At 56.4% G+C, this 57,387-nt stretch carries 54 protein-coding genes and 1 tRNA gene (1 of these 55 only partly in view); 35 read left to right on the top strand and 20 right to left on the bottom strand.

Annotated features, from left to right (window positions below; translation table 11 throughout):
- The 3 genes in view from RTN40_RS03620 to RTN40_RS03610 are tightly spaced (at most 22 nt apart) and all read left to right on the top strand, a layout consistent with a single transcriptional unit that may run on beyond the window.
- Positions 1-165, top strand: the 3' end of a protein-coding gene (locus tag RTN40_RS03620) for an FGGY-family carbohydrate kinase (protein ID WP_312227261.1). Its footprint begins 1,341 nt before the window's first position; the window shows 165 of its 1,506 coding nt (coding positions 1,342-1,506); its start codon lies off the left edge, out of view; it ends in the stop codon at positions 163-165.
- Between the two features lie 22 nt (positions 166-187).
- Positions 188-985 (top strand): SDR family oxidoreductase, encoded by a 798-nt coding sequence (locus RTN40_RS03615; protein WP_312227260.1) that lies wholly within the window; start codon positions 188-190, stop codon positions 983-985.
- Positions 986-1,004: 19 nt separating this feature from the next.
- Positions 1,005-1,787 carry an SDR family oxidoreductase gene (locus tag RTN40_RS03610; protein WP_312227259.1) on the top strand — a complete coding sequence of 261 codons (783 nt, stop codon included), beginning with the start codon at positions 1,005-1,007 and terminating at the stop codon, positions 1,785-1,787.
- A 54-nt stretch (positions 1,788-1,841) separates the two neighbouring features.
- Here RTN40_RS03610 and fur read toward each other — a convergent pair whose 3' ends face one another.
- From fur to ybfF, 4 genes are all read right to left on the bottom strand, one after another.
- Positions 1,842-2,300 (bottom strand): ferric iron uptake transcriptional regulator, encoded by a 459-nt coding sequence (gene fur / locus RTN40_RS03605; RefSeq protein WP_312227258.1) that lies wholly within the window; start codon positions 2,298-2,300, stop codon positions 1,842-1,844.
- A gap of 290 nt (positions 2,301-2,590) precedes the next feature.
- Positions 2,591-3,121 (bottom strand): flavodoxin FldA, encoded by a 531-nt coding sequence (gene fldA, locus RTN40_RS03600; RefSeq protein WP_181016609.1) that lies wholly within the window; start codon positions 3,119-3,121, stop codon positions 2,591-2,593.
- A 149-nt stretch (positions 3,122-3,270) separates the two neighbouring features.
- Positions 3,271-3,564, bottom strand: coding sequence for a LexA regulated protein (gene ybfE / locus RTN40_RS03595; RefSeq protein ID WP_312227257.1), 294 nt, complete (start codon positions 3,562-3,564; stop codon positions 3,271-3,273).
- Positions 3,565-3,693: 129 nt separating this feature from the next.
- Entirely contained in the window at positions 3,694-4,467 is a 774-nt protein-coding gene (gene ybfF, locus RTN40_RS03590; RefSeq protein ID WP_312227256.1) for an esterase, read from the bottom strand.
- Positions 4,468-4,637: 170 nt separating this feature from the next.
- On the opposite strand from ybfF, the gene seqA reads away from it, so the two are divergent.
- Entirely contained in the window at positions 4,638-5,183 is a 546-nt protein-coding gene (gene seqA / locus RTN40_RS03585) for a replication initiation negative regulator SeqA (RefSeq protein ID WP_312227255.1), read from the top strand.
- Positions 5,184-5,207: 24 nt separating this feature from the next.
- Positions 5,208-6,848 carry a phosphoglucomutase (alpha-D-glucose-1,6-bisphosphate-dependent) gene (gene pgm / locus RTN40_RS03580; protein WP_312227254.1) on the top strand — a complete coding sequence of 547 codons (1,641 nt, stop codon included), beginning with the start codon at positions 5,208-5,210 and terminating at the stop codon, positions 6,846-6,848.
- Between the two features lie 61 nt (positions 6,849-6,909).
- Here the strand turns inward: pgm and speF are convergent, their stop codons facing one another.
- The 7 genes from speF to kdpF all read right to left on the bottom strand — a co-directional run bounded on the left by speF (position 6,910) and on the right by kdpF (position 17,098).
- Entirely contained in the window at positions 6,910-9,069 is a 2,160-nt protein-coding gene (speF, locus tag RTN40_RS03575) for an ornithine decarboxylase SpeF (RefSeq protein ID WP_312227253.1), read from the bottom strand.
- A gap of 242 nt (positions 9,070-9,311) precedes the next feature.
- Entirely contained in the window at positions 9,312-9,986 is a 675-nt protein-coding gene (gene kdpE / locus RTN40_RS03570; RefSeq protein WP_312227633.1) for a two-component system response regulator KdpE, read from the bottom strand.
- A complete protein-coding gene (gene kdpD / locus RTN40_RS03565) occupies positions 9,986-12,673 on the bottom strand; it encodes a two-component system sensor histidine kinase KdpD (protein WP_312227252.1) in 2,688 nt (895 codons plus the stop codon). The genes kdpE and kdpD overlap by 1 nt, the downstream gene beginning before the upstream one ends.
- Positions 12,670-13,251 carry a potassium-transporting ATPase subunit KdpC gene (gene kdpC, locus RTN40_RS03560; RefSeq protein ID WP_312227251.1) on the bottom strand — a complete coding sequence of 194 codons (582 nt, stop codon included), beginning with the start codon at positions 13,249-13,251 and terminating at the stop codon, positions 12,670-12,672. Before kdpC ends, kdpD begins: the two co-directional genes overlap by 4 nt.
- Before the next feature lie 12 nt (positions 13,252-13,263).
- Complete coding sequence (gene kdpB / locus RTN40_RS03555) at positions 13,264-15,312, bottom strand: potassium-transporting ATPase subunit KdpB (RefSeq protein WP_312227250.1); 2,049 nt, start codon at positions 15,310-15,312, stop codon at positions 13,264-13,266.
- Between the two features lie 17 nt (positions 15,313-15,329).
- Positions 15,330-17,009, bottom strand: a complete 1,680-nt coding sequence (kdpA, locus tag RTN40_RS03550; RefSeq protein WP_312227249.1) for a potassium-transporting ATPase subunit KdpA — start codon at positions 17,007-17,009, stop codon at positions 15,330-15,332.
- On the bottom strand, positions 17,009-17,098 hold the full coding sequence (kdpF, locus tag RTN40_RS03545; RefSeq protein ID WP_042392117.1) for a K(+)-transporting ATPase subunit F: 90 nt from the start codon (positions 17,096-17,098) through the stop codon (positions 17,009-17,011). Before kdpF ends, kdpA begins: the two co-directional genes overlap by 1 nt.
- Before the next feature lie 334 nt (positions 17,099-17,432).
- On the opposite strand from kdpF, the gene RTN40_RS03540 reads away from it, so the two are divergent.
- The 9 genes from RTN40_RS03540 to nei all read left to right on the top strand — a co-directional run bounded on the left by RTN40_RS03540 (position 17,433) and on the right by nei (position 25,213).
- Positions 17,433-17,639: a YbfA family protein gene (locus RTN40_RS03540; RefSeq protein ID WP_312227248.1), complete on the top strand. Its 207-nt coding sequence runs from the start codon at positions 17,433-17,435 to the stop codon at positions 17,637-17,639.
- A gap of 265 nt (positions 17,640-17,904) precedes the next feature.
- Positions 17,905-18,849, top strand: a complete 945-nt coding sequence (locus tag RTN40_RS03535) for a CAAX protease (protein WP_312227247.1) — start codon at positions 17,905-17,907, stop codon at positions 18,847-18,849.
- Between the two features lie 89 nt (positions 18,850-18,938).
- Positions 18,939-19,895 carry a DUF523 and DUF1722 domain-containing protein gene (locus RTN40_RS03530; protein ID WP_312227246.1) on the top strand — a complete coding sequence of 319 codons (957 nt, stop codon included), beginning with the start codon at positions 18,939-18,941 and terminating at the stop codon, positions 19,893-19,895.
- Between the two features lie 12 nt (positions 19,896-19,907).
- Entirely contained in the window at positions 19,908-21,326 is a 1,419-nt protein-coding gene (gene phrB, locus RTN40_RS03525) for a deoxyribodipyrimidine photo-lyase (protein ID WP_312227245.1), read from the top strand.
- A gap of 9 nt (positions 21,327-21,335) precedes the next feature.
- A complete protein-coding gene (locus RTN40_RS03520) occupies positions 21,336-22,079 on the top strand; it encodes a type 2 GTP cyclohydrolase I (RefSeq protein WP_312227244.1) in 744 nt (247 codons plus the stop codon).
- Between the two features lie 15 nt (positions 22,080-22,094).
- Entirely contained in the window at positions 22,095-22,751 is a 657-nt protein-coding gene (pxpB, locus tag RTN40_RS03515) for a 5-oxoprolinase subunit PxpB (RefSeq protein ID WP_312227243.1), read from the top strand.
- Positions 22,745-23,677 (top strand): 5-oxoprolinase subunit PxpC, encoded by a 933-nt coding sequence (pxpC, locus tag RTN40_RS03510; protein WP_312227242.1) that lies wholly within the window; start codon positions 22,745-22,747, stop codon positions 23,675-23,677. Before pxpB ends, pxpC begins: the two co-directional genes overlap by 7 nt.
- Entirely contained in the window at positions 23,667-24,404 is a 738-nt protein-coding gene (gene pxpA / locus RTN40_RS03505; protein ID WP_312227632.1) for a 5-oxoprolinase subunit PxpA, read from the top strand. The genes pxpC and pxpA overlap by 11 nt, the downstream gene beginning before the upstream one ends.
- 17 nt (positions 24,405-24,421) lie before the next feature.
- On the top strand, positions 24,422-25,213 hold the full coding sequence (gene nei, locus RTN40_RS03500; RefSeq protein WP_312227241.1) for an endonuclease VIII: 792 nt from the start codon (positions 24,422-24,424) through the stop codon (positions 25,211-25,213).
- A 33-nt stretch (positions 25,214-25,246) separates the two neighbouring features.
- On the opposite strand, the gene RTN40_RS03495 is transcribed toward nei, so the two are convergent.
- Positions 25,247-26,533: a citrate synthase gene (locus RTN40_RS03495; RefSeq protein WP_103819826.1), complete on the bottom strand. Its 1,287-nt coding sequence runs from the start codon at positions 26,531-26,533 to the stop codon at positions 25,247-25,249.
- 638 nt (positions 26,534-27,171) lie between these two features.
- Between RTN40_RS03495 and sdhC the strand changes: the two genes are divergently transcribed.
- The 9 genes from sdhC to RTN40_RS03450 all read left to right on the top strand — a co-directional run bounded on the left by sdhC (position 27,172) and on the right by RTN40_RS03450 (position 37,898).
- Positions 27,172-27,576 (top strand): succinate dehydrogenase cytochrome b556 subunit, encoded by a 405-nt coding sequence (gene sdhC, locus RTN40_RS03490; protein ID WP_312227240.1) that lies wholly within the window; start codon positions 27,172-27,174, stop codon positions 27,574-27,576.
- Positions 27,570-27,917, top strand: coding sequence for a succinate dehydrogenase membrane anchor subunit (gene sdhD, locus RTN40_RS03485; RefSeq protein ID WP_042392134.1), 348 nt, complete (start codon positions 27,570-27,572; stop codon positions 27,915-27,917). The genes sdhC and sdhD overlap by 7 nt, the downstream gene beginning before the upstream one ends.
- A complete protein-coding gene (gene sdhA, locus RTN40_RS03480) occupies positions 27,917-29,683 on the top strand; it encodes a succinate dehydrogenase flavoprotein subunit (RefSeq protein ID WP_312227239.1) in 1,767 nt (588 codons plus the stop codon). Before sdhD ends, sdhA begins: the two co-directional genes overlap by 1 nt.
- Positions 29,684-29,696: 13 nt before the next feature.
- Entirely contained in the window at positions 29,697-30,413 is a 717-nt protein-coding gene (locus tag RTN40_RS03475; protein ID WP_312227238.1) for a succinate dehydrogenase iron-sulfur subunit, read from the top strand.
- 199 nt (positions 30,414-30,612) lie between these two features.
- On the top strand, positions 30,613-33,420 hold the full coding sequence (gene sucA / locus RTN40_RS03470; protein WP_312227237.1) for a 2-oxoglutarate dehydrogenase E1 component: 2,808 nt from the start codon (positions 30,613-30,615) through the stop codon (positions 33,418-33,420).
- Between the two features lie 14 nt (positions 33,421-33,434).
- Complete coding sequence (gene odhB, locus RTN40_RS03465) at positions 33,435-34,661, top strand: 2-oxoglutarate dehydrogenase complex dihydrolipoyllysine-residue succinyltransferase (RefSeq protein WP_312227236.1); 1,227 nt, start codon at positions 33,435-33,437, stop codon at positions 34,659-34,661.
- A gap of 77 nt (positions 34,662-34,738) precedes the next feature.
- The gene (gene sucC, locus RTN40_RS03460; RefSeq protein ID WP_312227235.1) at positions 34,739-35,905 is read left to right on the top strand and encodes an ADP-forming succinate--CoA ligase subunit beta; all 1,167 of its coding nucleotides are present in this window, start codon (positions 34,739-34,741) and stop codon (positions 35,903-35,905) included.
- Complete coding sequence (gene sucD / locus RTN40_RS03455; protein WP_312227234.1) at positions 35,905-36,774, top strand: succinate--CoA ligase subunit alpha; 870 nt, start codon at positions 35,905-35,907, stop codon at positions 36,772-36,774. Before sucC ends, sucD begins: the two co-directional genes overlap by 1 nt.
- Before the next feature lie 203 nt (positions 36,775-36,977).
- Entirely contained in the window at positions 36,978-37,898 is a 921-nt protein-coding gene (locus RTN40_RS03450; protein ID WP_312227233.1) for a LysR substrate-binding domain-containing protein, read from the top strand.
- On the opposite strand, the gene RTN40_RS03445 is transcribed toward RTN40_RS03450, so the two are convergent.
- The 8 genes from RTN40_RS03445 to glmS form a co-directional block, all read right to left on the bottom strand.
- Positions 37,881-39,542 (bottom strand): FumA C-terminus/TtdB family hydratase beta subunit, encoded by a 1,662-nt coding sequence (locus RTN40_RS03445; RefSeq protein WP_312227631.1) that lies wholly within the window; start codon positions 39,540-39,542, stop codon positions 37,881-37,883. The two genes, RTN40_RS03450 and RTN40_RS03445, sit on opposite strands and share 18 nt — an antisense overlap.
- Before the next feature lie 21 nt (positions 39,543-39,563).
- Positions 39,564-40,829, bottom strand: coding sequence for a dicarboxylate/amino acid:cation symporter (locus tag RTN40_RS03440; RefSeq protein ID WP_312227232.1), 1,266 nt, complete (start codon positions 40,827-40,829; stop codon positions 39,564-39,566).
- A gap of 125 nt (positions 40,830-40,954) precedes the next feature.
- Positions 40,955-41,272, bottom strand: a complete 318-nt coding sequence (locus RTN40_RS03435) for a DUF4387 domain-containing protein (RefSeq protein ID WP_312227231.1) — start codon at positions 41,270-41,272, stop codon at positions 40,955-40,957.
- Positions 41,269-42,639: an acyclic terpene utilization AtuA family protein gene (locus RTN40_RS03430; RefSeq protein WP_312227230.1), complete on the bottom strand. Its 1,371-nt coding sequence runs from the start codon at positions 42,637-42,639 to the stop codon at positions 41,269-41,271. The genes RTN40_RS03435 and RTN40_RS03430 overlap by 4 nt, the downstream gene beginning before the upstream one ends.
- 3 nt (positions 42,640-42,642) lie before the next feature.
- The gene (locus tag RTN40_RS03425) at positions 42,643-43,884 is read right to left on the bottom strand and encodes a methylaspartate ammonia-lyase (RefSeq protein ID WP_312227229.1); all 1,242 of its coding nucleotides are present in this window, start codon (positions 43,882-43,884) and stop codon (positions 42,643-42,645) included.
- On the bottom strand, positions 43,881-45,329 hold the full coding sequence (locus tag RTN40_RS03420) for a methylaspartate mutase subunit E (RefSeq protein ID WP_312227228.1): 1,449 nt from the start codon (positions 45,327-45,329) through the stop codon (positions 43,881-43,883). Before RTN40_RS03420 ends, RTN40_RS03425 begins: the two co-directional genes overlap by 4 nt.
- Positions 45,330-45,335: 6 nt before the next feature.
- On the bottom strand, positions 45,336-46,736 hold the full coding sequence (glmL, locus tag RTN40_RS03415) for a methylaspartate mutase accessory protein GlmL (RefSeq protein ID WP_312227227.1): 1,401 nt from the start codon (positions 46,734-46,736) through the stop codon (positions 45,336-45,338).
- The gene (glmS, locus tag RTN40_RS03410; RefSeq protein WP_312227226.1) at positions 46,736-47,185 is read right to left on the bottom strand and encodes a methylaspartate mutase subunit S; all 450 of its coding nucleotides are present in this window, start codon (positions 47,183-47,185) and stop codon (positions 46,736-46,738) included. Before glmS ends, glmL begins: the two co-directional genes overlap by 1 nt.
- 850 nt (positions 47,186-48,035) lie before the next feature.
- Between glmS and cydA the strand changes: the two genes are divergently transcribed.
- From cydA to RTN40_RS03350, 12 genes are all read left to right on the top strand, one after another.
- Complete coding sequence (cydA, locus tag RTN40_RS03405; RefSeq protein ID WP_312227225.1) at positions 48,036-49,637, top strand: cytochrome ubiquinol oxidase subunit I; 1,602 nt, start codon at positions 48,036-48,038, stop codon at positions 49,635-49,637.
- Between the two features lie 15 nt (positions 49,638-49,652).
- Complete coding sequence (gene cydB / locus RTN40_RS03400) at positions 49,653-50,792, top strand: cytochrome d ubiquinol oxidase subunit II (RefSeq protein WP_312227224.1); 1,140 nt, start codon at positions 49,653-49,655, stop codon at positions 50,790-50,792.
- Between the two features lie 14 nt (positions 50,793-50,806).
- Complete coding sequence (gene cydX, locus RTN40_RS03395) at positions 50,807-50,920, top strand: cytochrome bd-I oxidase subunit CydX (RefSeq protein ID WP_103819808.1); 114 nt, start codon at positions 50,807-50,809, stop codon at positions 50,918-50,920.
- Positions 50,920-51,213, top strand: coding sequence for a cyd operon protein YbgE (gene ybgE, locus RTN40_RS03390; protein WP_312227630.1), 294 nt, complete (start codon positions 50,920-50,922; stop codon positions 51,211-51,213). Before cydX ends, ybgE begins: the two co-directional genes overlap by 1 nt.
- 147 nt (positions 51,214-51,360) lie before the next feature.
- Positions 51,361-51,765 (top strand): tol-pal system-associated acyl-CoA thioesterase, encoded by a 405-nt coding sequence (ybgC, locus tag RTN40_RS03385; RefSeq protein ID WP_312227223.1) that lies wholly within the window; start codon positions 51,361-51,363, stop codon positions 51,763-51,765.
- Positions 51,762-52,454, top strand: coding sequence for a Tol-Pal system protein TolQ (gene tolQ / locus RTN40_RS03380; RefSeq protein WP_103819805.1), 693 nt, complete (start codon positions 51,762-51,764; stop codon positions 52,452-52,454). The genes ybgC and tolQ overlap by 4 nt, the downstream gene beginning before the upstream one ends.
- A 3-nt stretch (positions 52,455-52,457) precedes the next feature.
- Complete coding sequence (gene tolR / locus RTN40_RS03375; protein ID WP_103819804.1) at positions 52,458-52,886, top strand: colicin uptake protein TolR; 429 nt, start codon at positions 52,458-52,460, stop codon at positions 52,884-52,886.
- Between the two features lie 39 nt (positions 52,887-52,925).
- Positions 52,926-54,278, top strand: coding sequence for a cell envelope integrity protein TolA (gene tolA / locus RTN40_RS03370; RefSeq protein ID WP_312227222.1), 1,353 nt, complete (start codon positions 52,926-52,928; stop codon positions 54,276-54,278).
- Positions 54,279-54,408: 130 nt separating this feature from the next.
- On the top strand, positions 54,409-55,701 hold the full coding sequence (tolB, locus tag RTN40_RS03365) for a Tol-Pal system beta propeller repeat protein TolB (RefSeq protein ID WP_312227221.1): 1,293 nt from the start codon (positions 54,409-54,411) through the stop codon (positions 55,699-55,701).
- A gap of 34 nt (positions 55,702-55,735) precedes the next feature.
- The gene (gene pal / locus RTN40_RS03360) at positions 55,736-56,257 is read left to right on the top strand and encodes a peptidoglycan-associated lipoprotein Pal (protein ID WP_312227220.1); all 522 of its coding nucleotides are present in this window, start codon (positions 55,736-55,738) and stop codon (positions 56,255-56,257) included.
- Positions 56,258-56,266: 9 nt separating this feature from the next.
- Entirely contained in the window at positions 56,267-57,058 is a 792-nt protein-coding gene (cpoB, locus tag RTN40_RS03355) for a cell division protein CpoB (protein ID WP_312227219.1), read from the top strand.
- A 176-nt stretch (positions 57,059-57,234) separates the two neighbouring features.
- Positions 57,235-57,310 (top strand) — tRNA-Lys (locus tag RTN40_RS03350).
- Positions 57,311-57,387 lie beyond the last annotated feature (77 nt).

The raw sequence follows: 57,387 nt of genomic DNA, 5'->3' as shown, positions 1-57,387 counted from the left end.
GCACTTTTAGCGCGCAAAGCCGTAGGGCAACTCTCACTCGATGAGCTGAAGCAGTACCTGTATCCGCATAGCGAATTTCGCCCCAACATGGAGCGTCATGGTCGTTTACAAAAGCGCTGGCGGGAGTGGCAAAAGGCCGTCGAAAGAACCCTACACAAATTCTGAATAGCGGGCGAGGAGAGAGAACATGGGATATGTATTTGAAAATAAAACGGTCGTCATTACCGGTGCTGCTAAAGGCATCGGGGAAGGCATCGCCAGAAAATTTGCCGACGCGGGAGCGAATCTGGTGCTCTCTGACTACTCGGCTGAGGTCACAGAGACCGCCGAGCGGCTGAGAGAGGAGTACCATGAAAACATTATCTCCTTCGTCGCCGACGTTACCGATGAGGAGCAGGTCACCGAGCTTTATCGGCTCGCGCATCACACCTTTTCCAGCATTGATGTCTCTATTCAAAACGCCGGCATTATTACTATCGACCGCTTCGATAAAATGACGCGTCAGGAGTTTGATAACGTGCTCAGCGTAAACACCACCGGCGTGTGGTTATGCTGTCGCGAAGCCGCTAAGTATATGGTGAAACAGCAGAGCGGACGTCTGATCAACACCTCCTCTGGACAGGGTCGCGTTGGCTTTATCTACACCCCACACTACGCCGCCAGCAAAATGGGCGTAATCGGTATTACCCAAAGCCTGGCGCTTGAGCTGGCTCAGCACAACATCACGGTTAACGCCTTCTGCCCTGGAATTATCGAGACCAATATGTGGGACTACAACGACCGCGTGTGGGGCGAGATCCTAAGTACGCCAGAGAAGCAGTATAAAAAAGGCGAACTGATGGACGAATGGGTGCAGGGGATCCCCCTCAAGCGGGCGGGCAAACCCGCCGACGTGGCCGGGCTGGTGGCGTTTCTGGCGTCTGAGGACGCGGCTTATATTACGGGGCAAACCATCAACGTTGATGGCGGCTTGATCATGTCGTAACACATTCTGGAGTAAAACCATGGATAAATACTTTTCTCAACGGCTGTTCGACTTAAGCGATCGCGTCGCGTTTATCACCGGGGCAGGAAGCGGTATTGGCCAAATGATTGCCTACGGCTTTGCCAGCGCGGGGGCGAAGGTCGCCTGCTTCGATCTGCGTGAGGATGGCGGCCTGGCGGAAACCGTGAGCACCATCCAGGAGATGGGCGGCAGCGCCTTCGCTTATACCGGCGACGTACGCGATATTGCGCATCTGCGCGCCGCTATCGCTGAAGTGAAAAAGCAGTTTGGTCGTCTGGATGTTGCCCTCAACGCCGCGGGGATTGCCAACGCTAATCCGGCGCTGGAGATGGAGCCGGATCAGTGGCAGCGGGTTATCGATATCAACCTGACCGGCGTCTGGAACAGCTGCAAGGCCGAGGCCGAGCTGATGCTGGAGAGCGGCGGCGGCTCGATCATCAATATCGCCTCGATGTCCGGCGTGATTGTTAATCGCGGCCTGGAGCAGGCCCATTACAACTGCTCCAAGGCGGGGGTGATCCACTTAAGTAAAAGCCTGGCGATGGAGTGGGCGGAGAAGAATATTCGCGTTAATACCATCAGTCCGGGCTACACGGCCACCCCAATGAATACGCGTCCAGAGATGGTGCATCAGACAAAATCCTTTGAGAGCCAGACGCCGATGCAGCGTATGGCGAAGGTTGAGGAGATGGCGGGTCCGGCGATTTTCCTCGCTGCGGATGCATCCTCGTTCTGTACCGGCGTAGATCTGCTGGTCGATGGCGGGTTTGTTTGCTGGTAACTGTTTGTTAGTAAAAAAAACGGGTCACCTGAGGTGACCCGTTTTCGTTTTCAATTACAGCTTACGCGGCGTCGTTTCGTGCGCGTGATCGTCTTCGCGGCAATCGCCTTCAGCGCAGTGACCGTACAGGTAGAGGCTGTGGTTAGTCAGGCGAATGCCATGCTTGGTGGCAATTTCACGCTGACGAGCTTCGATAGAGTCATCGCTGAACTCGATCACTTTGCCACAGTCAAGGCAGATCAGATGATCGTGGTGATGCTGCTGGGTCAGTTCGAAAACGGATTTGCCACCTTCAAAGTTGTGGCGGGTCACGATCCCGGCATCATCAAACTGGTTAAGCACGCGGTACACGGTAGCCAGACCAATTTCCTCGCCCATGTCGATCAGACGCTTGTATAAGTCTTCCGCACTGACATGATGGTTATCCGGTCCCTGAAGCACTTCCAGAATTTTTAAACGAGGAAGCGTGACTTTCAGGCCGGCCTTCTTTAATGCGGTGTTATTGTCAGTCATGCGGAGTCTGTCCTGTTGCTAATCGATCCACTTCCGAGGCGGAAGTTAATGAGAATGACCTTGAGTAAATGCGTCTCATTATAGAATTGCCACTTCTTAATGAAAACTACAAGTCCTCAAGTAAAGTATGCGTATAAAACGTGGTCTCGCCAACAAACAATTGTGACGCGGCCCGTTTGACCAGGGGATATTGTACAGGTATGTACACGAAAGTTAAAAATTTGTAGCAATTATTTCTATTGCTTTTATCTATCAATAGCAGCGCAGCCCTAAGGCTGCGCCGTCTAAAATCAGGCGTTCACGATCTCGTCCAGGTGCAGCTCTTCGGAGATCTGCTTCACCCACTTCTCAACGCGTTCAGCGGTCAGCTCCGGCTGACGATCTTCGTCAATCGCCAGACCGACAAAGTGATCGTCATCGGCCAGGCCTTTAGAGGCTTCGAAGTGGTAACCCGCCGTTGGCCAGTGGCCTACGATAGTTGCACCGTTAGGCTCGATAATATCACGAATGGTGCCGAGGGCGTCACAGAAGTACTCTGCATAGTCCTCCTGATCGCCGCAGCCAAACAGCGCCACCAGCTTACCGTTGAAGTCTACCTCTTCCAGCGTCGGGAAGAAGTCATCCCAGTCGCACTGCGCTTCACCATAGTACCAGGTCGGGATGCCCAGCAGCAGGATATCATAGCCTTCCAGATCTTCTTTGCTGCTCTTGGCAATGTCATGCACGTCGGCAATCTCTTTACCCAGCTGCTTTTGGATCATCTTCGCGATATTTTCGGTGTTACCGGTGTCGCTACCGAAAAAAATGCCTGTAATTGCCATGAGTAAAATAACCTCTTGAAACTTAATGATATGGTGGTGGAGCACAGCCCACGGATAAGGGCAATAATAGCAGAACAGAGCCGTACGCGAAATTCGTAATCGTCCGGACTGCACTCTGTGCTACATGAAAGTGTGATTTGACGAGGTTTTCAGACGTCGCCCTGGCGGTGCAGGGCCTTGAGCTGAGTTAACAGCAGCTCTTCAATTAGCTCGCTACGGCTGATCTGCCGTGCGTCTGCCAGCGCGTTGAGCGCCTCAACGGCATCGGCATTCATCTTTAGCTCGACGCGCTTAAGCCCACGAACTTTATCGCGTTTAAGCTGGTTACGCTTGTTGATGCGTAGCTGTTCGTCACGCGAAAGCGGATTCGTTTTCGGTCGTCCCGGGCGACGCTCGTTCGCGAACAGATCTAGTGTCGTACGGTCCGTTTGTTCTTTTGCCATGATTTTGGGTGACGTCGGGGAAAACAGGCGGCCAGGGTAACCCTGCGCGATTAGCGCGTCATCATACATCAGCAGAGCAGGGACGCCAACGACCGTAAGCCTTGCAGCGTCTGGTCGCCGGGTTTTTAATCAGCCTGCATCACTCGCCAGATAGCGGCGGATCGCTCTCAATACCGCCTCAGGCTTTTCAGCGTGCACCCAGTGACCGGCCCCGGCGATCACGTGTGCCCGGGCCTGGGGGAACTGGGCGAGGAGCGCATCGCGATGTGCCTCGGTAACGTAGGGGGACTGTCCGCCGCGTACAAACAGCGCCGGGCGATCCCAGGCGGGCACGGTCTGCCAGCCGACAATATCCTCATAGCGATCCCACAGTATCGGCACGTTGAAGCGCCACTCGCCGTCGATAAAGGATTTCAGAAGAAACTGAATAACGCCCTCTTCATGCAGCGTCTGGCGCATCAGAGCGGCAGCCTGCTGGCGGCTGGTGGCCCCGACGGTTGTTACCGTTTTGATAGCGGCAAAAATCTCATCGTGACGGCGCACCTGATAGTCAACCGGCGCGATGTCAATGGCCACCAGCTGATCAATACGTTCAGGGGCAAGCTGGGTAAGCGCCATCACCGCCTTGCCGCCCATTGAGTGGCCGATAAAGGTCGCTTTCTCCAGGCCCACGGCGTCGAGGGTATCGAGCAGATCCTGGGCCATGGCTGGGTAATTCATCTCTGGCGAACGGGGAGAGAGACCATGGTTGCGCATATCCACCTGAATGATATCGTGATCGTTTACCAGATCGCGTGCCAGCACGCCGAGGTTGTCCAGGCTGCCAAACAGGCCATGGACCAGAACAATGGGAGAATTGTTGTGCGGATGTTGTGCAGATTGCGCTCGGGTATTCAATTTCATGGCAAAGTTCTTTTTTTCGCTCTGTCGGGTTAGGGTATTATGTTGACCATTCTGCCGCCTGGCTGCAAGGGGTCGATGCGAACCGACTTTTGCCTGACGCTAACCGTTGTTGAGATTTCGCCTATAATCCCAACAGCTTGTATTCAGATAAGATACTCCACTGGATTAAAATGAAAACGATCGAAGTTGATGATGAGCTTTACAGCTATATTGCTAGCCACACCAAACACATCGGCGAGAGCGCATCCGAGATTTTACGGCGGATGCTGAAGTTTACCGCCAACGGCAGCAGGCCAGCGGCCACCGCCCCGAAAGAGGCCGCCATTGTCAACGTTCCGGCCGAGGTGAAGCCGGTTAATCCTGTGAAAGACAAGGTTCGTGCCATGCGCGAACTGCTGCTGTCTGATGAATATGCAGAACAGAGAAAAGCGGTTAACCGCTTCATGCTGGTGCTGTCTACACTCTATTCATTGGATGATAAAGCGTTTGCCGAGGCGACGGAGTCCCTGCATGGTCGTACCCGCGTCTACTTTGCGGGCGATCAGCAGACGCTGTTGCAAAACGGGGCACAGACCAAGCCTAAGCACCTGGCAAATACGCCATACTGGGTGATCACGAATACCAATACGGACCGTAAACGCAGCATGGTGGAGCATATCATGCAGTCGATGCAGTTCCCGGCGGAGCTGATTGACAAGGTTTGCGGCACAATTTAACCCTTGCATAAGAAGGATCAGGCAATGGCAAACCATGAACGCGCAGGGCAGCCTGCACAACAGGGCGATCTGATTAACGTCGCTCAGCTTACCGCGCAGTATTACGTGCTGAAGCCGGAAACAGGCAATAGCGAACATGCGGTAAAATTTGGCACCTCCGGCCACCGCGGTAGCTCGGTACGCCACAGCTTCAACGAACCGCACATTTTGGCTATCGCCCAGGCGATTGCCGAAGAGCGCGCTAAAAACGGCGTCACCGGGCCGTGCTATGTTGGCAAGGACACCCATGCCCTTTCCGAGCCGGCGTTTATCTCCGTGCTGGAAGTGCTGGCCGCTAACGGCGTGGACATCATCGTGCAGGAGAACAACGGCTTTACGCCAACGCCTGCGGTGTCGAACGCTATCCTTGAGCATAACAAGCAGGGCGGTGCGCAGGCTGACGGTATCGTTATTACCCCTTCGCACAACCCGCCGGAAGATGGCGGCATCAAATATAATCCGCCTAACGGTGGCCCGGCCGACACCAACGTCACTAAGGTGGTAGAGGATCGCGCCAACGCGCTGCTGGCAGCCGGGCTGGAAGGGGTGAAACGCATCACCCTTGATGAAGCCATGACCTCTGGTCGCGTGACCGAAAAGGATCTGGTTCAGCCCTTTATTGAAGGTCTGGCCGAGATCGTCGATATGGCGGCCATCCAGAAAGCGGGCCTGAAGCTGGGCGTCGATCCGCTGGGCGGCTCCGGCATTGAGTACTGGAAGCGCATTGCTGAGCACTACAAGCTGGATCTGACCATCGTTAACGATCAGGTCGATCAGACTTTCCGCTTTATGCACCTCGACAAAGATGGCGCGATCCGCATGGACTGCTCCTCTGAGTGCGCAATGGCGGGCCTGCTGGCGCTGCGCGACAAGTTCGATCTGGCCTTTGCCAACGACCCGGACTATGACCGTCACGGCATCGTCACCCCGGCAGGGCTGATGAACCCGAACCACTATCTGGCGGTAGCAATCAACTACCTGTTCCAGAATCGTCCGCAGTGGGGCAAAGAGGTAGCGGTAGGGAAAACCCTGGTCTCCTCAGCGATGATTGACCGTGTGGTCAACGATCTGGGCCGTAAGCTGGTGGAAGTGCCGGTGGGCTTCAAGTGGTTTGTTGATGGTCTGCACGACGGCAGCTTCGGTTTCGGCGGCGAAGAGAGCGCCGGGGCTTCGTTCCTGCGCTTTGACGGCACGCCGTGGTCTACCGATAAAGACGGTATTATCATGTGCCTGCTGGCCGCAGAGATCACCGCCGTCACTGGTAAAAACCCGCAGCAGCACTACGATGAGCTGGCAGAGCGTTTTGGCGCGCCAAGCTATAACCGTCTGCAGGCCGGGGCAACCTCAGCGCAGAAGGCCGCGCTGTCGAAGCTGTCGCCAGAGATGGTGAGCGCCAGCCAGCTGGCAGGGGATCCGATCACGGCTCGTCTGACCGCCGCGCCGGGTAACGGTGCGTCTATTGGCGGGCTGAAGGTGATGACCGACAACGGCTGGTTTGCCGCACGTCCGTCAGGTACGGAAGACGCCTACAAAATTTACTGCGAAAGCTTCCTCGGTGAAGAGCACCGTAAGCTGATCGAGAAAGAAGCGGTAGAGATTGTTAGCGAAGTGCTGAAAAACGCCTGATGCTGCTCAGCGCCCGGCGGCATCGCGCTGCCGGGCGTTATTGTTTCCGCGTAATGTAGCTTTACTCTTTGATCACGTTACACCATACCGCTTTACGTCCCTCATGCTCCTGAATGTAGACCCCCTGTAGCTCCGGTGCGAAGCCCGGCAGCAGATTGATCCCCTCTTCAAGCGCGGTAAAATAGCGCAATACAGACCCTCCCCAGACCTCACCCGGCACGACGCACAGTACGCCTGGCGGGTAGGGGAGCGCACCTTCGGCAGCGATCCGCCCTTCGGCCTCGCTCAGCAGAACCAGCTCGCTCTCGCCGCGAATAAAAGCGTAGTTGGCCTCCTGGGGCGACATACGTACCGGCGGCAGGCAGGCTTTGCGGAACATCTCTTTTTGCAGCTGCTTAACGTTGTTACGTGCGTAGAGGTTGTGCATCTCCTGACAGAGCTGGCGCAGAGTGTAACCCGCGTAACGCTGCGGATGCTGGTGGTAGATCGACGGCAGCACGTCCTGCAGAAGCGCATCGCTGGCCAGCAGCACCTCAAACTGTGCCAGCCGGGCTACCAGCTGTTGCAGTTTGCCCATCTCTTCCGCAGGCGTCAGCAGGAAGAGAATCGAATTAAGATCGCACTTCTCCGGCACCACACCGTTTTCGCGCAGGTAGTTGGCGAGGATCGTCGCCGGTACGCCAAACTCCTCATACTCACCGGTGGCGGCATCGATGCCCGGCGTGGTCAGCAGCAGCTTGCAGGGATCGATAAAGTACTGGTGGGGCGCATAGCCCTCAAAGGCGTGCCAGTTCTCTCCGGGTACAAAATGGAAGAAGCGCAGATCGCGGGCGATCTCAGCGGTGTTGTACGACTCCCATGGGCGACCGTCTACCGTTGTCGGAACGAAAGGACGGATAAACTTGCACTGATTGAGGATCATCTTGCGGGCCTCGACGCCCTGCTCAACACAGCGCATCCACATCCGTTTGCCGCTCTCGCCCTCGTGCATCCGGGCGTTAACGTCCAGCGCAGCAAAGAGCGGATAGAAGGGGCTGGTGGAGGCGTGCATCATAAAGGCGTTGTTCAGGCGCTTGTGCGGAACGTAGCGCGGCTGGCCCTTGATATGGCTATCCTTTTTATGGATCTGCGAAGTCTGAGAGAAGCCCGCCTGCTGCTTGTGCACCGACTGGGTAACCAGAATGCCGGGATCGTTTTCATTGAGATCCAGCAGCAGCGGCGAGCAGTCGGCCATCATCGGGATAAACTGTTCGTAGCCCACCCAGGCCGAGTCAAACAGGATGTAGTCGCAGAGATGACCGATGTTATCTACCACCTGACGGGCGTTGTAGATGGTACCGTCATAGGTGCCGAGCTGGATCACCGCCAGACGGAACGGCCGCTGACGCTGGGCATGCTCAGGTGCTACCTCCGCAACCAGTTCACGCAGGTACGGCTCTTCAAAGCAGTGCGCGTCAATGCCGCCGATAAAGCCGTAGGGGTTACGCGCTGTCTCCAGATAGACCGGGGTAGCTCCCGCCTGCAGTAGCGCTCCGTGGTGGTTAGACTTGTGGTTATTACGATCGAACAGCACCAGATCCCCAGGCGCCAGCAGGGCGTTAAGTACCACCTTGTTAGCCGACGAGGTGCCGTTGAGAACGAAGTAGGTCTTATCGGCGTTAAAGACCTTTGCCGCATGCTGCTGGGCCAGGCAGGGCGCGCCTTCGTGGATCAGCAGATCGCCCATCGCCACGTCGGCGTTACAGAGGTCGGCCCGGAACAGCGCTTCGCCGAAGAAATCCACAAACTGGTTGCCGGCAGGGTGGCGACGGAAAAACTGCCCGCCCTGGTGCCCAGGACAGTCAAAGGCGCTGTTGCCCTGCTTGACGTAGTCCGTTAAGGCGCTGAAGAAGGGCGGACGCAGGCCACGCTCATATTTCAGCGCGGCGGCCTCAAGCTGACGGCCATAATATTCCCGGTTGGCATTACCGTACTGGAAGACGCCATAAATATCGGGAAGGTAAATTGCCGGAACACATTCCGCCTCGTGGGTCATGACGAAGATGGGGATGTTAAATCCGGTCTCTTCAATCTTTTCTACCATCCCTTTATGTATATCATTAATAGAGAGTACGGCGGCAGCAACATCAATAAAGTTACTGTCGTGCAGGTCAATTATATCACGGCGGGTAGCGATAAACTCATGGCAGGCGCGGCTGGCCGCTATTTTCAAGCGTTGCATAGTTAATCCTTATTTTAGATAATAGTTGTCCCTCAATCCTTATAAAGGATTGATTTTACAGGTTAGGATAGTGCTTGGGTCTAACTGGTTTCGCGGGCCATTTTATCGGTGAAATTAAATTTAGCCGTGAAGTTGATCAATAAAAATAGAATGGAAGAGTAATGTTTGTATTAATTACGCGCTTATTTAAAGTAATGGGATTATTCCGCGGGTTTAAATATGAAGCTAAAAGTGAATTATATTTAAAGCATAAAGCGGTAGCCAATGCCGGTTTCAGTAATAAAGTGGCGCGGGCGAGCCGGATCGTTTTCCAGCTTCTGGCGCAGGTGGCCCATATAGATACGCAGATAGTGGCTGTGTTCTACCGCGTTGGGTCCCCATACCTCACGCAGCAGCTGCCGCTGGGTGAGTACCTTACCGTGGTGGCCTATCAGCACCGCCAGCAGGCGAAATTCGATGGGGGTCAGGTGGATCTCCTCTTCGCCACGCTGAATGCGCCTGGCGGCGAGATCAACGCGCACATCGGAGAAGGTCACCAGCGGATCGCTCTGGCTGCTGCTGCCGTGACGGCGTAGCGCCACCCGCAGGCGCGCCTGTAGCTCTCCAATACCAAACGGCTTGCTGAGATAGTCGTCCGCCCCGGCGTCAAGGGCGGCAATTTTATCCTGCTCCTCGGCGCGGGCAGAGAGCACGATAATGGGCGTCTGGCTCCACTGTCGCAGGTCGCGGATAAAATCGAGTCCATCACCGTCGGGCAGGCCCAGGTCGAGGATAACTGCATCGGGCTTGCGCGTTGCGGCCTCCAGCAGACCGCGCTGCATCGTCTGCGCCTCGTGTACCCGCAGGCCATCAGCCTCCAGCGCGGCGCGCACAAAGCGAATAATGGCCTGTTCATCCTCAACGATTAAAATGTTAATTACGCTTCTCCGGTTAAATCATCAAGCCCTGGCGGCGTCGTTTGCGGAAGTGTAACACGAAAGCGCGCTCCCCCCTCGGGCCGGTTTGCTACGCTAATCGTGCCGCCGTGGACCTCAATAATGGCTTCACAGATAGCCAACCCCAGCCCCACCCCCGGAATAGATGACTCTTTGTTACCCCGGGCGAATTTAGCGAAAATTGACTGCTCTTGTCCCGCCGGGATCCCCGGCCCGCTGTCCCATACCTCCAGCAAGAGCTGATTCTCATCCCGGCAGACGTTAATGCCGATGGTCGCTGCTGGCCCGGCATACTTCATCGCGTTCTCCAGCAGGTTGACCAGCACGCGCTCAAACAGCGGGCCGTCTACCTGCACCAGCATTAGCGGGTCGGGCAGGTCTAGCTGAACCGCTCGACCGCCGCTGATGGGATCCAACGCTTGCAAAGCGCTGCCGACGATCTCTTCCAGCGTCAGCCACTCCAGCTTCAGGCTGAAGCCGCCGGACTGAATGCGGGCCATGTCGAGCAGGTTATTCACCAGCCGGGTCATGCTCAGTACCTGCTGGCGGATCTCGCTGGCCTGCGGGGCGTGCTGCGATCCTGCGCTGGCCAGGTCGAGGGTCAAAATTTCCGCCTGGCCAAACAGCACGGTCAGCGGGGTGCGCAGGTCATGGGAGAGCGCCGCCAGCAGCGAGTGACGAATGTTCTCCCGCTCGCTGGTCAGCCTGGCGTGCTGCTCGCTAGTGGTTAATGCCAGCCGCTCCAACGCGCTGGCTACCAGCAGGGCGAAAGTTTCCAACAGCCGCTGCTGCTCGGGGATCATCAGCTGACGCAGGCTGGCTGGTTCAACGATCGCAACTCCTCGGGATTTATCGCCGTTTTTTAGAGGCAGAATAAGATAAGGCACCCCGGGCAGGGTATCGGTACCGGCTCCGGCGGGTAGGCCCTTGCTCAGGCTCCACTGGGCGATGGCCTCATCCCACGGGGTCATGCTCTGCGCCGGCGTCACTGCCCGCAGCTTACCGCTCTCGTCCGGGAGCAGGATCTGGCTGCGGGCATGGAAGATGGATTGAATAAATCTCTCGCCAGTGAGGGCAATGTCCTGTTCGCTGCGTCCCACCGCCAGCGCCTTCGACATCTCATAGAGGTGGCGCGTTCGCTGCTCGCGGTAGCGGGCAATGCGGGCCTGATAGCGCACCCCTGCGGTCAGGTTGCCGATTACCAGCCCCACCGTCAGCATCACCCCGAAGGTCAGCAGATACTGCACGTCGGAGACCGCCAGCGTGCCGCGCGGGGCGATAAAAAAGAGATCGAAGCTAACGACGTTAATGACGGTCGCCAGCACTGAGGGCCATCGCCCATAGAGCAGGGCAACGATCACCACCCCCAGCAGGTAGAGCATCACCAGGTTGGCGGCGTCAAAGGCGATAAGCCACTGGCTGGCAATAAAAGTAATCAGAGCGCAAAGCGCGATCGCCACCAGGCCGCCGGTAATTTGAACCCGCCACTTTTCAATGAGCGGGCGGGCGTCGGCGTGGCGCGGAGTGAACGGGCCAGCACTCTCTTCCAGGGCGACGACAAGCAGATCGAGATCGGGCGCGTGACGGGCAAGGCGCTCGGCGAAAGAGGGAGGGTGCCACCAGCGGCGCTGGCCCTGGCGGCCAATGACGATTTTGCCGAGGTTATGCTCCCGGGCGTAGCGCAGCACGGCCCGCTCCTCCGCCGGATCGGCAAGGGTCGCGGTCTCCGCCCCCAGCGACTGCGCCAGCCGCAGGGCGCTCAAAATAGCCCGCCGCCGCTGGGCGGGCAGCTTGTGCAGGGTCGGCGTCTCAACATATACCGCATGCCAGACGCTGCCCAGTTTTGCCGCCAGCCGCGCGGCGGTACGCACCAGCTTCTCATTGCCCTGGCCGTGGCCGATACAGAGCAGGATGGCGTCGCGGGTATGCCAGACCTTCTCCATACCCTGATTGTCACGCCAGGCACGCATCTGGGAATCGACGCGGTCGGCGGTGCGCCGCAGAGCCAGTTCGCGCAGGGCGATCAGGTTACCTTTGCGAAAGAAGTGCTCAATAGCGCGCTCGGCCTGGCCACCCATATAAACCTTGCCGTCGTGCAGGCGCTGGCGCAGATCGTCCGGGGGCAGGTCAACCAGCACGACGTCATCGGCGGCGTCAAAAAAGGGATCCGGCACGGTCTCCCGTACCTGGATCCCGGTCACGCCGCTTACCACGTCGTTCAGGCTCTCCAGATGCTGCACGTTGAGGGTGGTGAAGACGTCTATCCCCGCCTCCAGCAGCTCCTCGACATCCTGCCAGCGCTTCGGGTGGCGGGAGCCGGGAGCGTTGGTGTGGGCCAGCTCGTCCATCAGGATCAGTGCTGGACGCCGGGCCAGTGCCCCATCAAGATCGAACTCAGCCAGACGTCGTCCCCGATGGTTAACGGCGTTGAGCGGCAAAACCGGCAGGCTCTCCAGCATCGCTGCCGTCTCTTTACGACCATGGGTCTCTACCACCCCTGCAACAATGTCCAGCCCCTGCGCCCGCAGCCGCTGCGCTTCGGCGAGCATGGCAAAGGTTTTGCCCACCCCCGCGCAGGCCCCGAAAAAGATTTTCAGCTTGCCGCGATGCGTGCTGCTGGCCTGCTCCAGCAGGCGATCGGGATCGGGACGCAACGGCTCGTCTGTCATTCAGGTGTGTCCTTATACGCATCGAGGGCGAGGTTAAGCTCCACAATATTCACTCCCGGCTCGCCGGTAAAGCTCAGCAAGGGTTTGTGGGTATGTTTGGCGACCAGCTGTGTGACCTGGGCAATCGGCAGATCGCGTGCCGCCGCCACGCGCGGGATCTGCCAGGCCACGGCCTGCGGCGACAGGCCGTAATCCAGCCCGCTGGCCGAGGCGGTAACCAGCTCAACCGGCACGCGGGGGGTAGCCTGCGGGTTGGCGGCCCGCAGCGCCGCGACGCGGGCGGTAATCGCCTCGTCCAGCGCCGGGTTACTGCCCGCCAGGTTGCTACCCCCGGAGGCCAGCGGATTATAGGGCGCGTCGGCGGTGGCGGAGGGGCGACCCTGGAAGTAGCCCGGCGCGCTAAAGTTCTGTCCGATCAGACGCGAGCCGCGGATCTGATTATCCTCCAGGATCAGCGAGCCGTTGGCCTGTGCTGGAAACAGCCCCTGGCCGAGCAGAGTCGCGATCAGCGGATACAGGCCGCCGGTAATCAGCGTTAACAGCAACAGCAGTAGAAATGCGGGACGAAAGAAAGTCATGGTGTGATCCCCTTAGACCAGGCCGAAAAGTGTTAACAGCAGATCGATGGCTTTGATGCCCATAAAGGGCACGATCAGCCCGCCCAGACCGTAGATCCACAGATTACGGCGCAGCATCGCCTGGGCCGAAAGTGGCGTATAGCTCACCCCTTTTAAGGCCAGCGGGATTAGGACGATAATAATCAGCGCATTGAAGATCACCGCGCTCAGGATCGCCGAGTTGGGAGAATGGAGATGCATAATATTCAGGGCGTTGAGCGGCGGGTAGGTGACCGCAAACGCGGCGGGAATAATGGCAAAGTACTTCGCCACGTCGTTGGCGATGCTAAAGGTCGTCAGCGAGCCGCGGGTCATCAGCATCTGCTTGCCAATATGCACCACCTCGATCAGCTTAGTGGGGTTGGAGTCGAGATCTACCATATTCCCCGCCTCTTTGGCCGCCTGGGTGCCGGAGTTCATCGCCACCGCCACGTCGGCCTGGGCCAGCGCCGGGGCATCGTTAGTCCCGTCGCCGGTCATCGCCACCAGCCGGCCCTCAGCCTGATACTGACGGATCAGCGCCAGCTTGGCTTCCGGCGTGGCTTCCGCCAGAAAGTCATCCACCCCCGCCTCGGCAGCAATCGCGGCGGCGGTCAGGCGGTTATCGCCGGTGATCATCACCGTTTTGATGCCCATCTTGCGCAGCTGGGCGAAGCGGGCTTTGATCCCACCCTTAACCACGTCCTTCAGGGGGATCACCCCCAGTACCCGGTTGCCCTCGGCGACCACCAGCGGCGTTGCCCCCCGGCTCGCCACCTGTGCAACCAGCGCCTCGACCTCGGCGGGAAACTCGCCACCGTTAGCGGCAATGTGACGACGCAGGGCATCCACCGAGCCTTTGCGGATCTGCCGATCCTGAATGTTGATGCCGCTCATCCGCGTCTGGGCAGTAAAGGGAACAAAGGTCGCGTTCAGGCTCTGCACGTCGCGCTCGCGCAGGTTAAAACGCTGCTTCGCCAGCACCACGATGCTGCGCCCCTCCGGCGTCTCATCCGCCAGCGAGGCCAGCTGCGCCGCATCGGCCAGCGTGCGCTCGTCCACTCCCCGAGCGGGTAAAAACTCGGCGGCCTGGCGGTTGCCAAGGGTGATGGTTCCGGTCTTATCCAGCAGCAGGACATCGATATCGCCCGCCGCCTCTACCGCCCGACCGCTGGTGGCGATCACGTTTGCGCCCAGCATCCGGCTCATCCCGGCGACGCCGATGGCGGAGAGCAATCCGCCGATGGTGGTGGGGATCAGACACACCAGCAAAGCAACCAGCACGGTGACGCTAACCGCCGTTCCGCCCCAGGCAGAGAAGGGCCACAGGGTAGCGGTGGCCAGCAGGAAGACAATCGTCAGGGCCACCAGCAGAATAGTCAGCGCGATCTCGTTGGGCGTTTTTCGCCGCTGCGCCCCTTCGACCATGGCGATCATCCGGTCAAGGAAGGTCTCGCCGGGGTTGACGCTGCAGCGGATCACCAGCCAGTCCGAAAGGATACGCGTGCCGCCGGTTACCGAGGCAAAGTCACCTCCGGATTCACGGATCACCGGCGCGGACTCGCCGGTAATGGCGCTCTCATCCACTGAGGCACCGCCCTCAATGGCCTCGCCGTCGCAGGGAATGATATCTCCCGCTTCGACCAGCACCACGTCCCCCCGGCGCAGGTCGGCTGCCGGGATGCGGTCCGTCGGGGCGCCATACTGCGGGGTGCGCAGTTTGCGGGCAAAGGCAGTTTTGTTGACGCCCTTCAGGCTGCTGGCCTGAGCTTTGCTGCGCCCCTCCGCCAGCGCTTCGGCGACGTTAGCAAACAGCACGGTAAACCACAGCCAGAGGCTAATCGCGCCGGTAAAGGCTGCGCTGCCGCTCAGATAGCCTGCGGCCATCGCCATCGCCAGCAGGGTAGTGAGCAGGCTGCCGATCCAGACGATAAACATCACCGGGTTACGCCACTGCACCCGTGGGTTGAGTTTTACAAAAGAGGCTAATAGCGCCTTGCGAACCAGCGCGGGTTCGAACAGGGCAAGTTGCTTACGACTCATAAAGGCTCCCGCCAGGCTTAGCGTAAGGAAAGGTGTTCCGCGATCGGGCCTAAGGCCAGCGCGGGGATAAAGGTCAGCGCGCCAACGAGCAGCACGGTGCCGATCAGCAGGCCAACAAACAGCGCGCCGTGGGTGGGCAGCGTGCCGGGGCTGACGGGCTGGCTCTTTTTCATCACCAGCGATCCGGCGATGGCCATCACCGGCACGATCACGCCAAAGCGACCCACGAACATGCAGAACGCCAGCAGACAGTTCCAGAACGGGGTATTGGCGCTGAGACCGGCAAAGGCGCTGCCGTTGTTGTTGGCGGCAGACGAGATTGCGTAGAGCACCTCGCTAAAGCCATGGGCTCCAGGGTTGAGCATGCCTGCACGTCCGGCGTCGGTCATCATTGCCAGCGCCGTGCCGAGCAGCACCAGCGCAGGGGTGACGAGGATCGCCAGCGCGGTCATCTTCATTTCTCGTACGTCGATCTTTTTCCCCAGATACTCCGGCGTGCGGCCGATCATCAGCCCGGCGATAAACACCGCCAGCAGCACAAAGAGCAGCATCCCGTAAAGGCCCGAGCCAACTCCGCCGAACACCACCTCGCCGATCTGCATCAGCCACAGCGGCACCATCCCTCCCAAGGCAGTAAAGGAGTCGTGCATCGCATTGACCGCGCCGCAGGAGGCGGCGGTCGTCACCACCGCAAACAGGCTGCTGGCGAGGATGCCAAGGCGGCTCTCTTTCCCCTCCATATTGGCACTGCCGTCTGCCCCCAGCGCCGTCAGGTGCGGGTTACCGTGTAGCTCGGCCCACATCACCAGCCCGGCGCAGAGGACAAAAATAATCGCCATCGCCCAGAGGATGGCGTGGCCCTGGCGGCGGTCGCCTACCGCATCACCGAAGGCGAAGCAGAGCGCGGTGGGTATCAGGAAGATTGCCAGCATCTGAAGAAAGTTGGTCAGCGCCGTCGGGTTCTCAAACGGATGCGCGGAGTTAGCGTTGAAGAAGCCGCCGCCGTTGGTCCCCAGCATTTTGATCGCCTCTTGAGACGCGACCGGTCCCATCGGCAGCAGACCCTTAACGCCCTCCAGCGAGGTGTAGGGCTGGTAGGCGTTGAGATTTTGCAGAACTCCTTGCTGAATGAACACTAACGCCAGCAGCAGCGAGAGGGGCAGCAGCACCCACAGGGTAATGCGGGTAATATCCACCCAAGCATTACCCAGAGTGTTGACGCTTTTGCGGGAAAACGCGCGAATAAGCGCGAAGATCACCGCCATCCCGCTGGCGGCAGAGAGAAAGTTCTGTACCGCCAGGCCAGCCATCTGGCTAAAGTAGCTCAGGGTGCTCTCGCCACTGTAAGATTGCCAGTTGGTGTTCGCCACAAAGCTCACGGCGGTGTTCAGGGCCAGGTGCCACGATAGCCCAGGCAACTGCTGCGGGTTAAACGGCAGCTGCGCTTGAAACAGCAGCATCAGAAACAGGACCAGCACGCCGAGCAGGTTAATGGCAAGGATCGCCAGCAGATAGTGATGCCACGTCATCTCACGCGGCTGAATGCCGGTTATGCGCCAAAGGCCACGCTCGAGCGTGGCCGTGCCTGGCAGGGATCGGTCCGCAATCAGCCTCGCCAGCAGCGTCCCCAGCGGACGCGCCAGTAGAAACAGCACCAGTAAAAAGCTGGCTATCAGTAAAAACGCCTGCGCCGCCATCAGAAGGCCTCCGCGTTAATCAGGGCATAAACCAGATAGCCCAACAACAGGAAAACCAGTACCACACCGGTTATCACGCCTGCACTCACACTCCACCTCCGTGGTGTTCTTAGGATGTGCAGTGAAGGTAGGTTTTTCGGCGCAAAGATTTTGCAAAAATTGGCGGGGCGGATGTAAAAAAAGTATAAAAATCACAAAGGCACAATTTAACTAATGTTTAGTATTAATTTAACTGTTTTGTAACTTTCCTACGGGGGAAATGTAAATTTCAGCGCAACGGTGAAAAAATAGTGGTCGGATGAGTAGTAAAATTACCGACAAAGCGGTACTATTTTAACCAGCAACGTTAATTGATTATTCCGGTGAACATTACCGACACGCCAGCCTCGTGAAGGATGACGGGGTAAAAAGGGGGAAAAACGTATGTCTTTATATCAAGATTATCCAGCACATGTGGTCTTTGCCCGTCGCGTTTTTGCCGTCGTGGCAGGCATAGCGGCGCTGCCGTTTATGCTGTTCTGGAAAGATCGCGCCCGTTTTTATAGCTATCTGCACCGCGTCTGGGCGAAAACCAGTGACAAGCCGGTATGGATGGATCAGGCCGAAAAAGTGACCTGCGATTTCTATTAATAGGGCAAAGCCCACACAGCAACGAGTCAAACCGCCCTTCGGGGCGGTTTTTTTATGCTCGGAAAGTGAAAAACCCCAGCAGAGCCGGGGTTTTCAAAACTTTTGCCTGATATGCTTTCACTAGAACCCATGCAGCATGGGGGATGATTCGGCACTGGCTAACGTTATGAAGGCAGATTAGCGCAGAGTGATAAGCCGGTCAACCGTGAGGCTATGTAGAGTTCGGTCTGAAAAAACACTATTACCATCAGGAGCAGGAGCGAATATGCCAGGAAGCATACCGGATTACGCACCCATTCTTTCTTTATTATCCCCAGCACGGCTAGCGACAATTGAACGAACCTTTAACATACACTCCCCAATAGAAATATACGGCTTTACTATCTGGCTACAAAACGCAGCAGCTTCGCTTTATCCTCTCCTTCAACAGCTTGAACTCATATTGCGTAATTCAATCGATAAAGCAGCAAAAGAGAGGTTCGGTGAATATTGGTGGAGTACTATTCACTATGATGCCACTAAAGATAATCATACTAAATTTATTAAGGGTATTCGGAACGCTGAGTTGACGTTAAGAAAAAGGTGGCAACACAAAGAGGCGGCACGCTTAGGATCTGACAGGCCGTCACCGGTTACCTCTTCACCCCTTACGTTCGGACATGATGATATTATTGCTGCCACTACGTTTAGTACCTGGGAAGCGGTAATGCTTGAGGCATTACATACCGATCTCAATACAGATAAGCATCTCTATCTCTGGCCATTGTCCCTGACAAAAGCGTTCAGAAGGCTTAGCGTCATTGACCATCGTCCCACTGAAGCACGTCGCAAAGTGCTAAATCTTTTAAAAGAGATTAGGGATTACAGAAACAGGCTGTTTCACCATGACTGTATCTGGATCAAATCCAAAAGCGTTGATATGCAAACAGCAATTGAATCAATACGAGAAAAAATTAACCTTATTGAGAAACTCATAATATCTATAAGCCCGGCTACGTATAAAGCATTAGATGCCTGGGGGCTTTTTTCCAGTGCGCGAAGAGTATGTTCCGTCGAAGAGTTAAGAATGTATACACACCTCGATTATCCTGGCGTGTGTGAGGCTGATGCCGCTGTTCTTGACAAACTTCTTCAACAGACCGGGTATGGGAAGTTTTCAGTACCGCTTATGCTTAAAAAGCAGGCGTACATATTTTATCAACTTAGATAAGCGGCATTTATTTGTTGGCTTCTTGGTATAACCATCGCGAATTCCTTCTCACTCCGGCTACACTTACACAGAGTCTATAAGGAGCCGCTATGAGTGAGAAAATCCCTGTTGGCATCAGTGCCTGTCTGTTAGGGGAGACCGTGCGTTTTGACGGAGGGCATAAGCGACTGGCCTTTGCCGTGGAAGAGCTGTCGCCGTTGGTACGTTTTGAGCCAGTCTGTCCGGAGATGGCCATCGGCCTGCCGGTTCCCCGTCCTGCACTGCGGCTGATTAAAACGCCAGAAGGTGAAGAGGCGCTGCGCTTTAGCGACGGGCGCGAGGGCGATCTGACCCAGCCGATGCATGACTATGCGCACAAGCGTATCAGCCAGTTCGAACATCTCTGTGGCTACATCGTCTGTGCAAAATCGCCCAGCTGTGGCATGGAGCGGGTGCGCGTCTACGATGCCGATGGCAAAAACAACCGCAAGGCCGGGCGCGGGATCTATACCGAAGTATTAATGCAAACCTATCCCTGGCTGCCTGTAGAAGAGGATGGCCGCCTGCACGATCCGCTGATCCGGGAAAACTTTGTTGAGCGTATCTACGCCCTGCACGAACTTAACGGCGTACGCGAGCGTGGACTGACGCGCGGGGAGCTGATCGCCTACCACAGCCGCTATAAGCTACTGCTGCTGGCCCACTCCCAGCCCAAGTACCGCGAGCTGGGACGCTTTGTGGCAGCCATTCACGAGTGGGAATCTCTCGATGAGTGGTTTGTTGAGTATCGCCAGCGGCTGATGGATCTGCTCTCTCACCAGGCCACCCGCCGCAACCACACCAACGTGCTGATGCATGTTCAGGGCTACTTCCGTAAACAGCTTAATGCCCGCCAGCGCGAGGAGCTGTCGTCCCTCATTGAGCGCTATCGGCAGGGTACCCAGCCGCTGCTCGCTCCGGTGACGCTGCTCAAGCACTACATGGCCGAGTTTCCCGACGCGTATCTCGCCGGGCAGCGCTATTTTGACCCGTGGCCAGAGACGCTGCGCCTTCGTTACGGACATTAATTCAGGAGCTGTATGACCACCCATCTGGTCTGGTTTCGCGCGGATCTTCGCGTGAAGGATAACCTTGCCCTCGCCGCAGCCTGCCGCCATCGTCACGCGAAGGTGCTGGCGCTCTTTATCTCTACCCCTAAACAGTGGGAAAAGCACGAGATGGCGGCGCGGCAGGCGGCGTTTATGCAGTCCCACCTGCACAGCCTGCAGCAGGGGCTGGCGGAAAAGGGGATCCCACTGCTGTTCGTCGAGGCGGACGATTTTCACGCCAGCGTAGGGGCGGTAAAAAAGGTTTGTGAAGAGCACGGCGTTACGCACCTTTTCTACAACTATCAGTACGAACTTAACGAACGTCAGCGCGATGCTGCGGTCGAGCGGGCGCTGCCTGAGGTGGCCTGCCAGGGGCTGGATGACAGCGTTATGCTCGCCCCGGGCAGCGTGATGACCGGCGATCGGCAGATGTATAAAGTCTTTACGCCCTATAAAAATGCGTTTCTGCGCAGGCTCAGGGAGGATCTGCCCGAGTGCGTGCCTGCACCCGCCGTGCGCGAGGGCGGGGCGCTAAGCGATAAGCTGGAGCCGCTTACTCTCAACTATCCACAGCAGGATTTCGATGCCAGCCTCTTTCCGGCGACGGAGCAGGCGGCAGTCGAACGGCTGCGCGAATTTTGCCGGAGCGAAGTAGGGGAGTATGAGGCCCAGCGCGACTTCCCCGCGCTTGATGCCACCAGTCGGCTCTCGGCCTGCCTGGCGCTGGGCGTCATCTCTCCGCGCCAGTGCCTGCACCGACTGCTGGCGGAGCAGCCCGATGCCCTGAACGGCGGCGCGGGCGCGGTCTGGCTGAATGAGCTTATCTGGCGCGACTTCTATCGCCATCTGATGACCTGGTATCCCGATCTCTGCAAGCATCGGCCCTTTATTCCCTGGACCGAACGCGTGCAGTGGCAAAGTAATCCTGAACATCTGCAGGCATGGCAAGCGGGGCGCACCGGCTACCCCATTGTCGATGCAGCGATGCGGCAGATGAATAATACCGGCTGGATGCATAACCGCCTGCGGATGATTACCGCGAGCTTCCTGGTGAAAGACTTACTGATCGACTGGCGCGTCGGAGAGCGCTATTTTATCTCTCAGCTTATTGATGGCGATCTGGCCGCCAACAACGGCGGCTGGCAGTGGGCGGCGTCAACCGGTACCGATGCCGCGCCCTATTTTCGCATCTTTAACCCCACCACCCAGGGTGAAAAATTTGATAAGCGCGGCGAGTTTATCCGTCAGTGGCTGCCTGAGCTGGCGAAGGTGCCTGCGGCATCGCTGCACGATCCCTGGGCATGGGCAGATAAGCAGGGCGTGACGCTGGACTATCCTCGCCCGGTGGTCGATCATAAACAGGCCCGCACGGCCACCCTGGCCGCGTATGAAGCCGCACGAAAATCGTAGAGAGGGATGATGAACAACACCGAACTGGAACGCCTGATTAATGACAAGCTTAATAGCGCGGCCTTCAGTGACTATGCCCCTAACGGCCTGCAGGTCGAGGGGCGTGACGAAGTACGAAAAATTATTACCGGCGTGACCGCCAGCCAGGCGCTGATCGATGAGGCAATCCGCCAGCAGGCCGATGCGATCATCGTCCATCACGGCTATTTCTGGAAAGGGGAGTCCCCGATAATCCGCGGCATGAAGCGCAACCGCCTTAAAGCCCTGCTTGCCAATGATATCAATCTCTACGGCTGGCACCTGCCGCTGGACGCGCACCCGGAGCTGGGTAATAACGTGCAGCTGGCAGCGCTGTTAGGCATCACTGTGAAAGGCGAAATTGAGCCGCTGGTTCCCTGGGGCGAGCTGGCGATGCCGGTGCCTGGCCTTGAGCTGGCGTCGTGGATCGAAGCCCGACTTGGCCGTCGGCCACTTTGGAGCGGCGATACCGGCCCGGCGGAGGTGCGTCGCGTGGCGTGGTGTACCGGTGGCGGCCAGGGCTTTATCGACAGCGCCGCCCGTTTCGGCGTCGATGCCTTCATTACCGGCGAGGTCTCCGAGCAGACCATCCACAGCGCCAGGGAGCAGGGGCTGCACTTCTACGCCGCGGGGCATCACGCCACCGAACGCGGCGGTATCCGCGCCCTCAGCGAGTGGCTGACTGAAAATACAGATTTAGACGTCACCTTTATCGATATTCCCAATCCGGCATGATGCAAGGGGGACCAAGTGCAGCGAGCTCGTTGTTATCTGTTAGGTGAGACCGCCGTGGTGCTGGAGCTTGAACCTCCGGTAACTCTGACCAGCCAGAAGCGCATCTGGCGACTGGCCCAGCGGGTGGTTGAACTGCCCAATGTTGTCGATGTGATCCCCGGCATGAACAACGTCACCGTTGTGCTGGCGGATCCGCAGGATAAAGCCCTCGACGCTATCGAGCGGCTACAGCGCTGGTGGGAGGAGAGCGAGGCCCTGGAGCCAGAGTCGCGCTTTATTGAGATCCCGGTGGTCTACGGCGGCGCGGCGGGTCCGGATTTGGCGGTGGTGGCAGAACACAGTCGCCTCAGTGAAAGGCAGGTGGTTGAGCTGCATGCCTCTACCGAGTATGTGGTCTGGTTTCTCGGCTTCCAGCCGGGTTTCCCCTATCTCGGAGGCCTCCCGGAGGCGCTGCATACCCCGCGCCGGGCAGAGCCGCGTCTCTCCGTACCCGCCGGGTCGGTGGGCATCGGTGGGGCGCAGACCGGGATCTATCCTCTGACAACACCGGGGGGCTGGCAGCTTATCGGCCATACGCCGCTGGCGCTGTTCGATCCTGATAACGACGATCCTGTACTATTGCGCCCTGGCGACCGGGTGCGATTTATTCCGCAGAAGGAGGGCGTATGCTGACGGTGATCCGTGCCGGGATGTACACCTCGGTGCAGGGCGGTAAACGCAAGGGGCTGCGCCAGTCCGGCATCAGCTACTGCGGCGCGCTGGATGCACCAGCACTGGAGATTGCCAACGCGCTGGTGGGCAACGCCGCCGACGATGCGGCGCTGGAGATGGCGCTCGGCCAGTGTGAGTTTGAGTTCAACCATGACAGCTGGTTTGCCCTCACCGGGGCGGGCTGCGACGCGACGCTGGACGGCAAGGCGGTATGGACCGGCTGGCGGCATCAGGCCCGTGCCGGACAGCGGCTGGTGCTTAAGCGTCCCCGACATGGGATGCGCAGTTACCTTGCGGTAGCGGGCGGTTTTGACGTGCCCGAGGTGATGGGATCCTACAGTACCGACCTGAAGGTGGGTATCGGCGGCTTTGCTGGACGGCTGTTGCAGGATGGCGATCGCCTGCCGATCCACGCCTGTGAGCGCCGCTTTTCCGGGCCGCAGGGGGTCAAGCAGCTTCTGTGGGGCAACCGCATTCGCGCGCTGCCAGGGCCGGAGTACCAGTCGTTTGATACCGCCTCGCAGGACGCTTTCTGGCGGCTGCCGTGGCAGCTAAGCCCGCAGAGTAACCGCATGGGTTACCGCCTTCACGGGCCGCAGCTGAAGCGGCTTGAGGAGCGGGAGCTACTTTCCCACGGGCTGGTTCCCGGCGTGATTCAGGTGCCGCATAACGGCCAGCCTATCGTACTGATGAACGATGCCCAGACCACTGGCGGCTATCCGCGCATCGCCTGCATTATTGAGGCGGATATGTACCATCTGGGGCAGATTCGCCTTGGCGATCCCATTCACTTTGTGCCCTGCACGTTAGATGAGGCCCTGAGCGCCCGCCGTGAGCAGCGGCTGTTCCTCGATCAGCTGGCGCGAGGGCTGCGTGCTGACGATTGATCTTAACGCCGATCTCGGGGAGGGGAGTGCCAGCGACAGCGCCCTGCTACAGCTGGTCTCCTCGGCCAACATCGCCTGCGGCTTTCACGCTGGCGATGCACAAACCATGCTGGCCTGCGTGCGCGAGGCGCTAAAGAATGGCGTGGCGGTGGGTGCACATCCCAGCTTTCCCGACAGGCAGAACTTTGGCCGTACGGCGATGGCTCTGCCGCCGGAGATCGTCTATGCGCAAACCCTCTACCAGGCGGGGGCGCTGGCGGCCATCGTGCGTGCTGAAGGTGGGACGATGAGGCACGTTAAGCCCCACGGCATGCTCTATAACCAGGCGGCGAAGGATCCCGCCCTTGCCGATGCGATTGCCCGGGCGGTGCACGCCTGCGATCCCGAGCTGATTCTGGTCGGGCTGGCGGGCAGCGAGCTTATCCGCGCCGGGGAGCATTACGGCCTGCCAACCCGGGAAGAGGTTTTTGCCGACCGGGGCTATATGAGCGACGGCTCGCTGGTGCCACGTTCCCAGCCAGAAGCATTAATTACCGACGAAGCGCAGGCGCTAACCCAGACGTTAGAGATGGTGCAGGCCGGACGGGTAAAAAGCATTCAGGGCCAATGGACAAAGGTCAACGCCCAGACGGTATGCCTGCACGGCGACGGTGAACACGCCCTGGCCTTTGCCCGCCGTCTGCGCGAGGCCTTTGCCGCCAGCAATATCACCGTCACCGCCAGTTAATTAACTAAGGAGAGCGTATGCCGGAAGGCCCCGAGATCCGCCGGGCAGCGGACAGCCTTGAAAAAGCCATCCAGGGTAAGCCCCTGACCGAAGCCTGGTTTGCCTATGAACACCTGAAGCCCTGGGAGTCGGAGCTTGCCGGGCAGTACGTTGAACGTATCGAAACGCGCGGTAAAGCGCTGCTGACCCACTTCTCCGGCGGCATGACCCTCTACAGCCACAACCAGCTCTACGGCGTCTGGCGGGTAGTTAAAGCGGGTGAAGAGCCGCAAACCACGCGCATTCTGCGGGTAAAATTAGCCGCCGCCGACAAAGCCATTTTGCTCTACAGCGCCTCGGATATCGAGATGCTGACCCCCGAGCAACTGGCCGTGCACCCGTTTTTACAGCGCGTAGGGCCGGACGTGCTCGATCCAGATTTGGACGTAGCGACTGTCAGGGAACGGCTGATTTCACCCCGTTTTCGCCGCCGTCAGTTTTCTGGACTGCTGCTGGATCAGGCTTTTCTCGCCGGGCTGGGTAACTATCTGCGGATCGAAATTCTTTGGGCCACCGAGCTAGCCCCCACTCATCGCGCCGCCGATCTCAGCGAGACACAGCTGGATGCGTTAGCCAGTGCCCTGCTGGAGGTACCGCGTCTCTCCTACCGCACCCGCGGCAAGGTGAATGAGAAACGCCATCATGGGGCGCTGTTTCGCTTTAACGTGTTTCATCGGGCAGGAAAGGCATGCAGTCGCTGCGGGGGGATTATCGAGAAGACGACTCTGTCATCGAGACCGTTTTATTGGTGTCCCGGATGCCAAAAATAGGCCCGGCGGCGCAACGCCGCCGGGCAGGGCAGATTAGTGGTTCTGCAGATCGGATTTGAAATCGCGCTGTTCGTAGCCAGTGTAGAGCTGGCGCGGACGGGCAATCTTGATGCCGTCGTCGTGCATTTCGTTCCAGTGGGCGATCCAGCCAACGGTACGCGCCATCGCGAAGATCACGGTAAACATTGAGGATGGAATACCCATCGCTTTCAGGATGATGCCGGAGTAGAAGTCCACGTTCGGGTAGAGTTTCTTCTCGATGAAGTACGGATCGTTGAGCGCAATGTGCTCAAGCTCCATCGCCACCTGCAGCAGATCGTCTTTGGTCCCCAGCTCTTTCAGCACTTCATGGCAGGTTTCACGCATCACGGTGGCGCGCGGGTCATAGTTTTTATAAACACGATGACCAAAGCCCATCAGGCGGAAAGAGTCGTTTTTATCTTTGGCACGACGCACAAATTCCGGAATGTGCTCAACGGTGCTGATCTCTTCCAGCATCTTCAGTGCCGCTTCGTTCGCGCCGCCGTGCGCCGGTCCCCACAGGGAGGCGATGCCGGCCGCGATACAGGCAAACGGGTTTGCGCCCGACGAGCCAGCGGTACGGACCGTAGAGGTCGAGGCGTTCTGCTCGTGATCGGCGTGCAGGATCAGGATGCGATCCATGGCGCGTTCCAGCACCGGATTAACCTCATACTTCTCGCATGGGGTAGAGAACATCATGTTCAGGAAGTTACCCGCATAGGAGAGATCGTTGCGCGGATAAACAAAAGGCTGTCCGATAGAGTACTTGTAACACATTGCTGCTACGGTTGGCATTTTAGACAGCAGGCGGAACGCGGCAATTTCACGGTGGCGCGGGTTATTTACATCCAGCGAGTCGTGGTAAAACGCCGCCAGCGCGCCGGTCACGCCGCACAGCACCGCCATCGGGTGGGAGTCGCGACGGAAGCCGTGGAACAGACGGGTGATCTGCTCGTGGATCATGGTGTGACGCGTGACGATAGTTTTGAACTCGTCAAACTCGGCCTGGGTTGGCTTCTCACCCTTCAGCAGGATGTAGCACACTTCCAGGTAGTTTGAGTCGGTAGCCAGCTGGTCAATCGGGAAACCGCGATGGAGCAGAATGCCTTCGTCACCGTCGATAAAGGTGATTTTGGATTCGCAGGATGCGGTAGAGGTGAAACCTGGGTCAAAAGTGAATACCCCTTTTGAGCCGAGTGTACGGACATCAATAACGTCCTGACCGAGCGTGCCCTGTAGCACATCCAGTTCAATAGCATCGCCACCATTGTAGGTGAGGGTAGCTTTCTTATCAGCCATTTACGGTCTCCTTAGCGCCTTATGCTTAAGACTGTTGGGAAGAAGCCGGATTTGCATTCATACAGAAAATCAATGTTACCAGTTTGTTATTTGGCGCGGGCCTCTGTTGAGTGGAGATACTTGGGTACAGGGCGATGAGCGCTTGCAGGCAAACATTAAAATACCGTGAAAAATCAGCAAATCAGGTTTTTTACAGTCCGAATTTGTCAAACCTGTATATCACTAATAACTGTCCTGATAACGTCGGTCAATCCTTCTCACTGTTACATAACTAATTCTCAGGTGAAAGAGAGACCCCATAACTTTTACGAATTATATGACTTTTCCGCTGACGTTTGTAACAATAATGTTTAAGTTTTGTCAAATCTCATGGTTAAAAATTAAAAATATGTTGGTATCGTGATAGAGGTCACTGTTCAGCATAAAACCCGACAAAGTGTATGTAGGTTAATTGTAATGATTTTGTGAACATCCTATACTGCCGCCAGGTCTCCGGAATACCCTGCCGTCCCGAGCCACCAGCGTTGTAATGCGTCGTTTAGCCTACGAAAGCATGAAATTTTGCATGACGAGCAGTTATACAAATGGACGCTGTCTGACCCGCCTGCAGACCGGAGGAAGGAAACTATAAGAACAGCATGTGGGCGTTATTCATGATAAAAAATGCTAAGAAACAAAGACCTGTCAATCTGGATCTCACTACGATCCGGTTCCCTGTTACGGCTATAGCGTCCATCCTCCACCGCGTGTCCGGCGTCATCACCTTCGTGGCGATCGGCATTCTGCTGTGGTTGCTGGGCCTGTCGCTCTCCTCAGAAGAGGGCTTCCAGAACGCCTCCGCCATCATGGATAGCTTTTTCGTTAAGTTCATCATGTGGGGCATTCTCACCGCGCTGGCCTATCACGCTGTCGGCGGCATCCGCCATATGCTGATGGATGTCGGCTATCTGGAAGAAACCTTCGCCGCAGGTCAACGTTCTGCCTATATTGCTATTGCTATCACTGTCGTGCTTTCAATTCTCGCAGGAGTCCTCGTATGGTAAGCAACGCCTCCGCATTAGGACGCAACGGCGTACATGACTTCATTCTGGTCCGCGCTACCGCTATCGTTCTGACGCTGTACATCATCTACATGGTCGGGTTCTTCGCCATCACTGGCGATGTCACCTATGAAGCCTGGACGGGCTTTTTCTCCTCCGCCTTTACCAAAGTCTTTACCCTGCTGGCGCTGGTTTCCACGTTAATCCACACCTGGATTGGCATGTGGCAGGTGTTTACTGACTACGTTAAATCCACGGCGCTGCGCCTTGGGTTACAGCTGCTCACCGTTGTGGCGCTGCTGGTATACGTTATTTATGGATTCGTTGTGGTGTGGGGTGTGTAATGAAACTGCCAGTCAGAGAATTTGATGCGGTTGTAATTGGTGCCGGCGGCGCAGGTATGCGCGCGGCGCTGCAAATTTCCCAAAGCGGCCAGACCTGTGCGCTGCTGTCTAAAGTATTCCCAACCCGTTCCCATACGGTCTCTGCGCAGGGCGGTATCACCGTGGCGCTGGGCAACACCCATGAAGACAACTGGGAATGGCATATGTATGACACGGTGAAAGGTTCCGACTATATCGGTGACCAGGACGCCATTGAGTATATGTGTAAAACCGGCCCGGAAGCGATCCTTGAACTGGATCATATGGGGCTGCCGTTCTCTCGTCTGGAGAATGGCACTATTTATCAGCGTCCGTTTGGTGGCCAGTCGAAAGATTTCGGCGGCGAGCAGGCGGCACGCACTGCGGCGGCGGCGGACCGTACCGGCCACGCCCTGCTGCATACCCTTTATCAGCAGAACCTGAAAAATAAGACCACCATTTTCTCTGAGTGGTATGCGCTGGACCTGGTGAAAAACGCAGACGGCGCGGTGGTTGGCTGCACCGCCCTGTGCATCGAAACCGGGGAAGTGGTCTACTTTAAAGCGCGCGCAACGGTGCTGGCCACCGGCGGCGCGGGTCGTATCTATCAGTCAACCACCAACGCCCACATCAACACCGGTGACGGTGTCGGTATGGCGATCCGCGCGGGCGTGCCGGTGCAGGATATGGAGATGTGGCAGTTCCACCCAACCGGTATTGCCGGTGCAGGCGTTCTGGTTACCGAAGGCTGCCGTGGTGAAGGCGGCTATCTGCTGAACAAACACGGCGAACGCTTTATGGAGCGTTATGCGCCGAACGCAAAAGATCTGGCGGGCCGCGACGTGGTCGCACGCTCTATCATGATCGAGATCCGTGAAGGCCGCGGCTGCGACGGCCCGTGGGGTCCGCACGCCAAGCTGAAGCTTGACCACCTCGGTAAAGAGGTTCTTGAATCCCGCCTGCCGGGTATTCTTGAGCTTTCCCGTACCTTTGCCCATGTCGATCCGGTGAAAGAGCCGATTCCAGTGATCCCGACCTGCCACTATATGATGGGCGGTATCCCCACTAAAGTCACCGGCCAGGCACTGACCGTTAACGCCGAGGGCGAAGACGTGGTAGTACCAGGGCTGTTTGCAGTAGGTGAAATTGCCTGCGTATCGGTACACGGAGCGAACCGCCTCGGCGGCAACTCGCTGCTGGACCTGGTGGTCTTTGGTCGTGCGGTAGGCCTGCATCTGCAGGAGTCTATCGCCGAGCAGGGTGCGCTGCGTGACGCTACCGACGACGAAATTGACGCCTCGCTGGCACGCCTGAACCGCTGGAACAACAACCGCGATGGTGAAGATCCGGTAGTAATCCGCAAAGCGTTGCAGGAGTGTATGCAGCACAACTTCTCGGTATTCCGCGAAGGTGATGCCATGGCGAAGGGGCTGGAGCAGCTGAAGGCCATCCGTGAGCGGCTAAAAAATGCCCGCCTGGATGACACGTCCAGCGAGTTCAACACCCAGCGCGTCGAATGCCTGGAGCTGGATAACCTGATGGAGACTGCCTACGCCACGGCGGTGTCGGCCAACTTCCGTACCGAGAGCCGTGGGGCGCATAGCCGCTTCGACTTCCCGGAGCGCGACGACGAAAACTGGCTCTGCCACTCCCTGTATCTGCCTGAATCGGAATCCATGACGCGCCGCAGCGTGAACATGGAGCCTAAACTGCGTCCGGCGTTCCCGCCGAAGATTCGTACTTATTAAGCGGAGACCGGAAATGAAAATCGAATTTTCAATCTATCGTTATAACCCGGACGTAGACGACGCTCCGCGTATGCAGGACTACACCCTGGAAGGGGAAGAGGGTCGGGATATGATGCTGCTGGATGCCCTCATCCAGCTGAAAGAGAAGGATCCAACCCTGGCCTTCCGCCGCTCCTGCCGTGAAGGGGTCTGTGGCTCCGACGGCCTGAATATGAACGGCAAAAACGGCCTGGCCTGCATCACGCCGATCTCGGCGCTCGGCAACGGCAAGAAGAAAATTGTCATTCGTCCACTGCCTGGATTGCCGGTTGTTCGCGATCTGGTGGTAGACATGGGGCAATTCTATGCACAATATGAGAAGATTAAGCCTTACTTATTGAATAATGGGCATAATCCACCCGCTCGCGAGCACTTACAGGCTCCAGAGCAGCGTGAGAAGCTCGACGGGCTGTATGAATGTATCCTTTGCGCCTGCTGTTCCACCTCCTGTCCGTCATTCTGGTGGAACCCGGACAAGTTCATCGGCCCAGCCGGTTTGCTGGCTGCGTATCGCTTCCTGATCGACAGCCGCGATACCGAAACCGAGAGCCGTCTCGATGGGTTGAGCGATGCTTTCAGCGTATTCCGCTGTCATAGCATCATGAACTGCGTCAGCGTGTGTCCGAAGGGGCTGAACCCAACGCGCGCCATCGGCCATATTAAGTCGATGCTGCTGCAACGTAGTGCATAAGTAAGTCGTCTTGCCTGCTGGTGTCGCGCCAGCAGGCAAGTTATATGCAGGAGATCTTTAAAAACTGCCTGACAGACAGTTTTTAAAGGTTCCTTCGCGGGCCAGAGAGCTCGCTTGTGAACCCCGGTACGTGCGCTATTAGGTGTACGTTGTAGTTATCCACGGCGAAGTAAGCATACAAAATGCTTAAGGGATCACGATGCAGAACGGCGCAATGAAAGCCTGGCTGGACTCTTCTTACCTCTCTGGGTCTAACCAGAGCTGGATAGAACAGCTCTATGAAGACTTCTTAACCGATCCTGATTCGGTAGACGCAAACTGGCGTTCCATGTTCCAGGAATTACCTGGCACGGGAGTTAAACCGGATCAATTTCATTCCAAAACACGTGATTATTTTCGTCGTCTGGCGAAGGATGCCTCACGTTACACCTCCTCACTCTCCGACCCTGATACCAACGTTAAGCAGGTTAAAGTCCTGCAGCTCATTAACGCCTACCGCTTCCGCGGCCACCAGCAGGCCAATCTCGATCCGCTGGGACTGTGGAAACAGGAGCGCGTTGCCGATCTCGACCCGGCCTATCACGATCTGACCGAAGCCGATCTGCAGCAGAGCTTTAACATCGGCTCTTTTGCCTTTGGCAAAGATACCATGCCGCTGGGCGAGCTGATTGCCGCCCTGAAGCAGACCTACTGTGGCTCTATCGGCGCTGAGTATATGCATATCACCAGCACTGAAGAGAAGCGCTGGATCCAGCAGCGGATTGAGTCCGTGGCAGGCCGCGCGGCCTTTAGCGCCGAAGAGAAAAAACGCTTCCTCAGCGAGCTGACGGCGGCGGAAGGAATGGAGCGCTATCTGGGGGCGAAATTCCCGGGTGCGAAACGCTTCTCGCTGGAGGGCGGCGACGCGCTGGTCCCGATGCTGAAAGAGATGATCCGCCACGCCGGCAAGAGCGGCACGCGTGAAGTGGTGCTGGGTATGGCGCACCGTGGTCGTCTCAACGTCCTGATCAACGTGCTGGGTAAAAAGACCCAGGATCTGTTCGACGAGTTTGCGGGCAAGCATAAAGAACATCTCGGTACCGGCGATGTGAAGTACCACATGGGCTTCTCCTCCGATATCGAAACCGAGGGCGGCTTAGTTCACCTGGCGCTGGCATTTAACCCGTCGCACCTGGAGATCGTCAGCCCGGTAGTGATGGGGTCCGTACGTGCGCGTCTCGATCGTCTCGACGAGCCGAGCAGCAACAAGGTTCTGCCGATCACTATTCACGGTGATGCGGCGGTAACCGGCCAGGGCGTGGTGCAGGAAACCCTGAACATGTCCAAAGCCCGCGGCTACGAAGTGGGCGGCACGGTGCGCATCGTCATTAACAACCAGGTGGGCTTCACCACCTCTAACCCGCTCGATGCGCGCTCCACGCCATACTGTACCGACATCGGTAAAATGGTACAGGCACCGATTTTCCACGTTAATGCTGACGATCCGGAAGCGGTAGCCTTTGTCACCCGCCTGGCGCTGGAGTTCCGTAACACCTTTAAACGCGACGTCTTTATTGACCTGGTATGCTATCGCCGTCACGGCCATAACGAAGCTGACGAGCCGAGTGCAACCCAGCCGCTGATGTACCAGAAAATCAAAAAGCACCCGACGCCGCGTAAAATCTACGCTGACCGTCTGGAGCAGGAGAAGGTCGCGTCTCTGGAAGATGCCACCGAAATGGTGAACGTCTACCGCGACATGCTTGATGCCGGTGAGTGCGTGGTAAAAGAGTGGCGTCCAATGAACATGCACTCCTTTACCTGGTCGCCGTACCTGAACCACGAGTGGGACGAGAGCTACCCGAACAAGGTAGAGATGAAGCGCGTTCAGGAGCTGGCGAAGCGTATCAGCACCGTACCCGACGCTATCGAGATGCAGTCCCGCGTGGCGAAAATCTACGGTGACCGTCAGGCGATGGCCGCAGGCGAGAAGCTCTTCGACTGGGGCGGCGCGGAAAACCTGGCCTACGCTACGCTGGTAGACGAAGGCATTGCGGTGCGCCTGTCCGGGGAAGACAGCGGCCGTGGCACCTTCTTCCACCGTCACGCGGTGATCCACAACCAGGCTAATGGCTCGACCTACACGCCGCTGCACCACGTCCATAACTCACAGGGTACCTTCCGCGTCTGGGACTCCGTGCTCTCTGAAGAGGCGGTGCTGGCATTCGAGTATGGCTACGCCACTGCCGAGCCGCGCACCCTGACCATCTGGGAAGCGCAGTTTGGTGACTTTGCCAACGGTGCGCAGGTGGTGATCGACCAGTTCATCTCCTCCGGCGAACAGAAGTGGGGCCGTATGTGCGGTCTGGTGATGCTGCTGCCGCACGGCTACGAAGGGCAGGGACCAGAGCACTCCTCTGCGCGTCTGGAGCGCTATCTGCAACTCTGCGCCGAGCAGAACATGCAGGTCTGCGTGCCCTCTACCCCGGCACAGGTTTACCACATGATCCGCCGTCAGGCACTGCGCGGTATGCGCCGTCCGCTGGTGGTAATGTCACCGAAGTCCCTGCTGCGCCATCCGCTGGCAGTGTCGACTCTCGACGAGCTGGCAAACGGCACCTTTATGCCGGCCATCGGTGAGATTGACGATCTCGATCCGCAAGGGGTTAAGCGCGTTGTCCTTTGTTCTGGTAAGGTTTATTACGACCTGCTTGAACAGCGCCGTAAGAATGACCAGAAAGACGTCGCCATTGTGCGTATCGAACAGCTGTATCCGTTCCCGCACCAGTCGGTGCAGGAAGCATTAAAACCTTATGCCCACGTACATGATTTTGTCTGGTGCCAGGAAGAGCCGCTGAACCAGGGCGCATGGTACTGTAGCCAGCATCATTTCCGTGAAGTGATTCCGTTTGGGTCTGCTCTGCGTTACGCAGGTCGCCCGGCCTCTGCCTCTCCGGCGGTAGGTTATATGTCCGTTCACCAGAAGCAGCAGCAAGATCTGGTTAACGACGCGCTGAACGTCGATTAATTAAAGGATAAATAATGAGTAGCGTAGATATTCTTGTTCCCGACCTGCCTGAGTCCGTAGCCGATGCGACCGTGGCCACCTGGCATAAAAAACCGGGCGATAGCGTCCAACGTGATGAAGTTCTGGTAGAGATCGAAACTGATAAAGTGGTACTGGAAGTACCGGCGTCAGCAGACGGCATCCTTGATGCAGTACTGGAAGATGAGGGCACCACCGTGACCTCACGCCAGATCCTGGGTCGCCTGCGTGAAGGCAATAGCAACGGTAAAGAGAGCAGCGCGAAATCTGAAAGCAAGGAGTCAACTCCGGCTCAGCGTCAGCAGGCGTCCCTCGAAGAGCAGAGCAACGAGGCGTTAAGCCCGGCGATCCGTCGTCTGCTGGCCGAGCACACTCTGGATGCCAACGCGATTAAAGGCACCGGCGTTGGTGGCCGTCTGACTCGCGAAGACGTAGAGAAGCACCTGGCGAAATCCTCAACGGCGACAGAGGCAAAAGCACCGGCTGCGGAAGCTGCGCCTTCTGTAACGCCTGTGGCCGGCAACCGCTCAGAGAAACGCGTGCCGATGACCCGCCTGCGCAAGCGCGTGGCCGAGCGTCTGCTGGAGGCTAAAAACTCCACCGCGATGCTGACCACCTTCAACGAAGTGAACATGAAGCCAATCATGGATCTGCGCAAGCAGTACGGCGACGCCTTCGAGAAGCGTCACGGTATCCGTCTGGGCTTTATGTCTTTCTACGTGAAGGCCGTCGTTGAAGCGCTGAAACGTTATCCGGAAGTTAACGCCTCCATTGATGGCGACGACGTGGTCTACCACAACTACTTCGACGTTAGCATGGCGGTCTCTACGCCGCGCGGCCTGGTGACCCCGGTGCTGCGTGACGTCGATGCGCTGGGCATGGCTGAAATCGAAAAACGCATCAAAGAGCTGGCGGTGAAAGGCCGTGACGGCAAGCTGACCGTTGAGGATCTGACCGGCGGTAACTTCACCATTACCAACGGTGGCGTCTTCGGCTCGCTGATGTCCACGCCGATCATCAACCCGCCGCAGAGCGCCATTCTGGGTATGCACGCGATCAAAGATCGCCCGATGGCGGTAGATGGCAAAGTAGAAATTCTGCCGATGATGTATCTGGCGCTCTCTTACGATCACCGCCTGATTGATGGCCGTGAATCGGTAGGCTTCCTGGTCGCCATTAAAGAGCTGCTGGAAGATCCGACCCGTCTGCTGCTGGACGTTTAGTATTTTGCTGCTTTCCAGGCCGGATTAGCGAAGCGCAGTCCGGCATTACCCGATTCAATGAAGGATGGACGGAACAGATGAACTTACATGAATATCAGGCAAAACAGCTATTTGCCCGCTACGGTTTACCCGCGCCGGTAGGCTATGCCTGCAACACCCCGCGCGAAGCAGAAGAAGCCGCTTCTAAGATCGGCAGCGGCCCGTGGGTTGTGAAGTGTCAGGTACACGCTGGTGGCCGCGGTAAAGCGGGCGGCGTTAAAGTCGTTAACAGCAAAGAAGAGATCCGTGCGTTTGCAGAGCACTGGCTGGGCAAGCGTCTGGTCACTTACCAAACGGATGCCAACGGCCAGCCGGTTAACCAGATCCTGGTGGAAGCCGCGACCGATATCGACAAAGAGCTGTACCTGGGCGCGGTAGTTGACCGCAGCTCCCGTCGCGTGGTGTTCATGGCCTCTACCGAAGGCGGCGTAGAAATTGAAAAAGTGGCGGAAGAGACCCCGCACCTGATCCACAAAGTTGCCCTCGATCCGCTGGCTGGCCCGATGCCGTACCAGGGACGCGAGCTGGCGTTCAAGCTGGGTCTGGAAGGTAAGCAGGTTCAGCAGTTCACCAAAATCTTTATGGGCCTGGCGACCATCTTCCTTGAGCGCGACCTGGCGCTGATCGAGATCAACCCGCTGGTGATCACCAAACAGGGCGACCTGATCTGCCTCGACGGCAAACTGGGCGCTGACGGCAACGCGCTGTTCCGCCAGCCGGATCTGCGCCAGATGCGCGACCACTCTCAGGAAGACGCTCGTGAATCCCAGGCGGCACAGTGGGAGCTGAACTATGTTGCGCTTGATGGCAACATCGGCTGCATGGTTAACGGTGCGGGCCTGGCGATGGGCACCATGGACATCGTTAAGCTGCACGGCGGCGAACCGGCTAACTTCCTCGACGTTGGTGGCGGCGCGACCAAAGAGCGCGTAACCGAAGCGTTCAAAATCATTCTCTCCGACGATAACGTAAAAGCCGTGCTGGTTAACATCTTCGGCGGTATCGTGCGCTGTGACCTGATTGCCGACGGTATCATCGGCGCGGTGGAAGAGGTGGGCGTTAACGTTCCGGTCGTGGTTCGTCTGGAAGGGAACAATGCCGAACTGGGCGCTAAAAAACTGGCTGACAGTGGCCTGAACATTATCGCAGCGAAAAGTCTGACGGACGCAGCACAGCAGGTTGTTGCCGCAGTGGAGGGGAAATAATGTCAGTTTTAATTAATAAAGATACCAAGGTTATCTGCCAGGGCTTCACCGGTAGCCAGGGGACTTTCCACTCAGAACAGGCCATCGCCTATGGTACGCAGATGGTTGGCGGCGTAACCCCAGGCAAAGGTGGCACCACGCACCTCGGCCTGCCGGTGTTCAACACCGTGCGCGAAGCGGTAGAAGCAACGGGCGCAACTGCTACCGTGATCTACGTTCCGGCTCCTTTCTGTAAAGACTCTATTCTGGAAGCGATCGATGCAGGCATTAAGCTGATCATCACTATTACCGAAGGTATTCCGACTCTGGATATGCTGACGGTGAAAGTGAAGCTGGACGAAGCTGGCGTGCGTATGATCGGTCCAAACTGCCCGGGCGTTATCACCCCAGGCGAGTGCAAAATCGGCATCATGCCGGGCCACATTCATCAGCCGGGTAAAGTGGGCATCGTCTCCCGCTCCGGTACACTGACCTATGAAGCAGTTAAGCAGACCACCGATTACGGCTTTGGTCAGTCTACCTGCGTCGGTATCGGCGGCGACCCGATCCCTGGCTCTAACTTTATCGATATTCTGAAGCTGTTCGAAGCTGACCCGCAGACCGAAGCGATCGTCATGATCGGTGAGATCGGCGGTAGCGCAGAAGAGGAAGCGGCTGCCTATATCAAAGATCACGTGACCAAACCGGTTGTCGGCTATATCGCTGGCGTAACCGCGCCAAAAGGCAAGCGTATGGGTCACGCAGGGGCAATCATCGCCGGTGGTAAAGGCACAGCGGACGAGAAGTTTGCTGCGCTGGAAGCCGCTGGGGTGAAAACCGTGCGTAGCCTGGCAGACATTGGCGAAGCGTTAAAATCTATTATTAAGTAAATAAAAAATCTCGACATGGTTGGCCACCGCAAGGTGGCCTTTTTTATTGTCTGCGCAAATGTATTTGAAAGTATTATATTCTTATTAAATGAATGAGCGGAAATAGTCGATAGCGATCACGATATAGCGAATATTATCGCAGAGGATGCAAAGGTCGTAATGAGGAGTGATAGGATATCGCCCAAAAATAGCAGGGAGGCGGTATGCGAGGGAAGTTACCGAAAACAGAACTACTCATTACTTTTGAGGCCGTTGCGCGTCATGAAAGCTATACCCGAGCTGCAGAGGAGTTGGCGTTAACGCAGAGTGCCGTGTTTCGCCAGATAATGGCGCTGGAAGAGTTTCTTAGTATCGAACTATTCAGCCATGCAAAAAAACGTATTTTCCTCAACGAAGCAGGGAAATATTATCTTGAGATGGTACGAGATACATTAAATAAGTTTGAGCGAGACACGCATGCTATTATGACCTGGCAGCCAACGTCACGGGTCATAGAGCTGGCGGTTAACCCAACGTTAAGTACCCACTGGCTTATTCCGAAGCTTGGGGATTTTAATAAAAGTTATCCCGATATCGTAGTAAATATCAACTCACTGGCAAGCGTAGGGGATTTTCTCAACCGCGACTACGATGCGGCCATTATGCGCGAAGATTTCTGCGCTCCCCTGGCGCAGGTTGAATCTCTGTTTGAAGAGGAGCTGCTGCCGGTTTGTAGTAAGACATTGCCCGGCTATAGCGGCAGGAAGATAACAGTAGAGCGGCTGCTGGATAACTTTACCCTGCTGCATCAGAGTACACGTATTGAAAGCTGGGCCGAGTGGTTCTCCCTCTCCGGCATTAGTAGCGCGCGAGTAAAGCTTGGCCCGCGTTTCGATCTAATCTCGATGCTGATTGCCGCCGTTCGCTCAAGGCTGGGCGTTGCGTTACTGCCGCGTTTTTCCGTACAGCACGATCTCGATAACGGCAGCATGGTCATTCCCTGTGATATGCCCATGCGTACCGGCAACCGCTTTATTCTGACCTGGCGAGACAAGGGTGTAGAGTCCAATGGTATGCTGCTCTTCCGCGACTGGCTTTTGAAAAAGTCAGCGCTCGAGCAGCATGCGTTACTTAAGACCCTGTGATATGCAGAAATTGCAGTAGTGACGCTGTTCAAACTGCCGGTAAAAGTTATTGCCTTTGTCATCCACCAGGATAAAAGCAGGCATCTCTTTTACCTCCATCATCCATACTGCTTCCATGCCCAGTTCGGCATACTCCAGGCAGCGTAGGCTGCTGACATAATCCTGGGCCAGCAGCGCCGCTGCGCCACCGATGCTGCCCAGATTAAACCCGCCATACCTGGCACAGGCGTCGGTCACCTGCTGGCTGCGGTTGCCTTTCGACAGCATAACCAGGCTTCCGCCCGCAGCCTGGAAGGCCTCCACGTAGCCGTCCATCCGGCCGCCGGTTGTTGGCCCCAGAGAGCCGGAAATACCTCCCTCTGGCGTTTTCGCCGGACCTGCGTAGTAGACAATATAATTCTTCATGTAATCTGGCAGAGCCACACCCGCATCAAGCCTGGCCTTCAGTTTGGCATGGGCGATATCCCGGGCGACGACCAGAGGGCCGCTCAGTGAGAGACGCGTCCCCACCGGATAGCGCGATAGTTCGCCCATGACTTCGCTTAGGGGGCGATTAAGATCGATTTTGACCCCGGCGGTATGATGGGGAGTGCGCAGCTTCTCAAGAATAAAGCGCCCCGGATCGTGCTCCAGCTTCTCCAGCCATATTCCGTACCGGTTGATTTTGGCCTTAATGTTGCGATCGGCAGAGCAGGAGAGGGCTAGCGCAATCGGGCACGAACCGCCGTGACGCGGCAGACGGATCACCCGAATATCATGAGCAAAATACTTTCCGCCAAACTGCGCGCCGATGCCCAGTTCCTGGCTGGCGTGAAGCAGGGTGGACTCAAGGTGCAGATCGCGAAACGCCCGGCCAAGCTCGTTACCGATGGTGGGCAGCGTATCGTAATACTTTGTCGATGCCAGCTTGGCCACCTTCAACGCCTGTTCGGCGGAGGTGCCGCCGATGACGAAGGCAATATGGTATGGCGGACAGGCGGCGGTACCGAGCGCCTGCATTTTGGCCACTAAAAAGGGGATCAGCTTCTCTGGAGCAAGAATGGATTTGCTCTCCTGAAACAGCGCCGCCTTGTTAGCTGAGCCGCCACCTTTGTTAATAAACAGGAATTTATATTCATCCCCTGACGTTGCCGCGATATCAATCTGCGCAGGCAGATTGGTGCCGGTATTGACCTCCGTGTACATATCCAACGGGGCATTTTGTGAGTAGCGCAGGCTGTGTTCCTGAAAGGTCTCATAGATCCCCTGGCTTAACGCCTCGGCATCGTTGCCGCCGGTCCAGATTGCCTGCCCTTTTTCGGCTACGATTGTCGCGGTGCCGGTATCCTGACAGTTAGGCAAAATACCTCTGGCCGAGACCTCGGCATTGCGCAGTAGCTGCAGGGCAACGTAGCGATCGTTTTCACTGGCTTCGGGATCGTGAAGGATCGACGCGACCTGTTTAATATGCGCGGTGCGCAAGAAAAAGGAGGACTCGTAAAAAGCCTGCTTTGCCAGCAGCGTTAATCCTTGCGGATCCACGCTAATTAGCGTTTTATTATCCGTTTTGTTAACCGAAATATACTGGTCGCTAAGCAGATAATATTCAGTTGGGTCTTTATCATGTGGAAAAGGATCTTGCCAGATAAAAGATTTATTCATAATAGTTTCTCGTTAATCTGTTTATTATAACCGCGCAAGCTGCGATGCTTTCCCACGGCAGCCTTCGCCAAAGTGTTCACCCTCCCAGCGGCTCACAAGGGCGGCACCCATTGCGTTACTCATTACGTTGGTAGCAGAGCGGCCCATATCGAGGAAGGGATCGACACCCATTAATAAGATCAGCCCGGCTTCCGGAATATTGAACTGGTTGAGGGTGGCGGCGATAACCACCAGCGAGGCACGCGGCACCCCGGCCATGCCTTTCGAGGTCAGCATGAGGATAAGCAGCATGGTGATCTGCTCGCCCATGCCAAGGTGAATATTGCACGCCTGGGCGATAAAAATGGTGGCGAAAGAGCAGTAGGCCATCGAGCCGACGAGGTTAAACGAGTAGCCGATCGGCAGAACGAAGCTGGCGATTTTCGGCGAGACGCCAAACTTCTCCAGCGCCTTCAGCGTGCCGGGAAAGGCCGCTTCCGAGCTGGAGGTGGTAAACGCCAGCAGAGCAGGTTCAGAGATCCCTCTGGTTAAGCGGAGAACGCAGGGACCAATAGTGGCGAAGGAGGCCCCGATCAGGATGACCCACAGCAGCCCAAGGGTCATATAGAACTCGCCCATAAAGATCCCGGCGCTAACCAGCACGCCCAGCCCGCGCTCTGCGATCATGGCGGAGATAGCGGCAAATACCGTGAAGGGGGCAAACAGCATAACGTAGCCGGTAATTTTGAGCATGACCTCAACCAGCGAGTCCAGCACATGGACGATGGGGGCACCCTTTTCCCCAATAGCCGCCAGCCCGCAGCCTAAAAAGATCGAGAAGACGACAATCTGCAGCACCTCGTTGCGGGCCATAGCGTCAACGATGCTGGTGGGAATAGCATGTGAAATAAACACCTTAAAGGTAAAAGGCTCAGCTTTTAGCGCGGCGACGCTGGCAGCATCATGAGCAACAAAGTTAATACCCGCTCCTGGCTGGAAAATATTAACGATAACCAGCCCCAGGGCAATGGAGATGAGAGAAGCGCAAATAAACAGAAACAGGGTTTTAGAGAAAATTCGCCCCAGCGTTTTTGCATCGCCCATTTTGGCGATCCCAACGACCAGCGTTGAGATAATTAACGGCGCGATAATCATTTTAATCAGCCGCAGAAATATCGCAGTCAGAATAGAGATGTCCTGAGAGTAGGCCTTAGCTGCCTCTGGCGAGGTCGCCATGTTAATAATAAATCCGGCAATAATACCCAGTATCAGACCCGCGATAATCATCGTGGTTAAGTTTTTCGACTTCATTTTCACTCCATCGGATTGAGGCGCTGGTAGCGCAAAGATTAGGTTTTCAATTTTGTCTAATGACCAGCAAGTTTTAGATAGGGGTACGCAGCGACGTACCCCGTAACGGGTTGTGGTTATCTGTGTTAAATATCAAAAACGATGTCTAATAACGGCGCATGCTGCTGTGCGCCATAGACGTCGTTATCTCCTCTGTTACCCGAAACGATATTCCTGGGTAAAACGGCTTTGACGGCGTTAGCCGGAGCGAACCAGATGAGGCGGGGGAGATGCTGCTCGTCAAGGTTATACAGCTCCGCAATACGCTGCGCGGTCAACTGCCCGGAGGATTTCACCGCCAGATAGTCGCTCTGCTGCTTAAAGAGAATATCCAGCACCAGTTCGTAGGGACCGGCATTTTTGGAGCGGATCACCAAGGCCAAAGAACGAATAGACTGTTTCATGCCTGTACTCCTTCCGGCGTCACCTGTTCAAGGACAAACGGGAACTGCAGCGCCTCGCTTGCTTCGATAAGGTGGTAGACAGAAAATTCATAGACCGCGCCGCACTGAACGTCCGAGGGCGAGAAGGGAAACGCCAGGTTTCCCGCTGTGGCAATCCGACCGTCGTAGCCATAGTGCAGAAGCGTTGAGCGCACCAGCGAGCAGACGCTGTTAGCGAGCGACTGGTCCGGAGCCACGACGTCGAGAACGATCCCCAGCTCGTGTCCGACCTGTTGTACAGGTTCATGCTCGCCCATCACGCCATTTTTGCCGTAGAGATGGAAGGTAATGCGGATCTCTTCCGCGTTGAGGTTCAGGTTGCTGACGACGCTGGACTTCACCTCGTCGAGAATGGACTCAATGCCGTCGATCATGATGGGATCGCGGACGCCAGCGATGGTCAGGCAGCGGTAGCCCACTAGCCGCGCGCCCTCCAGCTTCAATCGGTAGGGCGTCGTCTCGTGGCGGGAGCCGCTGACGTACACCTCTCTCTCATTGACCGCTTTGAAGGTGCAGGCCTGCAGGTTCAGCACGCCGCCCGGTCCAGGCAGAAAATAAGGGTCAGACTTTTCATACAGCGTGTGGGCCGCCGCAGAGGTTTCGGTAAACTTCCGTTTCGGGTTAAACACCTTCAGGGTGAAGCCCTGCTCGTCAAGGATCCCCATGGCGCAATCTGAGCCAGAGCCAGGCGTAGCGGCAATGGCGGCGCACTCCAGGATTTTTCCGCAGTGCAGCGCCAGCCCCTCGTCAAAACCCTGCATCATTGGCAGTGCCGCAAAACAGGCCGGATCGTATGCCCGTCCGCCGAGCACCACCTGCGCGCCGGCCGCCAGCGCCCGCTGAAAAGGTTCGACGCCCATCTGCGCGACGATGGAGGTACTGTCATCGATATCCTGATGGGTAAGCGGCGGCACAAAGTCGAGAGCAGTGATGTTGCCAGCGTCCAGCGCCTGGTGAACAATCTGCTTATCAACGTCCGCGGGTATCGTTGCCAGGGTGAATGAGAGCTGCTCTTCACGGGCAATTTCCAGCACGATCTCACGGCACCATGCGAGATGCGGAGCCGCACCCGAGCCGCCCGCTGTACCGATAACCACCGGGATGCCCTGTTTCACCCCGGCTGAGATCATGTAACGCAAGTCGCGCTTTACTCCGGCGCGATCGGTAAAAGGTTTCCCTGCGCCGAGATAGTGTGGGCCGGGATCGGACGAGCCGGCATCCACGGCGATCAGATCCGGCGATTCAGCCATCGCCGTTAAAAAGCTCTCCTCCGGAAAGCCGTAGCCGAGAATAGCGGTCGGCGACAGGATCTTAAACGTCTTTGCCATCGCTTAGCTCCTTGCCTGCAGGAGCGCAAGGGTGCGCTGCATTTCGTTGAAGACGATGTTAAGACCTTCATCGAACCCCATGCCGGGCTTAATTAACATGCGCATGGGACGAGCGGCGAGGGCAACGTGAACGCAGGTTCTGGCGCTCACCTCCGTCTCGTTACAGGTTCCGCCCTGGTAGGCTTCCATGCCGTGCTTGTTACAGTAGAGCACCGCATCAACAATGTTGTGAATGCTGCCCAGATCGGGGGTTTTGATCTGCACCATGTGACAGCTGCCAGCGTCGGTAAAGTCAACAATATCCTGATAGGTATTGCACCACTCGTCGGCAACGATCTTGACTCCGGAGCCGAGCTTCGTCAGCTCGCGGGTGATCGCCGTCATGATGCGGATCTGATCGGCTTTGTTACCCGCGTCCACCGGTCCCTCAATATAGAGAGGCAGACCCTGAGTCTCCTTTTCAAGGCTGGCAATATAATGCGCGCAGCGCCGCGGATCCTGATCGAAGATCAGGCCGATAGTGCCGTAGACGTCAATATGCAGGGTAGGGTGGTAGCGCGGAGTGGTGCGCAGGGTCATCACGCGGTTTGCCAGCCAGCGCACATATTCACGCAGCTTTTCGCCGTCGTAGCCCAGCTTCTCTTCCACATTGTTGATCAGCGCATGGGGCAGGACGTTAACGCCTTTGAGGATCATTTTATCGACGGCGATGTAGCGGTCATCTCCGCTCTGGCCAAACAGTGGGATCGGCTCGGCAACGGTAGGCAACTGCCACTCATCGGCGATAACGTCCATTTTTAGCCGTCCCGTTGCCAGCGCGGTGGCATCCAGCAGCGCTTGCGACAGGCCATAGCGAACCGCAGTATGCAGTGGCTTACCCTCAATACGCAGGTTGTCAAAAAAGCGTGCGTTGGGCAGGAAAGCCCGCACGTCACGACCTTCCAGCAGCGGCTTAATATGATCGTTGAGCCATGGAATAAAGGTTGCCGCCAGAAAAAGGGGATCGCGTCCACCTGCCCCGGAGTACTGCACCGCCGCACAGTCACCCATGGCAACGGTCCCGTTCTCCAGGATCAGCTGCACGCAGACGCACTCTCCGGCCTGGCGCACCGAGGTAAAGCCCGGCGTCACCGGTTGGCCGGTGTAGATAAAGCCATCATGGCCTGCACCGTCTTTAATCGCTTGCTGATCGTCAAAATAGAAGGAGGAGTAGCCCGCGGTAAAAAGCGCCTGTTTAATTTTCATTCTGGTCTTCCTATTAACTTGCTGTGGGATACGGCATTGATATCGTCAACCACCATCTGAAATGAGGCAGGGCGGCCTTCAAAGCGGGCGCGTTCGGCAACAAAGTCGTGGTGCATGGCCAGGATGTCATCCGGGAGCGGTACGGCACCGGCCTCCAGGATGCGGATAGCGCCTGCGTTATCACGCACCGGGGTCATCTTGCCTGCGTTACAGGCTGCCGGTGCGAAGGGGATATCCAGCACGCCAGCTTCAAAGGCCAACACCGTGCCGCGGGCGATATCACCGTTTCCGAGGGCAAATACGCGATCCAGTACGGCGCGCACCTCGCGCTTGATAAGCTCCACCTCAAGATCGACGGCGCGGCAGGCCGGGAAGGGCTGATCGCGGACCATGTTAAGCATCTGGCGCGACGCCTTTAGCCCCTGGGCGTTAGCGGCGGCGGTAGGAATACCGAAGGCTTCATGCGGGCTTTTGGTGATGACTTTGGTTGCCCCCGCCATTCCTGCAACGGCTGCGCCCCAGGCGATGACGGCAAACGCTTTTGATTCATCCTCCGGAAAACCGCCCATCCATTGATGAAAGACGGTGCTCAGCTCATAGCTTTCATGGCCTTGCTGGCGGAAATAGTCGTGGGATAGCTCGCGCAGCGCTTTCACGGCGGCCACGTCCTGAGTCAGGCTCCCCACCTGGCCATAGCCAACGGTAATGGATCGCACGCCCTGCTCCAGGGCCAGTAAACCTTCAATAATGGCCACCGCGTGCGACATAAATGGCGGGATCAGCGTGCCGGTCAGGGGGCCGAAAGGCTCACGGTTGATACGGATACCGTGCTCTTCATACAGGCCAATCAGGCGGTCGCAGTACTGCCAGTCGCGCAGGGATTTTTCGAGCGTGACCCGTTTTGCGTAGGGAATGTTGTAGGAGATGCCGCCCCCCTCGTAGCTGGTAAAACCACTGGCGATGGAGATCTCAGCCAGCAGGCGTGCGTCAGGGGTGCCATGCCGGACCTGCAACGGTTTCTCCAGGGATTCAGTCAGGCGGCGGCAGGCGGCAACGCCGTGGTTAACCACCGGAAGCCCGTTGAGTTTTGAGGTGCCCGCCTCAAGTGATTTTTGAATGCCCACCGCGGCATCTTCGTAGCGGTTCAGGCGTGTGTAGGCATCTATGGTGGTGGGCAGAAGATCGCACTCCTGCTCCAGCACCTTCAGTAGCGCGATGTGCTCATCCAGCAGCGCTACGCCCGCGCGGGGCTGGCTGAGGGTGACACCTTCTGCATCTGCAATGCGCAGCGCACGGGCAAAGTTTTTGGCCTGCGGGATGGTCTGCTGGTACTTTACGCCATCCTCAAAATGGGTAACGTCTTGTCCGGTAGGCCAGGTTTCCAGAACGCCTTTCCGCTCAGACATAAAATCGTCATGAGTTATCTTTTTATTGCTGAGTTCCATTCGTTGCTACCTTGCGTTTGGGGTTAAACAGTGAATGCTGGCGAGCGCAGCCGCCTGCGGGTAGAGACGTGCGGCATTAGCCAGCAGAGGGATCAGGCCTTTTTCATCGCGGTAGTAGTCGAAATGCTCGGGCAGCAGGATCCGGTTGCCACGGGCATCGAGTTCGCGATATTTAAGCCAGCGATGAATATCAAACGCCGCCGCACGGGATAGCCAGCCGCCGAAGCCAACTACCTTGCGTACCGGGGTGAGGTCGCGTCCAATCTGCAGATCGACCGTGCCAGCGCAGGTCGCCACCGCTTTTTTTGTTCCCGCATGGCGTTCGCTGGCATAGGCCACGCATAGCCCGGCCAGCAGGGCATCGAAACGGTGCTCTTCAGGACTGGCAGGCAGGGAGCCAGGACAGGCAACGAGCTTGTCGAGGTAGCGATAGAACGCGGCATGCTGCTCGGGCTGTGAGGCGAGAAGCGTGTCGATAAGCGCACGCGTGCTCTCTCCCACTACCGCAGCAGAGACCCGCATCCCTAAGTCGCCCTCAACGGTGCGTTTTACAAAAGGTTCAGGCAGGCCGGGAAGCACGGTGTCCGGCGAGAGGATATTGGCGCAGGCGGAGTAAACGTCGGTTGTCGCGCCCCCCATATCAATGAGCATGAACGCCTGCCAGGCATCGTCATGCTGGCTCATTAGCTTAACCAGCTCAAACACCGTCCATGGCGTAGGCATGGGAGCCTCACCCGTTTCATCTACGATGACGTCCAGCCCTTTTCCTTTCACAATGTGGGAGAGGAAAATGTCACAGATTGCCTGGCGGGCAGGGAGCGGGTTGGGCGAATCCAGCTCGGGCAGGATGTTATCCACTACGGTCAGCTGCTTATAGGCCAGCAGCTGCTGAACCTCATGCTGAATGTCACGATTCCCGGCGTAAACAATTGCACACTCCAGCCCGGATGCGGCAAGCAGGCGCGCATTGTCCAGCCCGTAGCGCGTCTCTCCGCCGTCGGTTCCTCCGGCGAACAGCAGGATATCGGGCGGGGAGGCCTCAAGCTGGCGAATATCCTGAGGCGTCAGCTTGTAGGCATAATAGTGAGTGATTTTTGCGCCTGCCGAATGGGCCGTTATCTTTGCTGCTTCAAGGGTTATGGAAGGTACTAAACCCATTGCGGCGACGGCCAGCCCACCTTTAGCAGAAGAGGAGTATTTAAGCGTGACGTCACCGCGTCTGAGCAGCGGTCTGGCATCCGTCACCTCCAGCAGCTGATTGAGACTGGCGAAAAAACCGTCGGCAAGATGGTGAGTCGTGGTTGGCGTGACCGCCTGGTTAAGAAGCCTGAGGTGACGATCGCCTTCGATTTCAAACAGTGCGGCCTTGGTCCAGGTCGATCCAATATCGACAGATATCGTACGCATTACGCAACCTCTTCCGGCTGCTGGCGGCGATGAGTTAATTTATTGTTAATATCATTAGCGATTAATTGACAAACATCTTCCAGATCGTGGCTCGGGGAAAAAACACGATCGAAACCCATGGTGTTAAATTTGTTCTCAACCTCAGCAAAATCATGTTTACCGACCACTAAATTGCCGCCGACGTAAAGGAGGATCTCGCCAACCCCGCGTTCGATGCAGCGTTCACGTAAACCCAGGCAGTCAATGTCGCCGTGACCGTATATAGAGGAGACCACAATTGCATCGGCCCCGGTTTCGATAGCGGCGTCAATGTACTCATCCTGACTGACCATCACGCCGAGGTTGATCACCCGAAAGTCGTGGGCGGTAAAAACGCGGTCCAGAACCTTGTTGCCGACGGCATGGCAGTCGGCACCAATTACGCCAATGACAAGCGTTGATTTTTTCATGGGGCATCCTCTAATAATTTGTCGCTAAGATGAGAGTCAATCAGGCCTAAAGACATAAAGGCTTTGGAGTTGCGGAAAGTGTGAGGGGAGGGGGAGGGAGAGGCAATTGATCTATTTTCAAAAGGTCTTTCTTCAAAAGGGTTATTTTATTGATTCTTAAATTAAATTACTTTAAAAACAAGTGGTTGTGAATTTTTGAATAACAGTTTTAATAATTTTTTGACCTGTGCTTTTGTTTATATTAATGATAAATTGTGAGGCGGTACGAAAAATAAAGAATTATTTTTTTCTGGCGTGTGGGTAAGTATTTGGTAAGTTTTAACCACAATTATAATTAACTGAAATGTATTTCCCCATTCATTATTAACAAAGCGTAGCATGAACATGACTGCGTCATTACGACCATATTTTTAACCATCACACTTTTATTGGAACATATTGTTAACATATTTTTCACCAGAAGAGCTATGAGGACACATAATTAACAATTACGGCCAAAAATTGATTTAGATCAATATTTAAAACATGGAAAAAATTTCTAAAAGTCGTTAAATTGTCGCTGATCAAAATGGTCGAAAAGTTGTAAACTGGCGATAAATTGATCCCCGTCGAAAAACGTAAAAAAGGTTTATTAAAAACCTATTTATTGTAAGGGATTTGCGGCGTAATATATCGCGAGATCAATTTGGGCTTTTTATTAACCTGTCTGTAACTTTTCGTTGCGGCTGAGCTTTTTTAGCGCCTCAGCAGCAGTGAAAAGCAAAAGATAATTTTGTATTGGGGCATGTGTGCGGACCCTCTCTAACGGGGTTTGCTATCGAAGTCTTCATGCGATGCGCAAGGAGTCATGATGTTAGATATAGTCGAACTGTCACGCTTGCAGTTTGCCTTAACCGCGATGTACCACTTCCTGTTTGTTCCTTTAACGCTCGGTATGGCGTTTCTGCTGGCAATCATGGAAACGGTCTACGTTCTTTCCGGCAAACAAATCTATAAAGATATGACCAAGTTCTGGGGCAAGTTGTTTGGTATCAACTTTGCGCTGGGCGTGGCCACCGGTCTGACCATGGAGTTCCAGTTCGGGACTAACTGGTCCTATTACTCTCACTACGTAGGCGATATCTTTGGTGCACCGCTGGCCATTGAAGGTCTGATGGCATTCTTCCTTGAATCCACCTTTGTTGGCCTCTTCTTCTTTGGCTGGGATCGCTTAGGCAAAGTGCAGCATATGGCGGTGACCTGGCTGGTGGCGCTGGGTTCTAACCTCTCTGCTCTGTGGATCCTGGTAGCAAACGGCTGGATGCAGAACCCGATTGCATCGGACTTCAACTTCGAAACCATGCGCATGGAGATGGTGAGCTTCTCTGAGCTGGTGCTTAACCCAGTCGCTCAGGTGAAGTTTGTGCACACCGTGGCGGCGGGCTATACCTGCGGCGCGATGTTTATCCTTGGCATTAGCTCCTACTATCTGCTGCGCGGCCGCGATGTGGCGTTCGCCAAGCGCTCCTTTGCGATTGCCGCCAGCTTCGGCATGGCTGCCGTGCTCTCTGTTATCGTGCTGGGCGATGAGTCTGGCTATGAGATGGGCGACGTGCAGAAAACCAAACTGGCTGCTATTGAAGCCGAGTGGGAGACCCAGCCGGCTCCGGCGGCGTTTACCCTGTTTGGTATTCCGGATCAGGACAAGCAAGAGAACAATTTTGCCATTCAGATCCCGTATGCATTGGGTATTATCGCTACGCGCTCCGTTGATACGCCGGTTATCGGTCTGAAAGACCTGATGGTGCAGCATGAAGAGCGTATCCGTAACGGGATGAAGGCTTATCAGCTGCTTGAAGAGCTGCGCGCAGGCTCCACCGATCAGAACGTGCGCGACCAGTTTAACAGCATGAAGAAAGACCTCGGCTACGGCATGCTGCTGAAGCGCTACACGCCTAACGTCACCGATGCCACCGAAGACCAGATCAAACAGGCTACGCAGGACTCTATCCCGCGCGTTGCGCCGCTCTACTTTGCGTTCCGTATCATGGTGGCCTGCGGCGTACTGATGCTGCTGATCTTTGCAGTCTCCTTCTGGACCGTTTGCCGTAACCGTATCGGCAGCAAATCCTGGCTGCTGCGTGCCGCGCTGTACGGTATCCCGCTGCCGTGGATTGCTATCGAGACCGGCTGGTTCGTTGCAGAGTATGGCCGTCAGCCATGGGCGATTGGTGAGGTGCTGCCGACCGCTGTGGCTAACTCCTCGCTGACAGTAGGCGATCTGCTGTTCTCTATGATCCTTATCTGCGGACTCTATACGCTGTTTATGGTGGCGGAAGTCTTCCTGATGTTTAAGTTTGCACGCCTTGGGCCGAGCAGTCTGAAAACGGGTCGTTATCACTACGAGCAGGCTAACGTTGAGACCGATACTCAGTATGGGCAGCCCACCGTTGCTTCTCAGCCGGCACGCTAAGACAGGAGTCGTCAAATGATTGATTATGAAGTATTACGTTTTATCTGGTGGCTGCTGGTTGGCATTCTGCTGATTGGCTTTGCGGTCACCGACGGCTGGGATATGGGCGTGGGGATGTTAACCCGCTTCCTGGGGCGTAACGACACCGAACGCCGTATTATGATCAACTCCATTGCTCCGCACTGGGACGGTAACCAGGTGTGGCTGATCACCGCAGGCGGCGCGCTGTTCGCTGCCTGGCCGATGGTCTACGCCGCCGCCTTCTCCGGTTTCTATGTGGCGATGATCCTGGTGCTGGCCTCGCTCTTCTTCCGTCCGGTCGGTTTTGACTACCGCTCCAAGATTGAAGATCCGCGCTGGCGTAACATGTGGGACTGGGGCATCTTTATCGGCAGCTTCGTGCCGCCGCTGGTAATTGGCGTTGCCTTCGGTAACCTGCTGCAGGGCGTACCCTTCCATATGGATGAGTATATGCGCCTCTTCTATACCGGTAACTTCTTCCAGCTCCTGAATCCGTTTGGTCTGCTGGCTGGCGTAGTGAGCGTGGCGATGATCCTGACGCAGGGGGCAACCTACCTGCAGATGCGTACCGCAGGCGAAGTGTATGTGCGCTCCCGTGCGATCACGCAGGTGACGGCGCTAGTGACCATGGTCTGCTTCGCGCTGGCAGGGGTATGGGTTATGTTCGGTATCGATGGTTATGTGGTGACCTCTACGATCGATCATCACGCTGCGTCGAACCCGCTAACCAAGCAGGTGGCGCGTGAAGCCGGTGCCTGGCTGGTGAACTTCAACAACACGCCGATCCTGTGGGCGATCCCGGCCCTGGGCGTTGTGCTGCCGCTGTTTACCTTTGTTGCCGGTCGTCTGAACAGATCGGCATGGGCGTTCCTCTTCTCGTCCCTGACGCTGGCCTGCATCATCCTGACCGCAGGCATTGCGCTGTTCCCGTTCATTATGCCGTCCAGCACGGTGCTGAACGCCAGCCTGACCATGTGGGATGCGACATCAAGCCAGATGACGCTCAACCTGATGACCTGGGTGGCTGCGGTCTTCGTGCCGATTATTCTGCTCTACTCCTCATGGTGCTACTGGAAAATGTTCGGTCGCATTACCAAAGAGCATATTGAAAGCAACACGCACTCTCTGTACTAAGTAAGGAGCATACAATGTGGTATTTCGCATGGATTTTAGGAACGCTTCTTGCTTGTGCATTTGGCGTGATTACCGCCCTGGCGCTGGAGCACGTTGAAGCGACCCAGGCAGGTAAAGAAAAAGCATGATGGAACCTATTATCGCAAAACTCTATGCGGTAATGGATAAGGGCCCGCTCAGGGCCCTTTCCTTAGTGATGGCGCTGGTGCTGGCAGGCTGCATGTTCTGGGATCCCACCCGCTTTGCAGCAAAGACCAGCGAGCTGGCAATCTGGCATGGTCTGCTAATGATGTGGGCCGTCTGCGCAGGCGTGATCCACGGGGTTGGGTTCCGTCCGAAAGCCGTTCACTGGCAGGGCATCTTCTGCCCGCTTATCGCCGATATCGTCCTTGCTATTGGGCTTATCTTTTTCTTCTTTTGAATGAGAAATGTCCGTTAACGATATGGGCTTTCATAAGCCCATAAATTTTTACGCTGCGTTTACTTCAACCCATTCCAAACCACCTTTCCCCCGCGTATAGTAGCAGCGTTTGAAGGCTCTACTTATATTGCATTACCGGGATGTAAAGTGAATACAACGTTATTTAAGTGGCCGGTTCGTGTCTACTATGAAGATACCGATGCCGGTGGTGTGGTTTACCACGCCAGCTACGTCGCTTTTTACGAGAGAGCACGCACGGAGATGCTGCGACATCACCACTTTAGCCAGCAGGTTTTGTTGGCAGAGCGTGTAGCATTCGTAGTACGCAAGATGACGCTGGAGTATTTTGCAGCCGCCAGACTCGACGATATGCTCGAAGTCCAAACGGAAATTACATCAATGCGTGGAACCTCTCTGGTCTTCACGCAGCGGATCGTCAATGCAGAGAATAACGTGCTGAACGAAGCTGAGGTACTGATTGTCTGCGTTGATCCACTCTTAATGAAGCCTCGTGCGCTTCCCAAGTCTATTGTCGCGGAGTTTAAGCAGTGACTGACATGAACATCCTTGATTTGTTCCTGAAGGCAAGCCTTCTGGTCAAACTTATCATGTTGATTTTGATTGGTTTTTCTATCGCATCCTGGGCAATCATTATTCAGCGAACGCGTATTCTTAACGCGGCTACCCGTGAAGCCGAAGGGTTCGAGGACAAATTCTGGTCCGGTATCGAGCTTTCCCGTCTCTATCAGGAGAGCCAGGGACGCCGTGAAAACCTGGCCGGCTCAGAGCAGATTTTCTATAGCGGATTTAAAGAGTTTGCCCGCCTGCACAGGGCGAACAGCCATGCGCCAGAAGCGATCGTGGAAGGGGCATCTCGCGCAATGCGTATCTCCATGAACCGCGAGCTGGAGACGCTGGAGACGCACATTCCGTTCCTTGGGACTGTAGGCTCCATCAGCCCGTATATCGGCCTGTTCGGTACGGTGTGGGGGATTATGCACGCCTTTATCGCGCTGGGCGCGGTGAAGCAGGCGACGCTGCAGATGGTTGCGCCGGGGATTGCGGAAGCGCTGATCGCTACCGCTATCGGCCTGTTTGCCGCTATCCCTGCGGTGATGGCCTATAACCGTCTGAACCAACGCGTCAACAAGCTTGAGCTGAGCTACGACAACTTTATGGAAGAGTTCACCGCAATTCTGCATCGTCAGGCGTTTACCAGCACCGAGAGCAATAAGGGGTAAGCCATGGCCAGAACACGCGGTCGGGGTCGTCGTGAGCTGAAGTCCGAGATCAATATTGTACCGTTACTCGACGTATTGCTGGTGCTGCTGCTGATCTTTATGGCGACGGCACCCATCATCACGCAGAGCGTAGAGGTGGACCTACCGGATGCGACCGAGTCGCAAACCGTCAGCTCCAATGACGACCCACCGGTTATCATTGAGGTTTCCGGCGTGGGTCAGTACAGCGTGGTAGTGGAAAAAGATCGTATGGATCAGCTGCCGCCGGAGCAGGTGATTGCCGAAGCGCAACGTCGCCTGCAATCCAATCCGAAAACGGTCTTCTTAATCGGTGGCGCAAAAGAAGTGCCCTACGATGAAATAATTAAAGCGCTGAACCTGCTCCATAGCGCGGGTGTGAAGTCGGTTGGCTTAATGACCCAGCCTATTTAATCCGCTGCTGAGCAGGCAGACAGTTTTTGGGAACCGAGAGTGTCAAAGGCAACCGAACAAAACGACAAGCTTAAACGGGCAATTATTATTTCAGCAGTGCTGCACGTCATTCTGTTTGCAGCGCTGATCTGGAGCTCGTTTGATGAGCATATAGATGCCTCTGCGGGCGGTGGCGGTGGCTCGGCCATTGACGCCGTTATGGTCGATCCCGGTGCGGTCGTGCAGCAGTACAATCGCCAGCAGCAGCAGCAGGCAAGCGCGAAGCGTGCAGAAGAGCAGCGTGAAAAGCAGGCGCAACAGCAGGCGGAAGAGCTGCGTGAAAAGCAGGCCGCCGAGCAGGAGCGTCTGAAGCAGCTGGAAAAAGAGCGCTTACAGGCTCAGGAGCAGGCCCGCGAGCAGGCCCAGCAGCAGAAACAGGCTGAAGAGGCGGCAAAGCAGGCGCAAGAGAAACAGAAGCAGGCTGAAGAAGCCGCGGCAAAGGCGGCGGCTGACGCGAAAGCGCAGGCCGATGCCCAGGCGAAGGCAGCAGAAGAGGCGGCACAAAAAGCCGCAGCGGATGCGAAAGCCAAAGCCGTAGCCGAGGCAAAAGTCGCGGCCGACGCGGCGAAAAAAGCCGCAGCGGATGCACAGAAGAAAGCCGAAGCCGAGGCGGCGAAGAAGGCACAGCAGGACGCCGAGAAGAAAGCCCAGGCCGATGCCGCTAAGCAGGCAGCGGAGAAAGCCGCTGCTGAAAAAGCGGCCGCAGCTGCCGAGAAGGCTGCCGCTGCGAAAGCGGCGGCGGCAGAAAAAGCGGCTGCCGAGAAGAAAGCCGCTGCTGAAAAGGCGGCTGAAGAGAAAGCCGCCGCCGCCGCCGAGAAGGCCGCCGCTGCGAAAGCCGCTGCGGCAGAAAAAGCGGCCGCTGAGAAGAAAGCCGCCGCTGAAAAAGCGGCTGCGGATAAAGCGGCGGCAGCCAAAGCCGCTGCGGCGAAAAAAGCCGCAGCAGCTGAGAAAGCGGCTGCGTCAGACGTTGACGACCTTTTCGGTGACCTGAGTTCAGGTAAGAATGCGCCGAAAACCGGCGGCGGCGCGAAAGGAAATAACGCAGCGCCAGCCGGAAGTGGTAGTACTAAAAACAATGGCGCGTCGGGTGCGGATATCAGCAACTACGCCGGGATGATCAAGTCAGCGATCGAGACTAAGTTTTATGACGCTTCGTCGTACGCGGGCAAAACCTGTACGCTGCGCATAAAACTGGCCCCGGATGGTTTGCTATTAGATATTCAGTCCGAAGGTGGCGATCCTGCGCTCTGTCAGGCTGCATTAGCCGCAGCACGTCAGGCGAAGATCCCGAAACCGCCGAGCCAGGCCGTTTACGAAGTGTTTAAAAATGCTCCACTGGACTTTAAACCTTAGGTTACACTTTCCCCACGTAAAGGTGGAAAGGGTACTACTGTTTCCACTGGGCTGTGGTCATTTTGGATATTGAGTTTGTTAACATTCTGCTAAATTATCGCGGGTTTATCGCCCGGATAAGGGAGATGAGATGAAGCAGGCATTACGTGTAGTGTTTGGTTTTTTGGTGCTTTGGGCGGCAGTGCTGCACGCGGAAGTGCGCATTGAGATTACCCAGGGCGTAGATTCAGCACGCCCGATTGGCGTGGTTCCTTTCCAGTGGGCGGGCCCTGGCGCTGCGCCTGAAGATATCGGCGGCATCGTTGGCGCTGACCTGCGCAACAGCGGCAAGTTCAATCCGTTGGACCGCTCTCGTCTGCCGCAGCAGCCGGGCAGCGCTCAGGAAGTTCAGCCTGCAGCCTGGTCTGCGCTGGGCATTGATGCCGTTGTCGTTGGGCAGGTAACCCCTAACCCGGATGGCAGCTATAACGTGGCCTACCAGCTGGTTGATACCGGCGGTGCGCCGGGAACCGTGCTGGCTCAGAACTCCTACAAGGTCAATAAGCAGTGGCTGCGCTATGCGGGCCATACTGCCAGCGACGAAGTCTTCGAGAAGCTGACCGGTATCAAAGGTGCGTTCCGTACCCGTATTGCTTACGTTGTGCAGACCAACGGCGGCCAGTTCCCGTATGAGCTGCGCGTCTCTGACTACGATGGTTACAACCAGTTCGTTGTGCACCGTTCACCGCAGCCGCTGATGTCACCGTCATGGTCTCCGGACGGCAGCAAGCTGGCCTACGTGACCTTTGAGAGTGGTCGTTCTGCGCTTGTTATCCAGACGCTGGCTAACCGTGCTGTACGTCAGGTTGCTTCGTTCCCGCGTCATAACGGTGCACCGGCGTTCTCTCCGGACGGTACCAAGCTGGCGTTTGCCCTGTCGAAAACCGGCAGCCTGAACCTCTATGTGATGGATATCGGCTCTGGCCAGATCCGCCAGATCACCGACGGTCGCAGCAACAACACCGAGCCGACCTGGTTCCCGGACAGCCAAAACCTGGCCTTTACCTCTGACCAGGCCGGTCGTCCACAAATTTATAAAATGAACATCAACGGCGGTGCTCCACAGCGCATCACCTGGGAAGGTTCGCAGAATCAGAACGCTGACGTGAGCAGCGACGGTAAAACAATGGTAATGGTCAGCTCCAACGGTGGGCAGCAGCACATTGCCAAACAAGATCTGGTAGCGGGTGGCGTACAGGTTCTGTCGTCAACGTTCCTGGATGAAACGCCAAGTCTGGCACCTAACGGCACTATGGTAATCTACAGCTCTTCTCAGGGGATGGGATCCGTGCTGAATCTGGTTTCTACAGATGGGCGTTTCAAAGCGCGTCTTCCGGCGACTGATGGACAGGTAAAATCACCTGCCTGGTCACCGTATCTGTAATAATAATTAATTGATTACTAAAGGAATCATAGAAATGCAACTGAACAAAGTGCTGAAAGGGCTGATGCTGGCTCTGCCTGTTATGGCAATCGCAGCGTGTTCTTCTAACAAGAACGCAAGCAACGACCAGAGCGGCGAAGGCATGCTGGGTGCCGGCACTGGTATGGACGCAAACGGCAACGGCAGCGCCTCTTCCGAAGAGCAGGCACGTCTGCAGATGCAGCAGCTGCAGCAGAACAACATCGTTTACTTCGATCTGGACAAGTACGATATCCGTTCTGACTTCGCTGCAATGCTGGATGCGCACGCTAACTTCCTGCGTAGCAACCCGTCCTACAAAGTCACCGTAGAAGGTCACGCTGACGAACGTGGTACGCCTGAGTACAACATCTCCCTGGGTGAACGTCGTGCTAACGCCGTTAAAATGTACCTGCAGGGTAAAGGCGTTTCTGCTGACCAGATCTCCATCGTTTCTTACGGTAAAGAGAAACCTGCAGTACTGGGTCACGACGAATCAGCTTACGCTAAAAACCGTCGCGCCGTACTGGTTTACTAAGAGAATTGCATGAGCAGTAACTTCAGACATCATCTGTTGAGTCTGTCGTTACTGGTTGGCATAGCGGCCCCCTGGGCCGCTTTTGCGCAAGCGCCAATCAGTAGTGTCGGCTCAGGCTCGGTTGAAGACCGGGTCACCCAACTTGAGCGCATCTCTAACGCTCACAGCCAGCTTTTAACCCAGCTCCAGCAGCAGCTCTCTGACAACCAATCCGATATTGACTCCCTGCGCGGCCAGATTCAGGAGAGCCAGTATCAGCTGAATCAGATTGTTGAGCGTCAGAAGCAGATCCTGTTGCAGATTGACAGCCTGGGCAGCGGCAGCGCGGCGGCAGCGCAGCCCACGGCAGGCGAGCAGGGCGGGGAGGCTACCGCAACACCCGCGCCGGCAGCGGGGGCAGCAGCCACCAGCACGCCGGTGCAGAGCGGCGATGCCAATACCGACTACAACGCCGCTATCGCGCTGGTGCAGGATAAATCCCGCCAGGACGATGCTATCGCCGCGTTCAGTAGCTTTGTCAAAAATTACCCGGATTCAACTTACATTCCTAACGCCAACTACTGGCTGGGTCAGTTGAATTACAACAAGGGTAAAAAAGACGATGCGGCATTCTACTTTGCTTCCGTCGTTAAAAATTACCCGAAATCACCCAAGGCACCGGACGCGATGTTCAAGGTCGGGGTGATCATGCAGGAGAAAGGGGATACTGCTAAAGCCAAAGCGGTGTATCAGCAGGTGGTAAGCAAATATCCCGGCACCGATGGCGCAAAGCAGGCGCAGAAAAAACTCAGTGCTATGTAATGCATGCGGCATGACCAGATATCGCTCTGTTTCTGGTCTTGTCGAGTGAATCATAAGCAGTTAAGTGATCTCGCTCGAAATTTTAGTTGCGCCGTCTTCATAAATCAGTAATATATGCCGCCGTTGCCACGGGATATCAAACAGCCTGGAAGCAGCGCAAAAAGCAGTAAAATAGTGGGTCGTTAGCTCAGTTGGTAGAGCAGTTGACTTTTAATCAATTGGTCGCAGGTTCGAATCCTGCACGACCCACCACTATTGTTTCAAGTTGTACAGTGGGTGATTAGCTCAGTTGGTAGAGCATCTCCTTTACACGGAGGGGGTCGGCGGTT

The sequence above is a fragment of the Pseudescherichia sp. genome, from assembly GCF_031987975.1.
GTDB lineage: Bacteria > Pseudomonadota > Gammaproteobacteria > Enterobacterales > Enterobacteriaceae > Pseudescherichia.
This window is presented reverse-complemented; position numbering and strand designations above follow the sequence as displayed.

Bases quoted from the DNA above. Each gene is read 5' to 3' on its own strand.
- glmS (WP_312227226.1), bottom strand. From the start codon at position 47,185: ATGAAAAAATCAACGCTTGTCATTGGCGTAATTGGTGCCGACTGCCAT.
- RTN40_RS03430 (WP_312227230.1), bottom strand. From the start codon at position 42,639: ATGGCAAAGACGTTTAAGATCCTGTCGCCGACCGCTATTCTCGGCTAC.
- RTN40_RS03450 (WP_312227233.1), top strand. From the start codon at position 36,978: ATGCGAGGGAAGTTACCGAAAACAGAACTACTCATTACTTTTGAGGCC.
- RTN40_RS03530 (WP_312227246.1), top strand. From the start codon at position 18,939: ATGAGTGAGAAAATCCCTGTTGGCATCAGTGCCTGTCTGTTAGGGGAG.
- RTN40_RS03440 (WP_312227232.1), bottom strand. From the start codon at position 40,829: ATGAAGTCGAAAAACTTAACCACGATGATTATCGCGGGTCTGATACTG.
- RTN40_RS03420 (WP_312227228.1), bottom strand. From the start codon at position 45,329: ATGGAACTCAGCAATAAAAAGATAACTCATGACGATTTTATGTCTGAG.
- sdhC (WP_312227240.1), top strand. From the start codon at position 27,172: ATGTGGGCGTTATTCATGATAAAAAATGCTAAGAAACAAAGACCTGTC.
- seqA (WP_312227255.1), top strand. From the start codon at position 4,638: ATGAAAACGATCGAAGTTGATGATGAGCTTTACAGCTATATTGCTAGC.
- RTN40_RS03540 (WP_312227248.1), top strand. From the start codon at position 17,433: ATGTCTTTATATCAAGATTATCCAGCACATGTGGTCTTTGCCCGTCGC.
- cydB (WP_312227224.1), top strand. From the start codon at position 49,653: ATGATTGATTATGAAGTATTACGTTTTATCTGGTGGCTGCTGGTTGGC.
- RTN40_RS03535 (WP_312227247.1), top strand. From the start codon at position 17,905: ATGCCAGGAAGCATACCGGATTACGCACCCATTCTTTCTTTATTATCC.
- RTN40_RS03610 (WP_312227259.1), top strand. From the start codon at position 1,005: ATGGATAAATACTTTTCTCAACGGCTGTTCGACTTAAGCGATCGCGTC.
- cydX (WP_103819808.1), top strand. From the start codon at position 50,807: ATGTGGTATTTCGCATGGATTTTAGGAACGCTTCTTGCTTGTGCATTT.
- speF (WP_312227253.1), bottom strand. From the start codon at position 9,069: ATGCAACGCTTGAAAATAGCGGCCAGCCGCGCCTGCCATGAGTTTATC.
- RTN40_RS03475 (WP_312227238.1), top strand. From the start codon at position 29,697: ATGAAAATCGAATTTTCAATCTATCGTTATAACCCGGACGTAGACGAC.
- RTN40_RS03615 (WP_312227260.1), top strand. From the start codon at position 188: ATGGGATATGTATTTGAAAATAAAACGGTCGTCATTACCGGTGCTGCT.
- kdpA (WP_312227249.1), bottom strand. From the start codon at position 17,009: ATGGCGGCGCAGGCGTTTTTACTGATAGCCAGCTTTTTACTGGTGCTG.
- kdpB (WP_312227250.1), bottom strand. From the start codon at position 15,312: ATGAGTCGTAAGCAACTTGCCCTGTTCGAACCCGCGCTGGTTCGCAAG.
- sdhD (WP_042392134.1), top strand. From the start codon at position 27,570: ATGGTAAGCAACGCCTCCGCATTAGGACGCAACGGCGTACATGACTTC.
- fldA (WP_181016609.1), bottom strand. From the start codon at position 3,121: ATGGCAATTACAGGCATTTTTTTCGGTAGCGACACCGGTAACACCGAA.
- sucD (WP_312227234.1), top strand. From the start codon at position 35,905: ATGTCAGTTTTAATTAATAAAGATACCAAGGTTATCTGCCAGGGCTTC.
- cpoB (WP_312227219.1), top strand. From the start codon at position 56,267: ATGAGCAGTAACTTCAGACATCATCTGTTGAGTCTGTCGTTACTGGTT.
- ybgE (WP_312227630.1), top strand. From the start codon at position 50,920: ATGGAACCTATTATCGCAAAACTCTATGCGGTAATGGATAAGGGCCCG.
- sdhA (WP_312227239.1), top strand. From the start codon at position 27,917: ATGAAACTGCCAGTCAGAGAATTTGATGCGGTTGTAATTGGTGCCGGC.
- pal (WP_312227220.1), top strand. From the start codon at position 55,736: ATGCAACTGAACAAAGTGCTGAAAGGGCTGATGCTGGCTCTGCCTGTT.
- RTN40_RS03495 (WP_103819826.1), bottom strand. From the start codon at position 26,533: ATGGCTGATAAGAAAGCTACCCTCACCTACAATGGTGGCGATGCTATT.
- pxpC (WP_312227242.1), top strand. From the start codon at position 22,745: ATGCTGACGGTGATCCGTGCCGGGATGTACACCTCGGTGCAGGGCGGT.
- kdpC (WP_312227251.1), bottom strand. From the start codon at position 13,251: ATGACTTTCTTTCGTCCCGCATTTCTACTGCTGTTGCTGTTAACGCTG.
- sucC (WP_312227235.1), top strand. From the start codon at position 34,739: ATGAACTTACATGAATATCAGGCAAAACAGCTATTTGCCCGCTACGGT.
- sucA (WP_312227237.1), top strand. From the start codon at position 30,613: ATGCAGAACGGCGCAATGAAAGCCTGGCTGGACTCTTCTTACCTCTCT.
- tolB (WP_312227221.1), top strand. From the start codon at position 54,409: ATGAAGCAGGCATTACGTGTAGTGTTTGGTTTTTTGGTGCTTTGGGCG.
- kdpD (WP_312227252.1), bottom strand. From the start codon at position 12,673: ATGACAGACGAGCCGTTGCGTCCCGATCCCGATCGCCTGCTGGAGCAG.
- phrB (WP_312227245.1), top strand. From the start codon at position 19,908: ATGACCACCCATCTGGTCTGGTTTCGCGCGGATCTTCGCGTGAAGGAT.
- ybfF (WP_312227256.1), bottom strand. From the start codon at position 4,467: ATGAAATTGAATACCCGAGCGCAATCTGCACAACATCCGCACAACAAT.
- glmL (WP_312227227.1), bottom strand. From the start codon at position 46,736: ATGCGTACGATATCTGTCGATATTGGATCGACCTGGACCAAGGCCGCA.
- RTN40_RS03425 (WP_312227229.1), bottom strand. From the start codon at position 43,884: ATGAAAATTAAACAGGCGCTTTTTACCGCGGGCTACTCCTCCTTCTAT.
- tolR (WP_103819804.1), top strand. From the start codon at position 52,458: ATGGCCAGAACACGCGGTCGGGGTCGTCGTGAGCTGAAGTCCGAGATC.
- ybfE (WP_312227257.1), bottom strand. From the start codon at position 3,564: ATGGCAAAAGAACAAACGGACCGTACGACACTAGATCTGTTCGCGAAC.
- odhB (WP_312227236.1), top strand. From the start codon at position 33,435: ATGAGTAGCGTAGATATTCTTGTTCCCGACCTGCCTGAGTCCGTAGCC.
- RTN40_RS03520 (WP_312227244.1), top strand. From the start codon at position 21,336: ATGAACAACACCGAACTGGAACGCCTGATTAATGACAAGCTTAATAGC.
- pgm (WP_312227254.1), top strand. From the start codon at position 5,208: ATGGCAAACCATGAACGCGCAGGGCAGCCTGCACAACAGGGCGATCTG.
- nei (WP_312227241.1), top strand. From the start codon at position 24,422: ATGCCGGAAGGCCCCGAGATCCGCCGGGCAGCGGACAGCCTTGAAAAA.
- cydA (WP_312227225.1), top strand. From the start codon at position 48,036: ATGTTAGATATAGTCGAACTGTCACGCTTGCAGTTTGCCTTAACCGCG.
- fur (WP_312227258.1), bottom strand. From the start codon at position 2,300: ATGACTGACAATAACACCGCATTAAAGAAGGCCGGCCTGAAAGTCACG.
- RTN40_RS03435 (WP_312227231.1), bottom strand. From the start codon at position 41,272: ATGAAACAGTCTATTCGTTCTTTGGCCTTGGTGATCCGCTCCAAAAAT.